The sequence below is a fragment of the Alterileibacterium massiliense genome (assembly GCF_900104645.1).
In the GTDB taxonomy this organism is placed as follows: Bacteria; Bacillota; Clostridia; order Peptostreptococcales; family Anaerovoracaceae; genus Alterileibacterium; species Alterileibacterium massiliense.
The window spans coordinates 230,687-288,357 of record NZ_FNWE01000001.1 but is presented as its reverse complement, the minus strand read 5'-3'; the positions used below and the strand labels follow the sequence as shown (position 1 = coordinate 288,357).

At 33.1% G+C, this 57,671-nt stretch carries 56 protein-coding genes, 1 tRNA gene and 2 pseudogenes (2 of these 59 running past the window's edge); 4 read left to right on the top strand and 55 right to left on the bottom strand.

All coding sequences use genetic code 11. From position 1 onward, the window contains the following. The 10 genes from BQ5371_RS01430 to BQ5371_RS01385 all read right to left on the bottom strand — a co-directional run. Positions 1–617 carry the 5' end (the start) of an ABC transporter ATP-binding protein gene (locus BQ5371_RS01430; protein ID WP_071132172.1) on the bottom strand. The gene continues 1,105 nt to the left of window position 1, outside the view, so only the first 617 of its 1,722 coding nucleotides appear in the window; its start codon is at positions 615–617; its stop codon lies off the left edge, out of view. Next, positions 601–2,355 (bottom strand): ABC transporter ATP-binding protein, encoded by a 1,755-nt coding sequence (locus tag BQ5371_RS01425; protein WP_071132171.1) that lies wholly within the window; start codon positions 2,353–2,355, stop codon positions 601–603. Before BQ5371_RS01425 ends, BQ5371_RS01430 begins: the two co-directional genes overlap by 17 nt. Before the next feature lie 638 nt (positions 2,356–2,993). Continuing rightward, complete coding sequence (locus BQ5371_RS01420) at positions 2,994–4,346, bottom strand: MATE family efflux transporter (RefSeq protein ID WP_071132170.1); 1,353 nt, start codon at positions 4,344–4,346, stop codon at positions 2,994–2,996. A 27-nt stretch (positions 4,347–4,373) separates the two neighbouring features. Then, on the bottom strand, positions 4,374–6,119 hold the full coding sequence (locus BQ5371_RS01415; protein ID WP_071132169.1) for an ABC transporter ATP-binding protein: 1,746 nt from the start codon (positions 6,117–6,119) through the stop codon (positions 4,374–4,376). Continuing rightward, the gene (locus BQ5371_RS01410; RefSeq protein ID WP_047212288.1) at positions 6,120–7,835 is read right to left on the bottom strand and encodes an ABC transporter ATP-binding protein; all 1,716 of its coding nucleotides are present in this window, start codon (positions 7,833–7,835) and stop codon (positions 6,120–6,122) included. Then, positions 7,823–9,313 carry an ABC transporter ATP-binding protein gene (locus BQ5371_RS01405; protein ID WP_071132168.1) on the bottom strand — a complete coding sequence of 497 codons (1,491 nt, stop codon included), beginning with the start codon at positions 9,311–9,313 and terminating at the stop codon, positions 7,823–7,825. The genes BQ5371_RS01410 and BQ5371_RS01405 overlap by 13 nt, the downstream gene beginning before the upstream one ends. A 13-nt stretch (positions 9,314–9,326) precedes the next feature. Next, positions 9,327–10,013 (bottom strand): energy-coupling factor transporter transmembrane component T family protein, encoded by a 687-nt coding sequence (locus BQ5371_RS01400; protein WP_071132167.1) that lies wholly within the window; start codon positions 10,011–10,013, stop codon positions 9,327–9,329. 3 nt (positions 10,014–10,016) lie between these two features. Beyond that, entirely contained in the window at positions 10,017–10,619 is a 603-nt protein-coding gene (locus BQ5371_RS01395) for an MptD family putative ECF transporter S component (protein WP_019134436.1), read from the bottom strand. A 162-nt stretch (positions 10,620–10,781) separates the two neighbouring features. Further along, entirely contained in the window at positions 10,782–11,753 is a 972-nt protein-coding gene (locus BQ5371_RS01390; protein ID WP_071132166.1) for a helix-turn-helix domain-containing protein, read from the bottom strand. Positions 11,754–12,030: 277 nt separating this feature from the next. Further along, positions 12,031–13,308: an IS110 family RNA-guided transposase gene (locus BQ5371_RS01385; protein ID WP_071132107.1), complete on the bottom strand. Its 1,278-nt coding sequence runs from the start codon at positions 13,306–13,308 to the stop codon at positions 12,031–12,033. Positions 13,309–13,722: 414 nt separating this feature from the next. Between BQ5371_RS01385 and BQ5371_RS01380 the strand changes: the two genes are divergently transcribed. Next, the gene (locus tag BQ5371_RS01380; protein WP_071132165.1) at positions 13,723–14,085 is read left to right on the top strand and encodes a plasmid mobilization protein; all 363 of its coding nucleotides are present in this window, start codon (positions 13,723–13,725) and stop codon (positions 14,083–14,085) included. Positions 14,086–14,136: 51 nt separating this feature from the next. Here the strand turns inward: BQ5371_RS01380 and BQ5371_RS01375 are convergent, their stop codons facing one another. From BQ5371_RS01375 to BQ5371_RS01290, 19 genes and pseudogenes are all read right to left on the bottom strand, one after another. Further along, positions 14,137–14,808 carry a zinc ribbon domain-containing protein gene (locus BQ5371_RS01375; RefSeq protein ID WP_268873205.1) on the bottom strand — a complete coding sequence of 224 codons (672 nt, stop codon included), beginning with the start codon at positions 14,806–14,808 and terminating at the stop codon, positions 14,137–14,139. Then, positions 14,809–15,012, bottom strand: a pseudogene (locus BQ5371_RS07100) (recombinase family protein); the annotation flags it as partial. 334 nt (positions 15,013–15,346) lie between these two features. Continuing rightward, positions 15,347–15,438 (bottom strand) — tRNA-Ser (locus tag BQ5371_RS01370). Between the two features lie 56 nt (positions 15,439–15,494). Continuing rightward, on the bottom strand, positions 15,495–16,739 hold the full coding sequence (locus BQ5371_RS01365; protein WP_071132163.1) for a D-alanyl-D-alanine carboxypeptidase family protein: 1,245 nt from the start codon (positions 16,737–16,739) through the stop codon (positions 15,495–15,497). A gap of 173 nt (positions 16,740–16,912) precedes the next feature. Then, positions 16,913–17,857 carry a diacylglycerol/lipid kinase family protein gene (locus BQ5371_RS01360; protein ID WP_071132162.1) on the bottom strand — a complete coding sequence of 315 codons (945 nt, stop codon included), beginning with the start codon at positions 17,855–17,857 and terminating at the stop codon, positions 16,913–16,915. Between the two features lie 2 nt (positions 17,858–17,859). Further along, positions 17,860–19,179, bottom strand: a complete 1,320-nt coding sequence (locus BQ5371_RS01355) for a thymidine phosphorylase (RefSeq protein ID WP_083377365.1) — start codon at positions 19,177–19,179, stop codon at positions 17,860–17,862. 79 nt (positions 19,180–19,258) lie between these two features. Next, positions 19,259–19,975 carry a metallophosphoesterase gene (locus tag BQ5371_RS01350; protein ID WP_071132161.1) on the bottom strand — a complete coding sequence of 239 codons (717 nt, stop codon included), beginning with the start codon at positions 19,973–19,975 and terminating at the stop codon, positions 19,259–19,261. A gap of 47 nt (positions 19,976–20,022) precedes the next feature. Then, the gene (locus tag BQ5371_RS01345) at positions 20,023–20,727 is read right to left on the bottom strand and encodes a tRNA threonylcarbamoyladenosine dehydratase (RefSeq protein WP_071132160.1); all 705 of its coding nucleotides are present in this window, start codon (positions 20,725–20,727) and stop codon (positions 20,023–20,025) included. Between the two features lie 18 nt (positions 20,728–20,745). Then, positions 20,746–21,228, bottom strand: a complete 483-nt coding sequence (locus tag BQ5371_RS01340; protein ID WP_071132159.1) for a regulatory protein RecX — start codon at positions 21,226–21,228, stop codon at positions 20,746–20,748. Positions 21,229–21,230: 2 nt separating this feature from the next. Further along, the gene (locus tag BQ5371_RS01335) at positions 21,231–21,791 is read right to left on the bottom strand and encodes a 4'-phosphopantetheinyl transferase family protein (RefSeq protein WP_071132158.1); all 561 of its coding nucleotides are present in this window, start codon (positions 21,789–21,791) and stop codon (positions 21,231–21,233) included. Positions 21,792–21,851: 60 nt separating this feature from the next. After that, the gene (locus BQ5371_RS01330) at positions 21,852–23,030 is read right to left on the bottom strand and encodes a S41 family peptidase (protein WP_071132157.1); all 1,179 of its coding nucleotides are present in this window, start codon (positions 23,028–23,030) and stop codon (positions 21,852–21,854) included. A 29-nt stretch (positions 23,031–23,059) separates the two neighbouring features. Next, positions 23,060–24,757 carry a single-stranded-DNA-specific exonuclease RecJ gene (gene recJ / locus BQ5371_RS01325; RefSeq protein WP_083377364.1) on the bottom strand — a complete coding sequence of 566 codons (1,698 nt, stop codon included), beginning with the start codon at positions 24,755–24,757 and terminating at the stop codon, positions 23,060–23,062. A gap of 20 nt (positions 24,758–24,777) precedes the next feature. Continuing rightward, positions 24,778–25,842, bottom strand: coding sequence for a murein hydrolase activator EnvC family protein (locus BQ5371_RS01320; RefSeq protein ID WP_071132155.1), 1,065 nt, complete (start codon positions 25,840–25,842; stop codon positions 24,778–24,780). A gap of 16 nt (positions 25,843–25,858) precedes the next feature. Continuing rightward, positions 25,859–26,752 carry a permease-like cell division protein FtsX gene (gene ftsX / locus BQ5371_RS01315; protein ID WP_071132154.1) on the bottom strand — a complete coding sequence of 298 codons (894 nt, stop codon included), beginning with the start codon at positions 26,750–26,752 and terminating at the stop codon, positions 25,859–25,861. Further along, on the bottom strand, positions 26,745–27,479 hold the full coding sequence (gene ftsE, locus BQ5371_RS01310) for a cell division ATP-binding protein FtsE (RefSeq protein ID WP_071132153.1): 735 nt from the start codon (positions 27,477–27,479) through the stop codon (positions 26,745–26,747). The genes ftsX and ftsE overlap by 8 nt, the downstream gene beginning before the upstream one ends. A gap of 93 nt (positions 27,480–27,572) precedes the next feature. Further along, positions 27,573–28,121, bottom strand: a complete 549-nt coding sequence (locus tag BQ5371_RS01305) for a M48 family metallopeptidase (RefSeq protein ID WP_071132152.1) — start codon at positions 28,119–28,121, stop codon at positions 27,573–27,575. Further along, positions 28,118–28,840 (bottom strand): amino acid ABC transporter ATP-binding protein, encoded by a 723-nt coding sequence (locus tag BQ5371_RS01300; protein WP_071132151.1) that lies wholly within the window; start codon positions 28,838–28,840, stop codon positions 28,118–28,120. The genes BQ5371_RS01305 and BQ5371_RS01300 overlap by 4 nt, the downstream gene beginning before the upstream one ends. Further along, entirely contained in the window at positions 28,841–29,509 is a 669-nt protein-coding gene (locus tag BQ5371_RS01295; protein WP_071132150.1) for an amino acid ABC transporter permease, read from the bottom strand. It lies immediately after the preceding gene. A gap of 56 nt (positions 29,510–29,565) precedes the next feature. Then, positions 29,566–30,357, bottom strand: coding sequence for a basic amino acid ABC transporter substrate-binding protein (locus BQ5371_RS01290; protein WP_071132149.1), 792 nt, complete (start codon positions 30,355–30,357; stop codon positions 29,566–29,568). Between the two features lie 294 nt (positions 30,358–30,651). On the opposite strand from BQ5371_RS01290, the gene BQ5371_RS01285 reads away from it, so the two are divergent. Continuing rightward, complete coding sequence (locus BQ5371_RS01285; RefSeq protein WP_071132148.1) at positions 30,652–31,605, top strand: 3-hydroxyacyl-CoA dehydrogenase; 954 nt, start codon at positions 30,652–30,654, stop codon at positions 31,603–31,605. A 161-nt stretch (positions 31,606–31,766) separates the two neighbouring features. Here the strand turns inward: BQ5371_RS01285 and BQ5371_RS01280 are convergent, their stop codons facing one another. The 8 genes from BQ5371_RS01280 to hcp form a co-directional block, all read right to left on the bottom strand. Continuing rightward, positions 31,767–33,002, bottom strand: coding sequence for a YkvI family membrane protein (locus tag BQ5371_RS01280; RefSeq protein ID WP_071132147.1), 1,236 nt, complete (start codon positions 33,000–33,002; stop codon positions 31,767–31,769). A gap of 410 nt (positions 33,003–33,412) precedes the next feature. Next, entirely contained in the window at positions 33,413–35,902 is a 2,490-nt protein-coding gene (locus tag BQ5371_RS01275; RefSeq protein ID WP_071132146.1) for a VWA domain-containing protein, read from the bottom strand. Positions 35,903–35,914: 12 nt separating this feature from the next. Continuing rightward, positions 35,915–36,100 carry a hypothetical protein gene (locus tag BQ5371_RS01270; RefSeq protein WP_071132145.1) on the bottom strand — a complete coding sequence of 62 codons (186 nt, stop codon included), beginning with the start codon at positions 36,098–36,100 and terminating at the stop codon, positions 35,915–35,917. A gap of 35 nt (positions 36,101–36,135) precedes the next feature. Next, on the bottom strand, positions 36,136–36,606 hold the full coding sequence (locus BQ5371_RS01265) for a hypothetical protein (RefSeq protein ID WP_071132144.1): 471 nt from the start codon (positions 36,604–36,606) through the stop codon (positions 36,136–36,138). Between the two features lie 68 nt (positions 36,607–36,674). After that, positions 36,675–37,022 carry an Ig-like domain-containing protein gene (locus tag BQ5371_RS01260; protein WP_071132143.1) on the bottom strand — a complete coding sequence of 116 codons (348 nt, stop codon included), beginning with the start codon at positions 37,020–37,022 and terminating at the stop codon, positions 36,675–36,677. A gap of 302 nt (positions 37,023–37,324) precedes the next feature. Continuing rightward, the gene (locus tag BQ5371_RS01255) at positions 37,325–37,876 is read right to left on the bottom strand and encodes a hypothetical protein (protein ID WP_071132142.1); all 552 of its coding nucleotides are present in this window, start codon (positions 37,874–37,876) and stop codon (positions 37,325–37,327) included. A gap of 106 nt (positions 37,877–37,982) precedes the next feature. After that, positions 37,983–38,372, bottom strand: a complete 390-nt coding sequence (locus BQ5371_RS01250) for a C-GCAxxG-C-C family protein (RefSeq protein WP_071132141.1) — start codon at positions 38,370–38,372, stop codon at positions 37,983–37,985. Between the two features lie 266 nt (positions 38,373–38,638). Then, positions 38,639–40,282 carry a hydroxylamine reductase gene (hcp, locus tag BQ5371_RS01245; protein WP_071132140.1) on the bottom strand — a complete coding sequence of 548 codons (1,644 nt, stop codon included), beginning with the start codon at positions 40,280–40,282 and terminating at the stop codon, positions 38,639–38,641. A 98-nt stretch (positions 40,283–40,380) separates the two neighbouring features. Between hcp and BQ5371_RS01240 the strand changes: the two genes are divergently transcribed. Further along, complete coding sequence (locus tag BQ5371_RS01240) at positions 40,381–41,055, top strand: Crp/Fnr family transcriptional regulator (protein ID WP_071132139.1); 675 nt, start codon at positions 40,381–40,383, stop codon at positions 41,053–41,055. Between the two features lie 168 nt (positions 41,056–41,223). Here the strand turns inward: BQ5371_RS01240 and BQ5371_RS01235 are convergent, their stop codons facing one another. The 17 genes from BQ5371_RS01235 to BQ5371_RS01155 all read right to left on the bottom strand — a co-directional run bounded on the left by BQ5371_RS01235 (position 41,224) and on the right by BQ5371_RS01155 (position 55,896). After that, positions 41,224–42,405 (bottom strand): DUF438 domain-containing protein, encoded by a 1,182-nt coding sequence (locus BQ5371_RS01235; RefSeq protein WP_071132138.1) that lies wholly within the window; start codon positions 42,403–42,405, stop codon positions 41,224–41,226. Between the two features lie 283 nt (positions 42,406–42,688). Then, a complete protein-coding gene (locus tag BQ5371_RS01230; RefSeq protein ID WP_071132137.1) occupies positions 42,689–43,090 on the bottom strand; it encodes an HIRAN domain-containing protein in 402 nt (133 codons plus the stop codon). 120 nt (positions 43,091–43,210) lie between these two features. Further along, positions 43,211–43,753 carry a hypothetical protein gene (locus BQ5371_RS01225; RefSeq protein ID WP_205408021.1) on the bottom strand — a complete coding sequence of 181 codons (543 nt, stop codon included), beginning with the start codon at positions 43,751–43,753 and terminating at the stop codon, positions 43,211–43,213. Next, the gene (locus tag BQ5371_RS01220) at positions 43,737–44,534 is read right to left on the bottom strand and encodes a DnaJ domain-containing protein (protein WP_071132136.1); all 798 of its coding nucleotides are present in this window, start codon (positions 44,532–44,534) and stop codon (positions 43,737–43,739) included. The genes BQ5371_RS01225 and BQ5371_RS01220 overlap by 17 nt, the downstream gene beginning before the upstream one ends. A gap of 226 nt (positions 44,535–44,760) precedes the next feature. Beyond that, a complete protein-coding gene (locus tag BQ5371_RS01215; protein WP_235821160.1) occupies positions 44,761–45,417 on the bottom strand; it encodes a nucleotidyl transferase AbiEii/AbiGii toxin family protein in 657 nt (218 codons plus the stop codon). Beyond that, complete coding sequence (locus tag BQ5371_RS01210; RefSeq protein WP_071132135.1) at positions 45,414–46,013, bottom strand: type IV toxin-antitoxin system AbiEi family antitoxin domain-containing protein; 600 nt, start codon at positions 46,011–46,013, stop codon at positions 45,414–45,416. The genes BQ5371_RS01215 and BQ5371_RS01210 overlap by 4 nt, the downstream gene beginning before the upstream one ends. A 786-nt stretch (positions 46,014–46,799) precedes the next feature. Further along, entirely contained in the window at positions 46,800–47,201 is a 402-nt protein-coding gene (locus BQ5371_RS01205; RefSeq protein WP_071132134.1) for a hypothetical protein, read from the bottom strand. Positions 47,202–47,232: 31 nt separating this feature from the next. Beyond that, positions 47,233–48,006, bottom strand: a complete 774-nt coding sequence (locus tag BQ5371_RS01200; protein ID WP_071132133.1) for an ABC transporter ATP-binding protein — start codon at positions 48,004–48,006, stop codon at positions 47,233–47,235. Next, positions 48,006–49,013: a FecCD family ABC transporter permease gene (locus tag BQ5371_RS01195; protein ID WP_071132132.1), complete on the bottom strand. Its 1,008-nt coding sequence runs from the start codon at positions 49,011–49,013 to the stop codon at positions 48,006–48,008. The genes BQ5371_RS01200 and BQ5371_RS01195 overlap by 1 nt, the downstream gene beginning before the upstream one ends. A 15-nt stretch (positions 49,014–49,028) precedes the next feature. Continuing rightward, positions 49,029–50,135 (bottom strand): ABC transporter substrate-binding protein, encoded by a 1,107-nt coding sequence (locus BQ5371_RS01190; protein ID WP_071132131.1) that lies wholly within the window; start codon positions 50,133–50,135, stop codon positions 49,029–49,031. A gap of 154 nt (positions 50,136–50,289) precedes the next feature. Further along, positions 50,290–51,114: a hypothetical protein gene (locus BQ5371_RS01185; protein WP_071132130.1), complete on the bottom strand. Its 825-nt coding sequence runs from the start codon at positions 51,112–51,114 to the stop codon at positions 50,290–50,292. 96 nt (positions 51,115–51,210) lie between these two features. Then, the gene (abc-f, locus tag BQ5371_RS01180) at positions 51,211–52,695 is read right to left on the bottom strand and encodes a ribosomal protection-like ABC-F family protein (RefSeq protein ID WP_071132129.1); all 1,485 of its coding nucleotides are present in this window, start codon (positions 52,693–52,695) and stop codon (positions 51,211–51,213) included. A 255-nt stretch (positions 52,696–52,950) separates the two neighbouring features. After that, the gene (locus BQ5371_RS01175; RefSeq protein ID WP_071132128.1) at positions 52,951–53,538 is read right to left on the bottom strand and encodes a helix-turn-helix domain-containing protein; all 588 of its coding nucleotides are present in this window, start codon (positions 53,536–53,538) and stop codon (positions 52,951–52,953) included. A gap of 286 nt (positions 53,539–53,824) precedes the next feature. Further along, positions 53,825–54,196, bottom strand: a complete 372-nt coding sequence (locus BQ5371_RS01170; protein ID WP_071132127.1) for an SdpI family protein — start codon at positions 54,194–54,196, stop codon at positions 53,825–53,827. A gap of 32 nt (positions 54,197–54,228) precedes the next feature. Continuing rightward, entirely contained in the window at positions 54,229–54,450 is a 222-nt protein-coding gene (locus tag BQ5371_RS01165) for a DUF3784 domain-containing protein (protein WP_071132126.1), read from the bottom strand. Positions 54,451–54,743: 293 nt separating this feature from the next. Beyond that, a complete protein-coding gene (locus BQ5371_RS01160) occupies positions 54,744–55,250 on the bottom strand; it encodes a methylated-DNA--[protein]-cysteine S-methyltransferase (RefSeq protein ID WP_071132125.1) in 507 nt (168 codons plus the stop codon). Positions 55,251–55,563: 313 nt separating this feature from the next. Further along, positions 55,564–55,896: a hypothetical protein gene (locus BQ5371_RS01155; RefSeq protein ID WP_235821159.1), complete on the bottom strand. Its 333-nt coding sequence runs from the start codon at positions 55,894–55,896 to the stop codon at positions 55,564–55,566. Positions 55,897–56,497: 601 nt separating this feature from the next. Between BQ5371_RS01155 and BQ5371_RS01150 the strand changes: the two are divergent. Further along, positions 56,498–56,833, top strand: a pseudogene (locus BQ5371_RS01150) (plasmid mobilization relaxosome protein MobC). A 139-nt stretch (positions 56,834–56,972) separates the two neighbouring features. Here the strand turns inward: BQ5371_RS01150 and BQ5371_RS01145 are convergent. After that, positions 56,973–57,671: the 3' portion of a DEAD/DEAH box helicase gene (locus BQ5371_RS01145; RefSeq protein ID WP_205408020.1), read on the bottom strand. Its footprint extends 1,437 nt past the window's final position; 699 of the gene's 2,136 nt are visible here — the last part of the coding sequence; its start codon lies off the right edge, out of view — the gene reads right to left on this strand; the stop codon is at positions 56,973–56,975.

Genomic DNA, 57,671 nt, shown 5'->3' with positions numbered 1-57,671 from the left:
TGCTGCAGTTCTATTGTTTCCTGAAAAGCAGCCGAATTATCCCTTAAGACATCGAAATATTTACTGTAAGAAGCCACTTCTTTTTTCTTGGCGAGTGGCAAAATAAGGAAACTTAGAAGCGTCGGGATAATAGCGGCAAGCCCTAATTTCCAATTCCCAATAAGCATCGCAAGCCCCATAAGAGGAAAAAACAGCCACATACCTACTACTTTCGGGATAGAGTGACTTATCGCATGTTCGATCTCTTGAACGTCAGACATAATCGTTTGAGAAAGGTCTGACAAGTCATGTTTTGAGAAATATGCAATTGGAAGATTGGCTAAATTTTCTGCAATATCTTTTCTCAAATCCGCTGATTCTTTGTACGTGGCATTAAATAGGCTCGTATATTCTTTAGAAAGTAATACATACATGAATACTAAAGTAAGTACCGCCATACTTACATACTGCCATACGCTGCTTACATTTCCTAAAACGAGCTGATTAAACAATGCAATCAATATAAACATTGGAGCTAAATTTATAAGATAGGTTAAAAAGCAAAACCAGGTTGCTTTTGTTAAATTTTTTGCTCCCTGCTCGGATATACAGTAGCGTTTTTTATAATAATTTTTCATTTGACACCCTCCAATCGTTTGCTGTTTCGTATAAATTAAGCAATCTACTGTATAAGCCCTGTTTTTTTAGAAGTGATGTGTTATTTCCTTTTTCTGCCACCTTGCCGTTCTCTATGACTATGATCTCATCTACATTCTTGATGCTGCTCATTCTATGAGCAATCATAATGACGGTTTTATCCTTCATTAGATTTTTAAAGGCTTTTTGCAGCTTGTATTCGTTGTCGGCGTCAATAGAAGCGCTCGCCTCATCCATGATTACTATAGGAGACTTCTTCAAAATAGCTCTTGCAATCGCAATTCTTTGTTTTTCTCCACCCGAAAGATAAACGCCCTTTGAGCCTATGATCGTGTTTTCTTTTTCTTTAAATTTTGAAATTATTTCATCACAGCCTGCAAGATTCATTGCTTCCATAACTTCCTCTTTGCTTGCCGTTTCATCAGCTAAAGCCACATTCTCATATATAGATTTTTTGAACAGTTTGCTGTCCTGAAATACAAACGAAATATTTTTAATAACAGACTCTTTTGTATACTCTTCTAAAGAATGACCACCAATTTTAATCGCTCCGCTATCAAGTTTGTAAAAGCCTGATAGCAGTTTTGCTATTGTGGATTTTCCGGAGCCGGAATGTCCAACTAAAGCATAAATTCTATTCTCGTCAAGAGAGAGTGAAAATTTATCTAAAACTTTATTTCCGCCATATGAAAAGCTTACATCTTCAAATTCAATATTGTAATTATCAAAATGCTCTAATTTGCCGTATGAGAGCTTGTCTTCTTGCATTGTGTCGTATAACTTTTCTAAACTGTCTATTGCATAATTTGCATTAAAAATATTTTGAGCAGCCCACATGATTTTCATAAATGAGACCATGATGACACCGCTTAAGAAAAAGATCATAATAAGCTCTACTGCTATTGTCTTAGGATCACTCAGATCGGTTAAGAAAAAACTGAGTGGGATTCCTATGATGGCAATAAGCCCTAAAAATATTAATTGGTATAGAACATAAGGATTTTTACAAGAGATGGAATAATTGTAGGCATATTTTGAATAATTCATAATCGCTTCGCTGAGAGCCTTAAATGATTTAAGTTTGCTTCCGAAAATTTTAATGACCTGTATACCTCGCACATATTCGACTGTTTCGGAGCTTAATTTGTCAAGGGATGACTGATATAGTTTCATAAATTCACCATTTCCCATCATTCCTTTTAATATTAAGCCACTTACTAAAGATAGTATTAATATAATCGTGCCAACACGAACACTGATAACAAATGATAAAATAAGAGCAAAAATCGGTACTAAAAAAGCCTGTGAGTTGTCAGGCAACATATGTGCCACAGCCATGTGTGTTTTGGCGGCGTTGTCATCTATCGTTTTTCTAATAAGGCCGGACGGGTTTAGATCAAAAAACCGAAAGCTTGCCTCGGTCAAGCCATCAATGCCTCTTTTTCTCAAATTTGTCTCTAATCTAAAAGCCAGCTTATGAGAGAAAAGACCTGATAGAATGTATAGCAAAGCACTTAAAGTCAAAAAAATCACAATTAGCCAGGAATTGAGACTTGCGTTTTCAAAATTGCTATTTACTATTATTTCTTTGAAAAATTGATATATAAAGTAGTATCCACATACCATTAAAAAAGCTGATATTCCCGATATGATAATCGCAAGATATCCACTTATCTTACTATCCGGCACATATCGAAATAACTTACTGTAGACTTTCATTTTATCTCCTTCCATTTATTTTATGATTGTATTGCTTAATACTTACTGTACAAAATTCTTTAAATCGCAACTACGAGTTAGCTTAGACTAACTCGTAGTATAAACCTAAATTTCAAAATTTTCAAGTCTTAATCTTTCCTTGCATTCTCCTGTAGTGTGCATCCTTTGCGTGGCATTGCAAAAATACTTCCAATTAAGCACTTTCGAAGATAAAGGCTCCTCTTGATTAGTATGCCTTCGAATACTTTACTCAAAAAGCAAACGATATACCCACAAAGCAAACCTTTACATTTAGAGCCGTCCGCACATGGTGACGAAAACAAGAAAATCCCGTCCCGGAAACGGCTCCGGGGCTGGCTAACTTATGCCTTTAAAAGCTAAAATCCTTTGAAATCAACGCTTTTTGGCAATAAAAAAGGAAGCACATTTTTCTATCAAAATATGCTTCCTTATTTGGAAAGGAAATCATATTTTGATAGAATTTCAACCTATGGGTGCAAATGCAAGGTCGTGGGTGCAAATGAGGGTGCGTGGGTGCAATTCAAGGGGTATGGGTGCAGCTCCATTTTACAACTAACTATTCCTCATAAATTAAGCCCTTCTACTATTTCAGGTATTCACGCACATAATAAGAAATTTTATGCTTTTACTTTTTCTTTGCTCATATTATTTAGTTCTCCAAGCATCATGAAGATGCCTACAACAATCATAATGAAATCAACAAGGGGCTGTGTGAACCAAACAGCTTTTACTCCAAACACCATTGGCAGAAGAACCATTGCAGGAACAAATAGGAAGAGCTGTCTAAGCATAACAATAATTCCTGCTTTCTTTCCGTTCCCGATTGATTGGAAGAATGTAATTGTCATTACCATTACTCCATACAGAATAAATACAGAATAGAATAGTCTGAAATTCCCAACGCCCTGTGTTATGATACTTGCTTCTACTCCAAACAAGGAAAGTATCTGACTTGATAGCAATAATGATGGAATCCAAAAGATTGCCGCAAGCACAAGTCCTCCGATAGAAAATACCTTCATTGCTTGCCTTACTCTTTCATATTGCTTTGCTCCGAAGTTTGTTCCGACAACAGGCTGCAATCCTTGACTCATTCCCCAAAGTGGAATGAACGAAAAGGCATATACACGAAGCGATGCTGCCATCAAAATTCCGTTTGGATCTCCGCCATACTTAAATGCCATTTTATAAAGCATAGTCTGTTGAATCATGAACAGAAGCTGCATCATCATAGCTGATGAGCCTACTCCAAACATTTCTTTTTTTATTTCCGCATCAGACTTAATCTTATGAATTTTTACAACCTTGCTCTTTTTCAGGAAGTAGTGCAGCGTTACAACTGCTTGAACAAATTGGGCTGTAATAGTAGCAAGTGCGGCACCCTCAATGGCGTATTCACCCATAACTGTCATTAAAATCGGATCAAAAATGATATTCAGTAAAGCTCCAAGTCCCATTATCATCATGGCTTTTTTCATTAGACCTTCGCCACGCATAACCATGTTTGCGGACTGTGTAAAATTTACAAAGAGGGAACCGATAAAGATTACTCTTAGGTATCTGATACCATAAGTTTTGATCTCACCCGTTGCTCCGACCATATCTAAAAAATGTGGTGCAAGCAGTATTCCGCCAACTGTTATGATCGCTGAAAACAAAATCACCCAGAAAATCAGGTTGCCCATGATTTTATCTACGGTTTTCTGATCTCCTTTACCAATCGCTCGTGATAAAACAGATGCAGAACCTACACCAAGAAGTGTAGACACCCCGCTGTTAAAAAAAGTAAGTGGCATCGCAACGCCGCAGGCGGTCATGGCACTTTGCCCTATAATATTTCCCGCAAAAATTCCGTCCATCAGCGGGTATAGACCGATGACTATCATTCCGATAACTGCCGGAATGGATAGCTGAAAGAGTAAATCTATCGGTCTTTTTGTTAACAGTTGTTCTTTCATATCTTGCTTCATTCTAAAGTCCCCCTTCTAAAAATGTTGCTATTTGATTTTCCATCCGATTGCTCTTTCCCTTTGATAAATAAATCGCTGATAAATTTGTGATTTCTCAAGTAGCTCCCCATGTGTTCCAACACTTTCTACCTTACCTTTATCCATTACAACAATCTGATCTGCACCTTGAATGGTTTCCAATTTATGTGCAATGACAAGTACAGTTTTACCTTTTAGTAAATTGTGTAAAGCAACCATAAGTTGTTCTTCATTCTCAGGATCTACGCTTGATGTTGCCTCATCCAAAATCACAATCTTACTTGGTTTAAGCATTGCTCTGGCAATGGAAATTCTTTGACGCTCGCCTCCTGATAAGTTAGAGCCTCCTTCCTGCAAAACCGTATCATATCCTTGAGGTAGTGCCATAATAAAATCATGGCACTGTGCCTGTTTAGCAACTTCCATAACTTCTTCATCACTTGCATCAGGATTACCAAACTTAATATTATTCTTTACTGTGTCATCAAACAGGTACACATCTTGAAAAACAAAAGTAAAATTAGACAACAGGTTGTCATATTTAAAATCTTTTATATTTTTCCCATCAATCAAGATTTCGCCGCCATCAACATCCCAAAATCGTGATATTAAGTTACAGAGTGTTGTTTTTCCACTTCCTGAACCGCCTACAATAGCTGTTGTCTCTCCTTCCGATATAGAAAGAGTTATTCCATCAAACAATGATTGTTTTTCATAAGAAAATTTCACGTTATTAACCTCAACTTTGGCAACATTCAATTCCGTTACATTGCCTTCTGAAATTGTTGGTAGCTCTCGAAGTTTGGATATGGCATCTAAATTTTGTACTGCAACCCCCCTTATATTTTGCATACTTCCAGCCATCTCAAATCCTGCAAATACAATAAAGCTTGATACTATAAGCATTACCGCTTTATATGGTGGAATCGAAGCAGAACAAAAGCGCAAAACTGAAGAAAGTATAATTGCGCAAATACCCAGTTTGAAAATAAAAAGGAAAATAAGAGCGGCAGGAGCAACTGTTTTTTCAACATTGATAAATCCTTTGCGGCTTTCAGAGATATTCCTATCTAATTCTGTTATCATTTCTTTCCCTTTTCCAAAAGACTTGATAACGCTAATTCCTTTTACATATTCTAAAGTGGTTGCATTCAAGTTGATTTTTAATGATTGTAGTTTCTTCGTCAACTCATCTGCTTTTTTCTGAAAGAGGGCATTACTTAACATCCCCACAAATAAGGTCGCTAATATGATAATCCCTGTAACCATATCAAACGGAAGCATAAAAAGTGCCATGATTGCTGTTTGAATCACTCCTACAAAAAGTGTTTCAATAATATTTACACCTACGGTTTCAAGCTCCCCGATTACTGTCGTTAATCCTCCGGATATATTTCCAAGTCGATTGTTGCTGAAATATCCCATGTTTACTCGTTTTAATTGATCGCCGATATATAATCTGTTCTCTGCTCCCATGTTATAAGTAGCAATATACTTATTGTGATCTGCCATATAACTACATAGTATTTTTCCTACAACACTTAACATTGCCACGCCAAATACAATATATACATCCTGTATAAGTACTTCTCTATGCTCAAAAATATTCTGAAATACTTTGAGTAAAAAAAGCATGATAGCTCCAAGCGCAACGCCCTCAAAAATACTTTTAAGTACCTCAAATAGAAGCATTCTACTGAGTTTTGACGATTCTTTGCCTGCAATAGCATATAATTTTTTAATTAAATCTCTCATTTACTTTACCTCCGCCTGTTGATATACACTAATGTGCGATTTCCACATTTTTGCGTAGGTTTCGCTTTTACCAAGAAGCTCGGAATGTGTTCCTTCAGCTTCTATTTCTCCATTGGTTACTACAATAATCTTGTTCGCACGAATTATAGTCGAAAGTCTATGAGCTATCATAATAACGGTTTTATTTTTAACCAATGCATCTATAGATTTCTGAATTTCTGCCTCATTGTCTGGATCAGAGTAAGCAGTAGCTTCATCCAAAAGAACGATAGGACTATCTTTTAGCAACGCTCTTGCAATGGTAATTCTTTGACGTTCACCACCCGAAAGATTATTGCCCGCTTCACCAACAATCGTGTTATATCCGTCAGGCAAGCTCATAATAAAGTCATGACAACTGGCTTTCTTGCACGCTTGTTCAATTTCTTCAATACTCGCATCAGGCTTAGCCAATTTCATATTTTCTAAAATGGTTTTTTTGAAAAGATAATTCTCTTGCGAAACATAGGTTACAAGTTCCATATTTTTTTCAAGAGAAATATCTTTTACATTTACATTGCCTATGCAAATTTTTCCATTGTCAGCATTCCAATATCCGGCAATTAATTTTGCAATGGTAGATTTTCCGCTGCCTGAATATCCTACAATAGCTGTAAGTTGTTTTTCTTCTGCATGAAAAGACAAATTTTCAAATACTTTCTTTTCGTCGTTATAACCAAAACTTACATTTTCAAAGGTTATGCCGTAAGAGCTTATCGTATTACAATTATCTCCTCTTTCAAGCTCCGGCAAATTCATTACTGTCTTGATTTCATCAATCACTACTCTTACGTTTGCCATTGTATCCATATGGCTCATTGCTTTAATCAAAGGCTTATAAGATGCATAAGATAACAGCACACACATAATGAGAATGCCAACAGAAATGCTCCCTTTCATGTATAGAAACAAAGAAATAGGCAAGACAAACAACATAGTTGAAGGCAGAATTTCCATTGCAGCAGTCATATAAAAACAAACACTTAAATACCAACTAAGCATACTGTCCCTGTTCTTATTAACGGCATCTACAAATTTTCCATAGGATGACGCTGATTTATTGAAAGCTTTGATAACCTGAATACCTCTAATATATTCAACCGCAGTAGTATTCATGTTTTTTGCAGCTTGTTGGTAGTTACGAGATTTTTCCTCGTATCCTCCCATCATTAAAAACGAGAACAATACACCGATTGGAAGAGTTACAAGATTGGCAAGACCTATTCTCCAATCAAGCACAAAAATAATAATAACTAACACGATGGGAATAATAACATTTGCGATTACTTCTGGGATTACATGTGCGATTGGCTGTTCCATTTTATCCAAAGTTTCAACCATAAACTGTGTCCATTCACCACTGCTCCTTTTCTCAACTTCCCCCATAGATAATCTGCTTATTTTTCTTGCAAGTTTTTTTCTCTCATCTTCAATAATACGAAAAGCAAGATTATGAGAAGTTAATGTTGATATTTCATGAAAAATAACACTTCCTAAAAGTCCGCATAAAATTATTAAAATAGGCTCTTTATAAATCATAAAATTTATTTTTCCAGCAGCTATATGTTCAACGATTTTCGCCATTGCAAAATATGGCAAAACTCCACAAAGCACCCCAAGGACTGCGACAAAAACTGCAAAAAAAATTTGTCCTAAATGCTTCTTTAACACATCCATTTTTCCACCTCTTTCGCATTCATTGACTTTAATAAGTCTTGTATATTTTCTAAATAATAATCTTCTGTAATTTCCCCATCATCAAGTTTTAATATTCTATTGCAAGTTCTTGCAATAAATTCAATGTCATGAGAGATAATCAGAAATTTGGTTCCATTCTTTTGTTGTTCCTTAATTAAAACCCTAACTTTTTCCATACTGTTAAAATCTAAACCGGATGTTGGCTCATCCAATATAATCATCGGAGCATTTCTCATCATAGCAACACCTAAAACAAGCCTTTGCTTTTGTCCACCAGACAAAGTTGCAGGATGTTTATTTTTTAACTCAATCAAGCCTAATTTTCTTAATATATCTTCGGCTTTATCTATGTTTTTATCAGGATTGTCTAATCCTGTTGTTAATTCGTCTATTAAATCTTCTCCAAAAAGTTGAGAATCTAAATCTTGAGGTATATACCAAATTTTCCCAATGCGTTGCTTGTATTTTTTTGAGTTTCCATCCACTAAGATTTCACCGGAACTTTCTTTCATTAAGCCTGCAAAAACCTTTCCTAATGTGCTTTTTCCCACACCATTTGCACCAACCAAAGCAATAATTTCATTGTTATCGTATTGAAAAGTTATATTTTTAAGCAGCTGGTGGTTCTTAAAATCTTTACTTAAGCCCGTTACCGATATTGGATGTGGCGATGTGATTCCGCTCAAATCGGTATTTGGAATAGAAATATCCTCAAAACGCAAAGAACGAAGCCCTTTTTTATTAAGCGCCTCAGACTTTTGTTCCTGTATTTCATTTGATGAATATTCTTTAATTATTTTTCCGTTTTCCATAAAAATATATCGGTCAGCAATACCTCTTAAATAAAAAAGTCGATGTTCTGCGATAATACTTGTTTTTCCACTGTTTTTTAATCTTTTTATTAAGTCTGCAAGAAGATATGTTGCACTTAAATCAAGATTTGCTGATGGTTCATCAAATACATATACGTCAGGCTCCATTGCTTTTGCCGAACATATTGCTACTTTTTGTCTCATGCCATATGATAAGGAATAGATACTTGTATTGAGTAAATCTTCAATTCCCATTTCTTTTACAGTTTGATTAACTCGCTTTATTATTTCACTATGTGTAAGTCCCATATTTTCGCATCCAAACGCAATTTCCCCGGCAACTTCATTGGAAAAAAACTGACTTCTTGGATCTTGAAAAACGTTACCAATCATTTTCCCTATTTCCCAAGATGGTAATTGATGTATGTCCTTCTCTTTAATAAAAGTCTTTCCGCTTAACTCTCCTTGAAAGAACGACGGTATAAGCCCGTTTATCACTCTTGTTAATGTGGATTTTCCGCAACCTGAAGCTCCAATGATTGCAATACACTCCCCTTGTAGGATGTTTAAATTGATGTCATTAAGCTGCATTTCATTTTTATTGTATGAATAGCTTACATGATGAATCTTTACTTCACTTTTCATCAATTTCCCCTCCTCAAATAATGCAAACGATTAGCAATAAAAGACTGATCGTTAAAATCACAATATCTGTCTTACTCATTTTTGTTTCATAATAGCTTTGTTTTTTACCGGTGTTTTCAACACCTCTTACAATAGCCGCTGCAGCAAGTTCATCTCCAACTTTAATTGAACGAAAAATTAAAGGGACTACTACATACTCAACAGTTCTTAATGGATGAAAGAACACCTTTTTTTTACTTCCGGTTAATCCACGCACCTTCATTGCTTCTTTTATCGTTTTTATTTCCCCTGATATGGTTGGAATAAATCTGATCATAATCACCAAAATCAGAAGTATATTTTGTGGCATTGAGCTTTTCTGAAATACAGCAATCAATTTTCCTGATGGTATTTTGAAAGTTAAATAGGCAGCCATAATAGGAACAATAAATTTATATATCATTCCTAATAACATCGGCGATATTATCATCACTCCTTTTGGAATCATCATTATCAACCAAAATGTTGTAAATGAATAAAGCAACACATATTGCACGCTTTGTTTGACAAAACCTAAATATGCAAGAAGCATAGCCAGCCATATCACAAACAAAGCGTGCATATAATAGCTTTCAGTAAAAATAGATACCATACAGGCGAGAAATGTTAATAATAGCGCACCTATACCACTTAATTCTCTTAGTCTTTTCTCGCAGCTCATTGTTTAACTCAAAATTCCGGCTTTTTCAAAGTGTTTTTTGAGAATTTTTTGTGATATAAGCACACCTAATGCAGATAATATTACCGTTATAATTACACCAACGAGCATCAATTTCGGAGAAGAAACCATATTATACTGAAGCTTCATCGTAGCATCTGCAAAACCACTTGCGAGTGCCTGTTTTTGATAGCTTTCCCATGCAACCCAGCAAGGTACGCCAATTCCCAATACCATGCCGATTCCATAGGTACTCCAGCCAATCATGTTTCTAACAGGATTTCTATATGTGTTTTTACCAATCATCACAATTTCAGAAATCACTGCAACAGCTATAAAATAAGGAACCATAAACATATAACCCATCGCTGCGGTAATAAGTGCATATATCATTACCCAAACAAATAAAAGACCATGCTTATTTACTCTGTTGGCTGCTACCAAGTAAAAAATTGAACCCAAAAACATTTCAATGCCTGCTGTTCCATAAAGGTAAAGAATAGGGATAGCTACCGTACCCATTCCCACTAAAAATGCTATTGCATAGAACAGAGCCATCATAACGGCAACCGTTACAATATCCTTTACCGTCATTTTTTCTTTCGTCATATTAAACGCCTCCTTTTTGGTTAGATAAAGCTAACATCTGTTCGAAAAAAATAGGAAGACCGGATGGTCTTCCTGCAACAAATGTCCATCTTCAGCAACTATGTTACATCAAAATGGATATTTCTCTTATAACCTATTAGACCTTTATTTGCTCCAAACAGGTCAAACAGATTTACTCCTATATTGTTGTGGTGTCTCTCCAAAATGTTTTTTAAAAGCTGAAGAAAACTTGCCTTGATTTAAGTATCCTGCTAAATCCGCTATTTCTCCGATAGACATACTTGACTTATGAATTAGTAACTCTGCTGCCGCTTCAAGACAAGTTTTTTTAATAAAACTGCCTATTGAATTTCCGGTTATATAAGAAAAACATCTTTTAAGACTTGATTCAGAAATTGCATATTTTTTTGCCAGTTCAGAAATAGAATATCTGTCAAAAGGATTTTCCATAAGAGCTTTGTAGCATTCTTGAGTTGCTTCGTACACAGGCTCAGAAAAGGATGGAAGTTTATGTGTGTCTTTACTTTCAACTAAACTCAGAAATAGTAATAGTTCTATTGTTTTAATTATTGAATATGGAAGCTGTATCCTCTCATCAACCCTATATAATTCACCAATAATATGATTGATTTCATGACGAGAGCGGATAATTAACGCCGCCCCATTTTTGCACACCTTATCCCGCATTTCAAACAAATCTATATTTCCATATGGAAAATATTTTGAAATGGACTTTTGTGCTATACTCATATCAATAAAAAGAGAAAGCCCTACATATTTTTTCATGGGAATACAAGAGTTTTCAAACGGTACTTTCCCAAGTTCTAAAACACTTAAATCTCCTTTTCCAATAAATGCGCGTTCATTATTTTCCAGCTTAAATTCATAGCACCCTTCAAGGCAATGATCAATTTGTAAGATTCCTTCTTTAGGTGTTATTTTTTGATGTGTTGTTTCCATATTTAAGTTGTTATAAGATAATTGAATTCCTTCAAGCAAATCATAACAACGCATTTCTCCTGTACCCGTTTCGTTTCTAAAACGATAAACTTTCGCATTATCAACATTTTTCTTCTCCGAAAAAATATACCCATTGTAGGCGTTTTCGATAATACTCTTTCTATTTAACTCCATACCTTTTGTCTCGCTTCTTGATAATTTTTTGCTATTTATTTTACTATTATACCATAAATATGAGCCTCCCTCTTCCCATCTCTTGTTAAATTTGATATACTGTTTTGAAAATATGCTTAATACTTGCTATCTTAATCGTTCTTTTGTAGACCAACTAAGGAAGTCAATAGTTATTTTAAAAATTTTTTTTAAAAATTTTTAAGTCACAAAACTTAAAAATGTGCATAGCAAACAAGCCTCATACACTTTCATTTTTTGAGGCAACACTTTTAATAGTTTATGCGACTAACTTACTCTTTTCTCGAATTAGTTTTTGATGCTCTTCGGGTGTTCTTAACTCAAATGATTTTTGATTTCTGAGGACAGCAAAAATAATTTGAACCATCTTTCGCATAATTGCACACATTACAACTTTGTATGGTTTTTCAGCTATCTTCTTTTCAAAATAAGCTCGCATAACAGGATTTAAATACTCTCTGTTGCGATTTGGATACACATTAGATTTAGCCAGCATATGGAGAATTGAGCGAACATGAGGTGATCCTCTTTTAGAGATTTTATTGTTTTTCCTATTGTATGTTCCACTTTGGGTTACTCCTGGATCCAAGCCAAAGAAGGCAACTAATTCTTTCGGTTTCGAGAAATTGGATATATCTCCAAGCTCTGATAAAACAACACATGCTGTATACTCTCCAACTCCTGGAATACTTTGTAAAAGCACTATTTCTTTATGAAACTTTTCATCTAAAAGTGATAGCCTTTTGATTTCATTATCGATTGCTTTCAAAGCTTCCTGTAAACTAAAAATAACCCTCACAGTTGTTTGAATAAGTACTGCTGAACTAAGGCTTACTATACAAACTTCAATAGATTTTTCAGCAGCTTTCAATAGTTTTTCATATTTTACTTCGGCATAGGAGCTGCTTTTATGTGAATTTTCTTTTATCAGTTGAATAATATCTTGCTTATTTTCAGGAGATAAGACTTCCTGTATAGTAGGATATTTTTCAAGCAAAGACAAAGGTGTTTTCCCTTGCAAATCCGCAAATACTTTCTTGAAATCTGGAAAGGAAATATCTAAAAAAGCGATTAATCGGTTGATGTGTTCCACAATTTCATCCGTCAATTCTTTATGCTGTCTGCAAAGCTTTTTGATACTGTTAACGGTATCTGAATGTGTAATTGTTTCGTTGTAATTCTTAATACGATATAGCAACGCTATATTATATGCATCTGTTCTATCTGATTTAATTTTTCGGATATTGATATTTTTCAATGCTCCACTTTGAATCGGATTAATTACAATGACTTCGTAATTATGCTTACGGAAAAAATTAGCTAAAATTTGATGATAGTGTGCAGTAGCTTCCATGATAATTACTGCTCTGTCCTCGTACTCATCTTCTACCTTTTCAAGTACATAGATGAGCGACTTCATACCATTAATATCATTAGAAATTTTAAGTCTTTTGATGATGTCATTATTAGGTGATAGAATACAGATATCACTGAAAGCTTTACTCACATCAATTCCTACAACAATTTTTTCTGACATAATATACCTCCTATAATTTGGGATGCCCTGTTAATCCAAAACCACAACAGGCTCACGAGTTATACAGGTAATCAATGAATGAACCTAACCAACCGAAAAGATGAAAGGCAATGGAATGAGGGTGGAGTCTACCAAATGAGTAATTCCTAAGTTGGAAACCCAGCAAGCACATAAAACAATCCCATTTCATCCCTAATATCTATAATTTTATCATAGATGATTAGGTTCATTTTTAAGAACTATGCTTAAAGCTGTTCTTATACTATTAGTATATGAGCAAGCACAGTAAGTGTACGGACACTTACGAAAAAATTGATGAAGCAGCCCTCTGGGATCTGCTTCTTTTTTTATCAATTTTTAACTTGTTAGGGTGTACCCTAAGACCCCGAAATACATTCAAAGGAGGATTTACCTATGGCAAATAGAATACGAAATGAAAGACTTGAAATTAAATTAACCGAAGAAGAAAAGGCTCTTTTTGAAGAGAAAAAAAGACTTGCGAAGTGTAGAAACATGAGTCATTTTATCCGCAAATGCGTTTTGGAAAAGGAAATTTATCAAGTGGATTTAGAGCCTTTCAGAGATTTACAAGGCTTACTTTCTAATGCAACAAACAATATCAATCAGATTGCAAAGCGAGTAAATTCGACAGGTATAATCTACAAAGAGGACATCGGTGATATAAAAAAAGAGATTGAACATTTCTCAAAAGAGCTGTGGCGAATTCATTCACTACTTCTGATAGAATTTCAGTCTATGGGTGCAAATCCCTATTAACAGCAAAAATCCGCAGTCATATTTGTCTGCGGATTCTGTTTTATGTTTGTATTATCCTTCGATTTCCATTCCGTTTCTAAACCGGAACAGTAGCGTTCCATTGTTTTTAACTGTTATGCTTTCTATTACAGAAATCCACAGCTTATTATCAAATGTCGTGATGGGGTTTTCGATATCGTGGAGTTCGAATATAAATGCCCCGATTGAATCTGCCTGGTCTTTTCTTTGTTTGCTTTGTTCCTGCAGTTTCGCTGTTTTATCCCGTATGGAGGTATAGCGTTCCTCGTAGCTTTTATATTTCTTATTGAACTCTGTCTGACTCATCACATTTGAGGCATTCTCTTCTATCAGCTTTTTCGTTAGCCCAGCTACAACTTCAGCCTCTTGAGCGAAGTCTGCAATCTTTCTGTCTATCTCAGTAGTGTCGGTCAGCACATCCAGCATACACCTGCAATCATCAAGAATGTTGTCTCTGCTTGGAATAAGACCGTTATAAACCGTTATGAACCTTTTTTTGATATCTTCTTCATTTAAATGAGGCGTGGTGCAGCGGTGCTTTTTATCATCAAATTTATGATTGCACTGCCAAACCGTCCTCTTATACTTGTTTGTGGAATTCCATGTCTTAGCACCGAAGAATCCTCCGCAGTCCTCGCAGATGAGCCTTGCTCCGAAGACGCTGTTTCCACTGTAGCATCTTCCGAGACTTTTTCTCCTTGCCATCTCAAGTTTTACAAGTTCCCAATCCGCCGGCGGTATAATAGCCTCGTGTGAATGTTCTATATAATACTGTGGAACCTCGCCGTTGTTTTCTTTCATCTTGTGTTGGAGAAAATCAACCGTGAACTGTTTTTGAAGCAAGGCCGCTCCTTTATATTTCTCATTTGTGAGTATGCTTTCCACAACTGCGGAGCCCCATTTCTTTTTGCCCGCAGGGGTGGGTTCTCCTCACTTGCACAAATGTGTACGCAATAATCCGACTAACATTGTATCAGACAGCTTCTATTTTTTCAACGGTTTAAGTGTTTTTATATCTTTTTGCGTGCTTAATAAGATAGCTTACAAAGCAAACGATTACCCACAAAGCAAACCCTTGCTTTTCGAGCCGTCCGCACATGGTGCCGAAAACAAGAAAAACCCGTCCCGGAAACGGCTCCGGGGCTGGCTAACTTATGCCTTTAAAAGCTAAAATCCTTTGAAATCAACGCTTTTTGGCAATAAAAAAGGAAGCACATTTTCTATCAAAATATGCTTCCTTATTTGGCGGAGAGAGGGGGATTTGAACCCCCGCACGGTAATTAACCGCCTGCTGGTATTCGAAGCCAGTCCCTTAAGCCTCTTGGGTACCTCTCCATGCCTTTTGCTCGCAAGCCAAATTATAGCATATCAAAATAAGCTGTTCAACAATTCTACTTCCTGTGCCTATTCTTAATTTTTTGCTTTTTTCTATTTGATTTAAATATGATAATAATATTAATTATCAATATAATCGAAATGAGAATACATATTGTTCCTAAATTTGAAATATAAAACATCGATGGAAGCCAGCCCTCTTTAATGTTATCTTTTACATAAAGTGGTACGCTTTCCATATATTTTCCGTCTGAATAAATCTTTACCTTGCCTACTACATCTCCTGAGTTAAGCGGTGCCTCTATATCCTTATCTAAAGCAACCTTCGTCTTTGTAGAAGATTTTTTACCACTCTTTGGATATACAATGCTATCATCTCTTGAATATAGCTGAACCCTCGTGTGTTCACCATTTTTTATCCAAACTTTCTTTACAGGTTGATCTTCTTTTAAAGCCTTTACACTTTTTACAGCTGACTCGGCAAAGCTAAATGCCTTGTTCTCGTCATTTTTTCGCTCAGATTTCTTATCTCCAAGTAGCACCACTGTTAAAACCATATTGTTCTTATTAAATCGGAGAGCTATTGTGCAATCATCATCTTCCCAGTATCCTGTTTTCCCAGAAATTACACCTGAATTTTCATCTTTCAGCTGATCGAGATGCGTTTCAAATGTTCTCTCCTCTTGCTTATTGGTTTTACGCATCTCATATTCTTGCGTGCCTGTAATCTTTTTTATTAATTTATTATCCAAAGAAGCATTGGCAATCTTTATAAAGTCATTTGCTGTAGTATAGTGAGCCTTGTTCTTTAGACCATTTGGATTTGCAAAATTTGTATTTGTGCAGCCAAGCTTCCTCGCTTTCTTATTCATCTTATCTGCAAATGTATGAATATCTGAATCATATTCTGCAAGTGCATAAGCTGCATCATTACCTGACAAAATAAGCAGTCCATATAATAGTTCTTCTACGCTTACCACCTCGCCCTCTTTTAGCTCCATGCTTGAGCCCTCTTGCTCCGAGGCTTTTTTTGACACTTTTACCATATCATCTAAATCGTGATTTTCTATAATTATAAGTGCTGTAAGGAGCTTGGTTATACTATATGGATTTGCTCTGGCGTCCCCATTTTTTTGAGCGACCATCTCCCCTGTTGTATTGCAATATATGGCTGCACTCTTAGCAGTTAAATCGGGCATATTTGAACTGTCATTTAGCTTGGCCTCCGATAGCTCAATTGGTAATACCAGTATAGAAAAAATTAGTATTGTGCTTATAAAAATTCTTTTAAATAATCTCATCCTTTTTCCTTTACTCTTTTTACTTGCCCTTGGCATTAATGTGCAATTACTTATCCTGTATTTACGGGAAAATCTTTAATCCATTATTCTAAGAAGTATCATAAAAAGACAATAAAATTTAAATACTATTGCAAAATAATTTTATATAAAATTGCAAAAAACTTTAACATCCCTTAATTCTCTAATGCTGGCAATGAGAGTTTAATTCCCTTTTTAATAACCTCTATTATAACCTTCCCACTCTTTACTTCTTCTCCGTCAACTACGAATTGCATGAGTTCGCTAGCAGGTTCAATTGAGATTTTATCTGACTGAAAATATTTCCATATATTACCCGCTTCGACCTCGGATAGCAGTTTTCCTTTTATATAATATGGCATCAATCTGAGAAATGTTCTTCTTGTAACCTTATTTATTATGAGAATTTCAGCAAGTCCGTCATCGACAAGTGCGTTTGGACAGCTTTCAACTCCTCCTCCGCAAAATCTTCCATTTGATACAGTTGTCAACAGAATTTCTCCCGCGTGTAAAACCTTATCATCAGCTATAATTTTTAAATTCTGTCCTCTCATCTCAGCAAGATTCATAAAAACAGCCGTAAAATATGATAGCGAGCCCCTGAAAAGCTTCTTCTGTTTTAAATGATTGTGCAAGATAGCAGCATTTCCATCAAAACCAATATTGATTCCATTTATGCAATATCTATTTTTTTTATTTCCTTCATCTTCATATGATAGCTTAAGTATGTCAACAGTGGTAGCTATTCCATTCAGCTGAGACTCGATGTCCAAAAAATCATGAGATGGATAATTTCTAACAAAATCATTACCGCTCCCTATGGGAATTACCCCAAGCTCAACATTAGTTCTGCCATAAAGACCATTAAGAACCTCATTTAAGGTGCCATCTCCTCCGCAAGCAAATACTCTTATATCTTCTTTGGTATTTTCAGCAATGTCTGCAAGACCGCTCGCCACTATGGTAGCGTCCATAATGCCCTCTGTAATATGTATGCTAATATCAGCTCTTTCAGCCATAAGTTTTTCAATATTAGCTATAAATGGCTTTGATTTCTTCCCAAATCCTGAGTTTGGATTAATAATAAAGGCGTATTTCATATTTAAACCCCAATTGTCTTTTTTATAACACTGGAAACGCTAACTTTCTCCTTTGTTATTTTAAATGAATTCTTTGCTATTTCAAATGCTTTATTTAGCTTATCTTCATCATTTGAAAAAATTTCGATTACCTTGTCACCTTCTGCAACCTGTTCGCCTAGCTTTTTATATATAATTATACCTGACTGAAAATCTATTTCATCTTCCTTATGTGCTCTGCCCGCTCCCGATAGCTGTGAAGCTTTACCTATTGTTTCGGCATCGAGTAGAGATATATAACCAATGTCTTCTGCCTCAATAGAGCGAGAATATCTAGCTATTCCGAAGATAGAATAATCATCTATTATTTGAGAATTTCCACCTTGAGCCTTAACTAATTCCCTAAGTTTATTGAGTGCCTTTCCCGAGTATAAAACATCGCTTGCAATTTCTCTTCCCTCACTTAAGTCATCAGCTATGCCAGACATATATATCATAATTCCTGCAAGCTCAAGGGAAATTTCAGTTATGTCAGAATCACCAACTCCTTTTAGCACATCTAAGGCTTCCATTACCTCTAGGGTATTTCCAACTGCCCTTCCAAGCGGTTGATCCATTGAACTTATTACGACAGCCACTTTCTTTCCTGCGGATTCTCCTATATCTATCATCATTTCGGATGCTTTTATTGCGTCATCTTCTTTTTTGAAAAAAGCACCTTTGCCACATTTAACATCAAGAATTATTCCATCGCTACCTGATGCAAGCTTCTTGCTCATTATACTTGAGGCGATAAGGCTCATGCTATCCACTGTTCCTGTGACATCTCTTAAAGCATATAATTTTTTATCTGCAGGAGTAATATCTCCGCTCTGAGAAATTATGGAAATACCAATATTATTTACTTGATTTATAAATTCTTCCGAAGTAAGTTCTATCTTAAAACCTTGTATCGAAGACAATTTATCTACAGTCCCTCCTGTAAATCCTAGGCCTCTACCGCTCATCTTAGCTATAGGTACTCCCGCAGCTGCGGCTATTGGTGTTGCAATAAGCGTTGTCTTATCTCCAACTCCCCCTGTAGAGTGCTTATCAATCTTTATTCCCTCTATTTCGCTTAAATCAATTTTTTCTCCACTATTCAAAATAGCCTTTGTCAGCTCAAAGGTTTCTTCCTTATCAAGCCCCATATAATAAATAGCCATTAAAAATGCTGACATTTGGTAATCAGGAATTACCCCTTCATTATAAGAGCCAATTATATCTTCTATTTCCTCTTTACTAAGCTTATTCCCATCTCGCTTCTTTATTATCATTTCGTTCATATTAATTTCTTTGCTCATAATCTAGCCTCTCTTAATGTCTTATATTTCAAAGCATATCAGTTTAGGAAATTTAGGAACTTATCTATGAAATTCTTATTTAATCTACGAATCCATTGTCATATATGAGTTTTGGTTTTGCTCCTAGGTAATCCAAGGATACAAGCTTATAATTTATACCATTATATTCACCAGTTAAAGCCTTGCGAAAATTATTTGCTCCGTGCAAATGACCATAAATACAGGTTTTTACATTAAATTCATTTAGTAAATCAGTAAATTCCGTATTTAAATTATTAACATAAGCAGGTGGATAGTGCATGACCGCAATAATTTTCTTAGCCCCCTTGCTTCGCGCATCTTTCAAGCTGTTTTCAAGTCTTCTTAGTTCTCTTAAATATATTTTTTTGTCCTGCTCTGTAAAATCATCTGTGTCTGGAAGAATCCACCCTCTTGTACCACAGATAGCGAGTTCATCATTGACTAAATAAGCTTCATTTTGGACGAAGTGCATATCCTCATATAAAGAATTTAGCTTGTTAATACCATTCCACCAAAGATCGTGGTTACCCTTGAAAATCACCTTGTTCCCCGAAAGGCTGTGTATCCATTCAAGGTCCAAAAGAGCCTCTTCAAATTTAAGTCCCCACGATAAATCACCGGGAAGTATTACAATATCACCATCGTCAATTGCATTTCTCCAATTTTCTTCAAGTCTTAATGCGTGATTTTCCCAGCCCATTCCAAATATATCCATTGGCTTATCCACATTCATATCCATGCTGAGATGTAAGTCAGCAATTGCAAATATCTTCACTTTTCCTCCTGTTATGCTACGAGCTTTGAGACTTAATCCTAAGATTTTTATATCTCAGCCAGCTCTCTAATTACAAAACCTGCTATCATAAGTCCCTCTGTCCCTGGTACATAGCTTATTGTTCCAGGTGGTGAAGATATGATAGATGGCTTCTCATCTGAAAACACAACTTTCAAATCATCTATTTGCTCATCTTTAAGCTTTTTTCTCATAACTCTCGCGAGAGGATCCATATGAGTCTTAGATAAATCTGATACCTTGAAATTATCACAAGATAGCTTATTACCCGTACCCATTGCGGATATTACCTTAACACCATTATAATGACATGACTTTATTATATCCACCTTTGAAGGAATATCATCAATCGCATCTACTACATAATCATATCTTTTGAAATCAAATTCATCGCCTGTCTTATAGAATCTATCAACAATTTCTACCTTTATTTTAGGATTTATATCTCTTATTCTATCTCCCATTACAACTGCTTTATTCTTTCCTAAGGTTGATGTAAGGGCCACGAGCTGCCTATTTATGTTGCTCAGTTCAACGACATCTCCATCTATCAATGTCATTTCACCTACCCCTGCTCTTGCAAGTGCCTCACACACATATGAACCAACTCCGCCAATACCAAAAATAGCAATTTTTGAATTTTTTAGTTTGTTTAAGGCAGATTCACCTATGAGTTTTTTCGTGCGTTCATGCCTAGCTTCATTATTTATTTCATTATCTATTTCAATATTCATATCATTTTTATATTAGTCTTAATCCCAGTATTCTTCACTTGATTTCAGCTCTTTCCTAAGCACCTCAACGGTTTTAATTATAATATTTTCACCATATCCTAACCGTTTTAGCTTGCGAACTATCTTTCCTAATCTCTTCTCATCAATTTCGCTAACGCCAATTAATTCTTTTCTTGCAACTGAACTTGCATTAGCTAGCTCATCAATTTGTAATTCTTCCTTGCTATCTTCCACTGCATTTTCGATATTTTCTTCTGAAATTCCCTTATCCCTAAGCTCCATCTTAATTCTATATATGGCTCGGTTTTTTGAAATCGCATATTCAATATATCTAAGAGCATATTCATAATCATCAATATAATTAAGTGAAGCAAGTTCCTCGACTAGAGGCTCTATCTCGGAATCGTCATATCCATATTCTCTAAGATATGTCCTCATCTCATATGCTGTTCTCATTCTATGTTCGAGGTGACGATAAGCCTGCTCTTTAATATCTCTCATAATTAAATCCTTGTAATATTTATATCTTTTATTTCTTCTAAAATTCCCTCTATCGAAATAGCCGAGTAAATGCCTTCGATGAAATTAATATCAAAAATTGTATATCCATCTAAATATACCTTATTATCTTCTGTCCAAAGGCTTGGAACCTCGGTAAAAATTGTTTCTCCTAATGCCTTTACATAAGCTTCTTTTCTGGTCCAAAGCTTGAAGAATGCTGACTCTCCCTTTTTTTTAATGATGAGATTATCTTGCTCACTAAAAATTTTTTCTCCCATTTTCTTAAGCTTGCCATTTCTTGGCACCTGAATGTCAAGCCCGCAAATTTTTTTAGAAAAAATAACAGCCCAAATATTCTCTGTATGGGAAATAGAAAAATTCGCGAAATCATCTATATAAGGTTTGCCATTTTTATTTAATTTTATGTCCCGCTTTCTTTTATCAGATATATCTTCACATATTACCTTGCAGTATTTATCTATAGCTTTGTATAATAATTTTCTGCTGGAATATTTTTTATGATTTTCTCTTTTTTCATCTCTTATGAAATAAAAGAGGTGCATATTTTTTATCTCCTAAATTTTCCTAATTTTTATATTACACATTCTATTGATAGGCATATCTTAGCTACCAAGCAAAACCTCTCTACACTTATTTAAGCACTCATCACCGGCTTTATCACATTTAACATCGGGTTCAATCCCTATCCCATTTATCTTAGTTCCCTTAGGAGAAAAATATTCTGCTATAGTAAGTTTTACCTTTGAACCATCTCCTAAATCGTAAATTCCCTGTATAACGCCCTTTCCAAATGTCTTACTTCCAACCAATTTTGCTCGCCCATTATCTTTTATTGCATAGGCAAATATTTCAGAAGCACTTGCCGTATATTCATCGACTGCAATGACGCATTCAATTCCTATGTTTTTTTCGTCTGATGAATAGACTTTTTTCTTTCCATCTCTATCTTTAACCTCTATAATTTTTGATTTTGGAAGAAGAATGTCAGCACAGTCTATGCCCTCCTGCATAATTCCGCCGGTATTACCTCTAAGATCTATAATCAGCTTTTTACATCCATCCTTCTTTAGCTTTTCAATATCCTTCTTAAAAGCCTTTGCTGTTCCTTCTTTGAATCCTGATAATTTGATATATCCTATCTTTTCATCCTCATCATAAATTCTGCTTTCTACTCCTGAATCATCTATATTGTCCCTTTTTAGAGTATACTTTTTTATTTTTCCATTGTACTCACAGGTAAGCTTTACCTTGGTTCCAATCTTTCCTCTAATTCTTTCAGAGGTCTCATCTATTCCACTAGCCTCTTTGCAATCGACCTTTTTTATAATTGAGCCAATAGGTATGCCTGCCTTTTCTGCTGGACTTTCTTTAATAATATCTACGATATATAACTTACCTTCTTCCTCTTTGATAAGTACGCCAATTCCTGCATATGACTCAAGATACCTTCGCTCAAATTCCTCATATTCTTTTTTTGTAAAATAACTAGCATAATTATCATCTAATGGTTCCATCAGATATGGGATAATCTCTTGGTCTAAATCTTGCTTATCTACCTTTTTTAAAGCCTTCTTATCAATTATTTTTTCGAGCATATAAAATTTGCCATATCTCTTATTAAGACCTTGATAATATTGATAAGAATCATTGCCAATAAGTTTAACTCCCCTATAGCTAAAAACTGCAAAAATTATCAAAAATGCGAGAAGAACACCCGATATAAGTCCGATTAACCATGTAAGCTTAGTGCTTATTTTGTTTTTTTTATTATCTTCTTTCATATTCTCTAATTCTCTAATTTTCTAATGATCTAGCTCTCAATAAGCTTAAGAACTCTCAATTGTACATTTTCACTGTCATTCCATTCATTTATATCTATGTGTCCAATAATATCATATGCCGATTTCGCATTTTTACTGAGTATGTTCTCATATATATCTCTGTCAAAATTAAAATATACACATCTTATATTATCAGCATCAAATATTGCATGTTCACCAGAATTTCCAACCATCCTAAAAGATTTAAGTTCTGCATTGTTTAACCTGAAAATTGGTTCAGGATTACCCTTTCCGCACGGCTCAAGATATTTCAAATCATGTGCAAGTTCAAGACTTACATCTTTTGAATCAATATCTAAATCAACAGGTATCTCATTACTAAGCAGGGTCTCATCTTTTTCAAGCATAGCCTTTAAATCCATATTAAGTCTATTTTTTAATTCCTTAATATTCTCTTCTTCTATCGTAAATCCGCACGCCATACTATGACCTCCAAATTTCAATACCAAATCACTATTTTCATTTAGCATCTCATATAGATTTACATTTCCCGTGCTTCTACCCGTTCCCTTATATATCTTTTTTCCTTCATTTTCTTCATCAATTTTCTGAACTATTACAGCAGGTCTTTTAAGTTTATCCTTGATATGTCCCGCTACTATCCCAAGAATACCCTCGTGACAGTTTTCTGCCTCAATGAACAAAAAGTCTCCATTTTTAATCTCATATTTAGCCTTTTCCATGCACTGATTATGAGCAAAATCTTGAAATTCTCTTCTCTCATTATTTATTTCATTTAATCTATTAGCAAGCTTCAATGCTATGTCCTCATCTTCGGTCAAAAGGAGCTTTACACCAATACTTGCATCATTAATTCTTCCAGCCGCATTTATCCTTGGTGCTATTTTAAAAGAAATATCCATCGCATTTAACTTATCTTTTTTTACTCCTGATACCTCTATCAATTTTGAAATTCCAAGGTTAGAAGATTTTCTCATAAGATTTAATCCATATTTTACAATCGTTCTATTTTCATCTATTAATGGCATTAAATCCGCTATGGTTCCCAGTGCCACAAGCTCTAATAAGTCTACTATGGTTTTTCTTGGAATTGTTTTTACAGTCTTTAAGGCACAGATGAATTTGTATGCGACTCCAACTCCCGCAAGTCCCTTAAATGGATATTCATCTCCTATAAGCTTAGGATTAATTATTATTCCCTCTGCAATCTCATCTCCTGGGTTGTGATGATCTGTTATTATAGTATTCAGCCCTATGCTGTGTGCATATTTGGTTTCTTCCAGTGAGACAACCCCGCAGTCAACGCTTACAAGTAGAGCATATCCCTCATCTTTTAGATTTTTTATCGCTTCCTTATTTAATCCATATCCCTCAGAAATTCTTGATGGAATATAATAATCTACATTGGCGTCAAGTGTCCTTAGAGCTCTAACCATAAGTGCTACCGATGTAACTCCGTCAACATCGTAATCTCCATATATTACGATTTTTCCGCCCTCATCTATAGTCTTTGTTATTAAATCTACTGCCTCTCTCATATCGGTCAAGAGAAATGGATCGTATGCCAATTGAGGACTTAAAGACAAGAATTCTTTAAATTCCTCCTCTCTAAGTCCTCTTTTTATCATAATTTCCCTCAATATATCTGGGATTTTATCTAAAGAATTATCATTAATGATATGCAAAGCACCCTCTCTTAAAAGCATCAGTTTATATATAGATATATCTAGTAAAGTGAATATGGATTTATATCAACGCCATTCTGAAATAGCGTAAAGTGGAGATGCGGACCTGTAGACCTGCCGGTAGTTCCTAGGTAGCCAACCACCTGTCCCTTGCTGACATACTGACCTGCACTGCAGGCTCTGCTATTCATATGTCCATATAGAGTTGACTTTCCTCCGCCAATTGAAATAATTACGCAGTTACCATACCCGCCATACCAAGATGAAAGTGTAACATAGCCGTCAGCTACTGACCTTATAGGTGTCCCTAGAGGTGCCGCTATGTCGATACCATTATGATAACTTCTAGTTCCAAGAAATGGGTCTGATCTATATCCATATCCTGATGTTATAACTCCATTAACAGGCAGAGGCCATAGGTATCCACCTGATGAACCACCTGCAGAACCCTGCTCAGCAAGCTTTTTCTCAGCCTCCGCCTGAGCTTTTGCAGTTTCAGCTGCCAGCCTATTAGCTTCATCTATAAGCTCCTGTTGCTGTCTTTTATACTCATCAGCATTTGCCTTATACTCATCTCTTATATTCTGAACTTCTCCCTGTGATTTCTTTAATTCTTCTTCCTGCTTAGAAAGATTTTCCTCAAGCGTTTCTAAATCCTTTCTCTTATTTTTTAAGTCCTTTAGAACCTTTTTATCATTTGTAAGTATTCTTTGAACTATGCTTATATTTGTTAGAAGCTCATTGACATTATTTGAGCTTAGTATTACCTCTATCAATCCAAGAGATCCAGTCTTATACATAACAGACAATCTGTCATTTAATAGTTCATTTTGTTTTTCAATATCTACCTTTGTCTTTTCTATATTTTCTTTAGTAGTATTTATTTCAGCCTGCTTGTTATTTATGTCATCTTGAATTGCCTTTATTTTAGCTTCGGCTTCTCCAACTTTTTGATATAATTCAGATGCCTTATTGCCCGCTTTTTCCGCCTCAGAACGCTTAGATGCTTCAGTCGTTGCATAAATTGTACTGCTTAAAACGAGCGATATTACGAGCATTATGCTTATTACAATCTCTATTTTTCTTAGCTTAGCAGATAAATTCATTCCCGATCTCCTTTCTTTATCTGTCAAGGAATCTTCTAATAGATATGATACTTCCGCAGGTACCTATTCCAATACCTAGAGAAGCGAAGATAATTGCTAAATTAGGAATTAGATATGACGAAGATAGAACCGGAACACTTAATATCCTCATAATGTCATCTCCGAGTAAGCTTATCAACCTTGAATATATGAGGTGCATTAGCCCCGTAGCTACAGCTGAGGATATTATGCCAAGTATGATTCCCTCTATGAGAAATGGTGCTCTAACAAACCAGTCAGTAGCTCCGATATATTTCATTATCTCAATTTCTTTCGACCTATTGAATACCGTAAGCTTGATAGTATTTGCAACTATTATTGTCGATACAATTATTAGGAATGTCATGACAACTATCGCTGAAACCTGAATAAAATGCGTTATCTTTGTAAGCTTTGATACCGTATCCTGATAGTATTTAATGCTGTCCACACCATTTACAGATGAAATTTCACTATTTACCTCATTCCCGACTTTTTGATCCTTAACAAAAACCATGTAAGAATCTGGAAGTGAGTTTTTATCAATATTATCTAAAAGATAGGCATTGTCACCCCACCTTTTCTTCATTATTTTGATCGCATCTTCCTTGCTTCTATATTCAATCTTTTCAATACCATCAATCTTTTCAATCTTTGATTTGATCGCATCCTTAACTGCATCATCAGCTCCGTCGGCAATAAAGACCTCTACGACATTGTAATCTTTTTCTATTGTCTTTGCGAAAAGGTCTACATTTAAAAATGCCACAAAGAAAAGCCCGAGTATAAGCATCATAGCCGTTATCGCAACTACCGATGTTATATTCATTCCCTTATTTCTTCCCATCTGCGAGAAGGCCTGCTTCAATGTATAAGCTATTTTGCTAAACATATTTATCCTCCTCTTTTAATTTTATATAGAAATCTTCATCCGTAGGCATCTCATATCTATACTCGCCCTTGGAATCATCTCTCCTTATCGTTCCATTTTCAATTGTAACAACCCTCTTATTGAAATGATCTACGATGTCTTTTGCATGGGTAACCATGATTATAGTTGTTCCTCTTAAATTTATCTTTTCCAAAAGGTTCATTATATCCATTGCGGTAGACGGGTCTAGATTTCCTGTAGGTTCATCACAGATAAGGACTCTCGGATTATTAATAATTGCTCTTGCAATTCCTACTCTCTGCTGCTCGCCTGCGGACAGCTCCTTAGGATACCTATTTATCTTGTCTGAAATACCTACAAGTTCAAGAACTTCCGGCACACGCTTTTTTATCTGTTTTCTCTTTTCATGAGTAATTTCAAGAGCAAATGCTACATTTTCATATACGGTCTTTTTATCGAGCAATCTAAAATCTTGAAACACCATTCCAATCTTTTGGCGTAGAAGAGGTATCTCTCTTCTAGTTAGTTTTGTAATGTCAGTGCCGTTTATTAAAATTTTGCCTGAGTCAGCTTCAATCTCTCTAAGTATCAATCTGACAAAGGTAGTCTTACCTGCACCGCTCGGGCCAACGAGAAAGACAAAGTCACCCTTATCGATCTTGATATTTGCATGACTAAGCCCGACTATATCTCCGTAATTCTTATTTACATCAATAAATTCAATCATAGCCCCTCCTGAACTTTGATAATTACCGAGTTATTATATCAAAAAAAGGCGTGAATACAAAATTTTTCACACCTTTAGTACTATTTTTGTCGATTAAATTGTTTCATTTTTTAAAATGCTTCGCCTCATTTTATAATCTGGCATATATCCTTCAATAAATTTCCAAAATTCATTGCTATGATTTGGATATTTTATATGTGAAAGCTCATGTAAAATAACATAGTCTAGGCAGGAAATAGGATATTTTATAAGAAGTAAATTAAAGCAAAGTCTTTTTGTCCTAGTATTACAGCTTCCCCATCTGGTTTTCATCTCTCTAATATGCCACGAAGATGATTTTAAGCCGGTCATTTCTTCATAAATGGGAAGCCTTTTTGATATGAGTTCTTCCAAGGATTTCATCTCGCTTAAATATCTATTCCTATCCTCTAATTCAGCCTTCCTAATTTGCTCTCTTTCCGACTGCTCCTCAGCCTTTTTCATCTGCTTTAATATCCAGTCACTCTTTGAATCTATAAACTCTATGACCTTGTCCTGACTAATGCCAAAAGGGCAAGAGACATATACTTTCATATCGCCCTTAACCCTTATAATAATATTTTTTATTCTTTTCTCAGTTATTATTACTTCAAAATTTGTCATATTGCAAGAACCTGTGAAAGGAAATTTTTCGTCCTATCTTCCTTAGGATTTGATAAAACCTCTTCCGGTTTTCCCTCTTCAACTATGTATCCGCCGTCCATAAAAAGAACTCTATCAGAGACTTCCTTTGCAAAACCCATTTCGTGAGTTACAACAGCCATAGCCATTCCCTCTTTTGCAAGCTCTTTCATTACATCGAGAACCTCTCCTACCATCTCAGGGTCGAGAGCGGAAGTAGGCTCATCGAAAAGCATTATCTCGGGTTCCATAGCAAGGGCTCTTGCTATCGCTACCCTCTGTTGCTGTCCACCTGAAAGTGACTTTGGATATACATCAGCTTTTTCCGGCAATTTAACCTTTGATAGAAGCTCCCTCGCCTTAGCTTCTGCTTCATCTTTTGACATGCCTTTAACATTTATCGGAGCACAGGTTATATTCTGAAGGACTGTCATGTTTGGGAAAAGATTAAATCCTTGAAAAACCATGCCCATCTTGGTTCTCACTTCATTTATATTTGATTCGGATACCTTTTCCCCGTCTATTATAATTTCTCCGCCCGTAGGTTCTTCGAGCATATTGATGCACCTTAGCATAGTAGATTTTCCAGAACCTGACGGTCCAATTATGCACACAACCTCGCTGTCACCAATCTTTGCATTAATTCCTTTTAAAACTTCGTTGTCACCAAAGCTCTTTTTTAAATTATTTATTTCAATCATCTAACAAGCCTCCTGAGACATTTTCTTTTCCATCGTGGCAATTAGCTTAGTCAATGTTAGTGTTAAAATTAGATAAACCAGTGCAACTCCAATGTATGCAGGAAAAGTTTCAAAGGTTGAAGCATTCCATAGATTACCTCTCCTCATAATTTCGACTACACCTACAAAGCTAAGAACCGATGTTTCCTTAATCAAGGTGACAAACTCATTTCCAACTGCAGGAAGTATAATCTTGATAGCCTGAGGAATTATTACAAGCCTCATAGCCATCTTATGTGTCATTCCTAGGGACCTTGCAGCTTCCATCTGCCCCTTATCAACTGCTTGAAGTCCGCTCCTTATAACTTCAGCCATATAAGCTGCACTATTAAGTCCGCAGCATATTATAGCTGGAATGACCAGATATGGCCATGTAAAATTTACATTATGTGCTTGAAGCATTTGTGGAAGTCCATATGCAAATATAAATGCTTGAACTACCAGAGGTGTTCCCCTCACAACATCAATGTAAATCTTTGCTATCAAGTTTATAATCTTAATCTTAGATTGCCTCATAAGTGCCAGCAAAAGCCCAAGTGCTGTTCCTATTATTACAGCAAGGACAGTTACTCCTATTGTGGTAGGAGCACCCTTCAACGCGACCAGAAAACCTTTAAAATATAATGCCATAAACGCATCCTCTTCAATATTAATTATTTGATATATTGTTCATTATTTAAACTATTTTATTCAAACCACTTCTTATATATCTTGTCATACTTGCCATTTTCTTTCAAATTTGCAAGCCCGTCATTTATCTTTTTCTGAAGCTCTTTATTTCCCTTTTGAACTGCAAATCCGTATGATTCTGCATTTAAGACTTCTCCAACTGTCTTAATTTTCTGCCCATGTTTTTTATGTTTAAGGTAGTTTTTAGCAACAGGCTGATCCATTATTACCGCTTGAATATCACCATTCTCAAGTTGCTGAATTGCTTCACTATTCTTATTTAAGACAACCGCCTTAGCGATTTTGTTATCAGCTTTTAGCTCATTAACTAGATCCGCACTTGTTGTTCCTATCTGCCCTGCTACAGCCATATCTGGAGTAAAAGAGTCAACACCTTTAATATCGCTATCTTTTTTTACCAAAACAACAAGACCGCTGTCATAATATGTGTCCGAAAAATCTACCTTTGCTTGACGAGCCGGATCTTCAGCATTCATTCCCGCTGTGATAATATCAGCTTGCTTGGATTCAAGTGCAGGAATTAAAGCATCAAACTCAAGGCTCTTATATTTAACCTTAAATCCCTGATCTTCAGCAATAGCATTCATAAGGTCCATGTCGAATCCAGCGATCTCCCCATCCTCGTCAGTTGTGTCAAAAGGAGGAAAGGTTGGCTCAGTTACAGCTGTATATGTCTTGACATTCTTATCTGCCTTTGCCTTATCTTTGTCACCGCATCCAGCAAGTCCTATTAAAACCACCATCATAAGTGATACAAAAATTATCTTTAATAAGTTATTCTTTTTCATAGCAAACTCCTTTTTAAATATTTCTTAAAAAATTGCTCTTAATTATTGATAAAATACCAATTATTTAAAAATATATAAGCAATGTGTAATATTTAGTATGCGTATATTATACATATATTTGAATATTATGCAAGCACTTTTTTAATTTTATTTACTTTTTTATGTTTTTTCTGTATAAAATTATTTTTTATTTATACATATAATGTCCGTAGCCATAATATATAATTTTTTTTAGATAAGGTTCGTTAAATCTCTTTACTGCTTTTTATAATTAAATGAAAGGAAAGGAGAAATATGGATATAAAAAATGTAGTTGTAATAGGAGGTGGAGTTTTAGGCTCTCAAATCGCATTTCAATCGGCTTTTAAGGGATATAATGTCAAGGTCTGGCTAAGAAGCGAGGCTTCAATTGGAAGGTCTAAGCCTAAATTTGAAAGGTTATATAATCTATATCAAAATGATTTAGAGGATAGCAAGAATTTGATTGGTAAAGATTCTTCCGATTTTATAAGAGGATTTTTTGATGATTCTTCAGAAATTACATTAGATAATATCGAGGCTCTAAAAGTTAGAGCGAAAAATGCCTATGAAAATATGGTCTTTGAGCTTGACCTCTCTAAGGCTGTTAGCGATGCTGACATTGTCATAGAAGCACTGGCGGAAGACCCTATCCAAAAGATAGAATTTTATAAAAAGCTAGCTCCTATTCTTCCTAAAAATACAATTCTATGTACAAATTCTTCCAGTTTACTTCCTAGCCAATTTGCCGAATATACAGGTGCTCCGAAAAGGTATCTCGCTCTACATTTTGCAAATAATGTATGGAGGCATAATACTGCGGAGATAATGGGTCACGCAGGAACTGACAAAAAATATTATGATATGGTAGTTGATTTTGCAAAGGGTATTGGAATGATCCCATTATTACTTAAAAAGGAGCAAGCTGGATATATCTTAAATTCTATGCTAATACCTTTCCTATCATCTGCTGAAATGCTATATGCTCTTGATGTTGCTGACCCTGAAACAATTGACAAGACATGGATGCTTGGAACAGGTGCTCCAGTAGGACCATTCCGTATCTTAGATATTGTAGGACTTACAACTGCTTACAATATCACTATGATGAAGCCGGATGCTAAGAATCCAGACACCTTAGCAGGAAAAATTGCGATAATGTTAAAAAAATATATCGACGAGGGAAAGACAGGTATTAACGCAGGAGAAGGTTTTTATAAATATAAATAAATCTAATTCAGATAATTTTTATAAAATATAATCAAGTAAAGAATGCAAAGTATAATTAAGTAATGCAATGATGTAATATTAACTTAAAAAAAGAAGCGGAAAATTTATATTTAAAATTTCCGCTTCTTTCATTTTTTAATTTATTTTTTGCTATTTGCATTTTATTTATCTTCAATTTTATTTTTTGCTAATTGTCCCATTTCTTTCTTCAATTCTTTATTTTCTATATTCGATTTCTCAATTAAATTATTTATTGTTTTTTGATCTTTTTTTGTAAATATCTTATTATCGTCAAATTTTTTAATCATAAGCTTTAACAATCTGCTTCTAAGTTTTATCTCCTCTTTTATATTACCCTTGTCTTTAATCCAAGCGACAATCATAGTCGCCAGAAGAAGAAGACCTATATACCCAAGTACCGGATACATTATACCGACGAGCTCCCTAAATCCGAAAAAGCTTAGAGCAAATCCTACCGATACGAGCAGGATAATATAGATTTTAAATCGTCTCTTGCTTTCTCCAGAAAACCTTTTTGCCATGGAATAATATACGCTTATTCCGGTATTGAAAATCATGCCATATATAACAAGCGACATAATTAAGCCAAGCCACGGACTTATCTCTCTAATAATTATCTGAGTTGGAATATTAGTCCCCGAAACTTCCGCGATCTCCATATATATGGTAAGACCTATCATAAGACCGAGCAAGCCAGTGAGAGCACCACCGATAAGACCGCTCTTTGATGCAATCTTTGGATTCATAATATCTCCGCCCATCACAATTGCCATAGATGTTCCCGTAATAAAACAGATAGAAAAATAATTGGGGATTGCTATCCAAATGCTAGGCGTATTTGTCGGTTGATTTTTTGCAAGCATTTCAACTGCTGAAAAATCGTGACTTTTCATTATAAAAGCATAAACAAAGGCTATTATGATAAAAAGAAAAATAAGAGGCGTGAAAAAGCCTATAATCTTCGTGACTTTTTTAAAATCAAGCATGGAGAGAAAAATTATCATAAGTGAACATATCAACGCTCCAACAAAGCTCGGTATTCCAAACTCTTGATTTAGATTTGCCCCCGCTCCCGCTATCATCACAAAGCCAATTACAAAGCAGGTAAATACAAGTGAATAATCTAGTAACCTTGCAACAATCGGATGTGCTATCTCATTCAAAAGCCCGCTGTGCTCCTTGGACCTGTAATATGAACCCAGTGTTAAAATTATCTTTCCAAATATTGCGTGCAAAATACCGACAATGCCGATGCCTATTATGCCTATTTTTCCAAAACCTATAAAATATTGCATAAGCTCCTGCCCAGAGGCAAGTCCTGCTCCAGTCAGCACCCCAACATAGGCTAAGGATATAACTAAAATCCTCTTATTCAAAAAATACTCCCTTCAAAACATTCTTGTTAAAGAATATCATCTTTTTCGATTATAAGTATAATCATTTGCTTTCATATTGTACTATTCATATTGAAAACTATCAACAAGCTATGTTAGGTTCTTTGCTTTTATAATATTGGAAATATATTATTTATAATTTTATCTTGTATGTTAGCTTAATAAAATTGCCATAATTGTTACATCAATTATGGCATTTTTTTATCTTTACATAGTGCTTCTATACATTGTAATGCACTATCTAAATTTTCTTCATCCATAGAAAATTTATTTAAAGTTTCATCAATTTCACCAGTTCCTGCATATGCGTAGTGAACTAAAAAATATTGATGTTATTAGGGTTATCGGGTCAGGAGACAAATTGTTCTTGCATAAATGTATAAAACCATTAATCAAACTCTTTCCTTATAAAAATTCCTTACTTGCTTTACAGATCTTCTTACCCAAATAGAAGTCGGAATAATGAGTAATAACATATATGCTATAAAAATCAGCCAGCATACCCTTGAGTTGTTAACCAATTTAGCCTTATTATTCTCTGTAGCTACATAGACTTTCTCGGCTTTTCCATCTCCATCATTATCCACATACATTTTTGTTTCACTACCAACCTTGGCTTTAGTATTAACCTGTGTTGAATTATTTATTTCGATATTCTCAAAGCTTCTAATATCAGAATATTCACCATCATCATCCATGAAGCCTATCGAATAAGTCATACTTCCATTGCCAGTTCCCTCTATTTTAATGTCATAATCCGACCCTTCTTTTAATCTTAGAACCTTTGTATTTGATGGTCCCTCTCCTTCAAAAGTTAGTGACCCAAATTTAGTATGCTGTTCTCTTTGATTATCAACAGAAGAAAGCTTAGAACCATCATGAGATACACTTACATCTACAGGACATTCTATCTTAATGTAAAAATACTTTTCGCCATTAACCTGAGCAGCTATATCTTCGAAAAAGTATTTTAAGTCATTGGCATTTCTTACTTCGAAATAACATCCTTCATTTGCAATGCCACGCAAAACATCAGCTGCACTTTCTTTATTTTCTAATTCGCTTAGAAAGCCAAGCGTATATATAAGATAACCTTTTTCTCTGAGGTCATTGGCATATTCAATAAGCTCCTCTTCAGACAAACCTATTGTCGGTTTACCATCACTCATAAGAACTATTATATGTTTCTTTGTCATTGCACTATTGTTTGAAGCCGCCATTGTTAACGCTTCTTCAATATTAGTACCGCCATCAGCATTTAGTTCCGATAGAGACTTTTTAATCTTACTATATTCAGTAGAACTTGAAGAAGCTATTGTTGCATGAAAAGAAAATGTGCATGCTCCTAAAGGCACATGACTATTTGAAATTTTTTCACAAAATTTATTAGATGCCTTTATTAGCTCCTCTAAAGGCTCTCCTTCCATACTGCCTGAAACATCAAGTGCTAATGAGACATCTTTATTATATTTTTTATTTTCTTTTTTCAGTAGGCATTTTACTTTTCCATTGGTTATATCATTTCTATAATTTGCAATATTATGATTTGCTGTAGATAATCCATCCTCTTTATGCTTTTCTTCTCCAAGATCATAAAGATCAGTATGTCCAAATTTTGAATTGGGCGAACTGGCATTAAAATAGCTCAGATTACCATTTGGTCCAAATGAATCATTTATATTATATATATTGTGAATATATTCATATCCCAAAGAAACATTATCATCCGTTGTCAAGGTTTTAATTGCACCAAATGTGTAAGCATATATATCATCCGTCGAAATATTTAAACCAAGTTGATAAGCATTGTATTTAAGATCTGCTGCTACTAGATTTGCTGCCGCTCCCCCAAGGCTATATCCTGTAACAAGAATTTTAACACTGTCTTCTTCATTTAACTTATTATCAATAATATAGTCCTCTAAATTCTTGCAAATATCAGAATAAAAATCATATGTGTTTTCATAAACTTTCTGATCTAAAAAATCTATTTCATCGCCTTTTATATAATCTTTAATATATTCTCTCAGCTTTACCGACCCTCGTGCCGTAACTACAAGCAATTCTTCTGTTTTTTCTCCATCGACTTTTATGCTCTTATGTCCAAATGAATAAGCATTCTGACTCAGAATATCCAGCTCATTTAATTCATCCCAATCATAATTATATGTTTTAATGTCTTTTAGCCCAAACTTATCATAAGCATCTTTAATAGATGAATCATTTCTTGATCCCGCTTTTTCGCATAGATAAGCTGTAACATCAGCTATTCTGTTGTCGTATTGATATGATTTTTTCGAGAAAATCTCACCATTTAAGCTAAGATTATCTGAAGAAGCATTTATATTTTCTATTCCAAAAAATGACGCAAACAAAAATGTAGCACTTATTATTGAAATGACAAAACCAATCTTATTCACATTTTTGGAGCAAAGGAAGATTATTGAAATCAATATAAAAATAACTAAAATGGGTGTAAAGACATTGTACTTCACAATAACCTCAATCGCGTTATTTATGTCAGCTTTAATAAAATGAAATTCTTTAGCAATATATGCAAAAATTAAAATTATTTCTACAACTATCATCATAATAGAAATGATTTTAATGCTGGACTTTTTTTCAATGTCCTTAACTATACAGTTTTTTATTATATTTAATCCAATCAGTGAAAGAATAATTGGAAGAGTGTTATAAAAACAAAATATCAACAATAAAACTGACAAATGTGGTATATCCATAGAAGCCAATTCTGTGATTACATTACTTGTATGCAAAAACAGTTGCACCGAATAAATCGCTATTATTAACAAAAAGCCTATGGCACACAAAAATAATTTGCGAGATTCATCATTATTGTTTTTCATATAAGATTTATACATTAGATTAAATTCCTATTTTTTATTATATCTATCAGATAACTTTGTTCCACCTTCTTGTTCGTATTTTTCATTCTTTTCATCGGCTAACTTATGTTGCTTACTGTCTTTATAAGAATCATGAATTTTATCACCGATATATTCAAGTAATGTTGGCCCCAATACAATGCCTAATATTATTAAAAATGCTAAAAAATACATACCTATATTCCTTTCTTATATTTTTTTAATATTTATTAAAAGAACGATCTCTTTGTTTTCCGTTTAATTACCTCTTTTCTAACCTCTATATCCGGATCTAATTCTATTAACATTTTTTCAATGGCTGTAAAAAGCATGTTTATATAATGCTCAACTCCTCCATTGCGATAAGATGAAATATACAATTGATACCTTGATATATTATCCGATTTACCAATATATTCAAATATTGCAATCCATCCGTATTTTACATAATCTTGACTATATTTATAATAATTATCATATTTGGTTACTTTCAAGCGTTTTATCTCTGATAGATCAAGCTCATCAAGTGATTTTTTGATTTCTTCCCATTCGAGAGTTTTGCTTGAAAAAATTTCTCTCTCATCAATAAAATTCTTTTCTCTTTTTATAATTTTCCCCAGCTCCTCGTCATTCTTAACTTTTATATAATTAATATAGATATAAAGAGCAATTATAATGCCAACTAATATTACGAAAGTCATACGATTTCCCCCTTTTTATCATTAAAGTATATAATTGAATAGACAATTGAATAAATGTAATTCGTTTATTATTCGATTCTTTCCAATTCGGTTTTATCATTAAGTATAATATGATCATTGTCTTCTAAAGTAATGTTAAAAGTTACATTTCCGCCAAGTAACCCCGTAACATATAATTTGTATTCACCATTATCATCTGATAATGAATATGTATCGTTAGGGCTTAATAGATTGCAATTTTTTCCATCAAAAACTACTATTGCTCCAGGCTGAGCTTGTCCAAAACCCTCATCTCCTACGCTCCTCCACTTTCCTTCAATATAAAATTCATCCCCACATCCGTAAAGCGTTATAGTAAAAAATATTAGTATTAACGCAATTGGAATACCTAATACTCTTTTTTTATTTCTGCTCATTTTCTCCTCCATAATTTTGTTAAAAATACACTAAAAATTCACAGTTTTATTGTACCCCCCCCCAATAGTTTTTTGTCAACAATTATTTTATCCGCTATACCAACCATTATTTTTTCATAATTTCTTGTTTGTAAATCTTCTAATAATCTTGATACTTATGTTTAATTTTAATTTCATTTTCTTCGACTTCTTTATGTTGGATAAATTGATATTTTGCCAAAATTTTGCTAAAAAAATAACCCCTTTATAGGGTCAATAATATTTCATATTATTATAATTCTATATTTCTCCCTTTAAAACATCTAAATAATCTCATCAATCAATTCTTTTACATTTAATTCTAGGAAGCTTGGGTCCATATGCGTGAGAAAATGCCAATCATCTTCTTCTCTCGCCTTATATATAATAGCTTCGCCGTCCTCAGAACCCTGATATGCTCTTTCAATAGAATATCCTCTTTCTTCAAGATATGCCTTGGCTTCCTCATATTTTTGCTCACGATCTTTAATATAATTTTCAGCTTCATTATTTTCAATCATATAAGCATCAACCCTGATAGAGCCGGGCACAAGACCCTCTCCAGCACTAGATAGATTTGGAATTTCTTTCCATATAATTGAAATTCTCTCATTATTTTCAAACATGAATTTTGAAAATGGAACTAAATTCCCCTTAAAAGAAATTTCCATATATTTGGGCAATTTATCTCTATTAATGTATTCATAAGTAAAGCCATCTTCTATAGAAATCTCATATCCATCTATCTTAGATACAAATTTCCTTCCATCTTCAATTGTATCAAAGACTCCTATTTCAGTAAGATTTCCAGATTGCTCAAGTTCTAAAACATACATAATATCACCCGTATCGCCTTAGTTTTTATTCATAATCTCTTTAATTTATATTCATAATCTCTCAATATCTCTTAATTTGTAGCAACTTAGGCTTGATAAAAAGTTTTTAGCAAAGATCCCTTAGCTCTTTTTCAAGAAATTCTACGGCATCTCTAACGCAGTCATCGCAAGACCTTTTTGCCTCTCCCGTATCTATTCCCTTTAATTCCCTACATATCAAGGTCTCATTTCTATCTTTGAAAGCCTCTGAAATATTTCTAATTTTCATCATAGCAGTTTTTTTATCATCATATAAAAGCCCAATTATGACAGCAGCTCCGGATATTGCTCCGCAGTGACCGTCCATTCCGCCAAGCCCTCCTCCAAATGCCTGAGTAATTTTGAAAATATCTTCTTCACTCATGTGAGTTATATCGCTAAAAGCAAGTGCTACAGCCTGTGCACAGTTGGATTTACCTTGTTTTAATAAAACTGCTCTTTCTGATCTATCGCTCATCTTAACTCCTATTAATCTCACAAATATTATATTACAATTTCTTTATATCATTTTTACTTATTTTGATTTTTTATTATTTCCCGATATTTTTTATAATTAATATATAATTATCTTACATTTTTTCAATAATTTATTTAAAATTCATTTACGAAATACATTTTACTATTCATAATAAAAACTATCAATCTATTATAACAAAAATGAGAGCTCCAAAGACGCTCTCATTCTTGTGATTGTTAAATTTTGCGAATTATTTATATCATATTTTAGCTTAATAATATTTCTATATCTTGCTCAGGCGTACTAATTCCGGCTATTCCAAACTTATTAACCAAAATATTTGTTATGTTAGGAGATAGAAAAGCTGGAAGTGTAGGTCCTAGATGAATATTTTTTATTCCTAGATATAAAAGTGCTAGAAGGACAATTACCGCTTTTTGTTCATACCACGCAATATTAAACTCAATTGGTAAATCATTAATATCATTTAAGTTAAATATTTCTTTTAGTTTAAGTGCTATAAGAGCAAGTGAATATGAATCGTTACATTGTCCCGCATCTAAAACTCTAGGTATTCCATCAATGCTACCAAGATTTAGCTTATTATATTTATACTTTGCACAACCAGCGGTTAGTATAACAACATCGTTTGGAAGCTTTTTAGCAAATTCTGTATAGTAATTCCTTGATTTCATTCTACCATCACAACCGCCCATAACGATAAATTTGCGGATTTTTCCAGATTTTACAGCATCTACAATCTTATCAGCCAAAGCAAATACTTGTTCATGTGCAAATCCTCCTATTAAACTACCCTCCTCAATCTCAACTGGAGGTTTACATTTTTTTGCTTGTTCTATAATCTTTGAAAAATCTTTCTCACTACCATATTCTCCATCTATATGCTTACACCCTGCATAACCAGCAGTTCCTGTAGTCCACATCCTTTCTTTGTAACTATCTAATGGAGGAACTATACAATTTGTAGTCATAAGAATAGGACCATTAAATTTTTCAAACTCTTCTCTCTGTTTCCACCACGCATTACCGTAGTTGCCTATAAGATGTTTATACTTTTTTAATCTAGGATAATAATGTGCAGGGAGCATCTCTGAATGTGTATAAATATCAATCCCTGTTCCTTCAGTCTGTTTAAGCAACATTTCAATATCTCTAAGATCGTGTCCAGATACAAGTATCCCGGGATTTTCCCCTACTCCTATATTGACTTCTGTTATTTCAGGATTTCCATATGTTCCACAATTTGCAGAATCAAGAAGTGCCATTCCTTTGACTCCATATTCTCCTGTTTCAAGTGTCAATTTCAGGAGCTCCTCTATACCAAGAGAATCATCTAATATTTTCCCCAAAGCTGATTGAATAAATTCATCAATTTCCTCATTATCCTTCATTAGTACATTTGAATGTTTAATATATGCAGCAAGTCCTTTTAATCCATATGTAATCATTTCACGAAGACTTCTCACATCTTCATCTTGAGTAGAACATACTCCTACTGCATCTGATTTCGCAAATAAATCAAACATACTCCTATCTCCGCTTAGATAAGCTGCCTTAGGTAATTTATCTTTATTATCTAACTTGGAAATCATTTCTTCTTTAATATTTATTGTTTTTTCAATATATCCAACTATTGATTCCTTGTCGAAATTTGCATTTGTAATTGTTACGAATAAATTATTTGTAATTAGATGGTTAATGTCCTTATCAATAGACTTTCCCTCTTTTCTTAACCTTGTCGTAACACACGAAAGACCTTTTGTTACATAAATTAGTAAATCTTGCATTCCTGCAACTTCTGGGCTCTTACCACAAACGCCAGCTTTTGTACATCCCTTGCCTTTTGCTGTTTCCTGACATTGAAAACAAAACATATCATTATTACACATAATCAACCCACCTTTCTTTTTCTATTTACTGTGTGATTTGATTATAATATAATAAAAATAGGAATTATGTTGTCATAACAACGATTAAGGAGAGTTTTATGAATTTTTTTATCATTTCCAAATCCCCTTTATTTCAAGGCATAGAGGAAGATGATATAAAATATATCTTGGAATGCTTAAATGCTAAGGAAAGAAAATTTAAAAAAGGAGAGATTATATTATATGCAGGTGATGAGGTATCTGATATATGTATTGTAGAATCAGGAAGTGTAAATATAGTTATCAATTTTTATCATGGATATAGTCAAATACTTGGTCACATTGAAAAGGGCGAAATGTTTGCAGAAAACTATGCCGCTATTCCTCATAAAAAATTAATCTGCGACGCAGTCGCTTCCGAAAATTCTGAAATCCTATTTATAAATTTTAATAAATTGATAAATCTATGTGATGAAAATTGCACCTACCACAGAAGGCTTCTTAATAATCTTCTTAAAATATTTGCTCAAAAAAGTCTAAATCTATCAAGCCGTATGCTTCATATAGGCTCATGGCGTTTAAAGGACAGAATTATTTCGTATCTGACTGAGCAAGCTATAGTAAATGATGAGCTGGAGTTTTATATTCCATTTAATCGTCAGGAGCTTTCAGATTATCTTGGCGTAAATAGAAGTGCACTATCTGCTGAATTAAGCAAATTAAAAAAATCCGGCATAATTGATTATAAAAAGAATTTTTTTAAATTAAATAGTGAATATTTTAATCAAAGATAGAATCATTGATAGAAAAATACTCACTATTTTATAGGCAGAAAACTTGTATTACTTGTATGATTTTAATAATTTTATTGATTGTTTAATTTTGTTTTTATCTTTTTATTCTTTATCTTTTTTATTTATAATAATATCTTTATTCCTTATATTAAATTTTTATATGGATTTTTAATTAAAATGCTCTTTTGCAAATTCCATATCTTGAACTATTTCCATTGTGCCTAAGTAATTATCTTCAAAATCTCGTACAGCCATGTATTTAACGAGGACAGTTCTGCTGGCTTTTTCCATCCATATCTCAACTGTATCTTTTTCTCCGCTTCTAAAATCATCTATAATTTTTCTCACCATAGGCTCAATCTTAGGAGGGTGGCATGAAAAAACATCTCTATCTATTGCCATGCTAGGACGCTTAAATCCCTTGGGTCCCTCATTAAAAAATCTATTTATATTCTTATCATCTATGAAGGTAATCTCAAGTGGAATAGTGTTTAGCAGGGCTCTTAGCTGAGGTATGCTCATATGTCCACCAGGTAGTACTACCTCACCAGCTTTAATCTCTTCTTTTTCAGACATCTTTTTCTCAGCATCCTGCCATATTTCATTTTCTATACCAAAGCAAATATCGTAATCCTTGGAGTCATGGTATATGGAGTACCATTCGTCCTCGCTAAAATTGACTGCACAAATTGGAAATAATATGTTTTCCTCCTTATAAATCATCTCTTCAATTCTAGCTATATTCGATTCAAACCGTTTATTCCAAGCTTCTCCAGTAGCCTCCTCTTTAGCAAGCTTACCAAACTCATCTCTAATTTCATCATCAACCGTCCACATGACATCGGAAGGTCCTGAAATTCCATATCTTACCTTGAGATTAGGATAGAGCAAATCTCCCTTTTTGGCATAATGGGTAGATACCTCTCTAAGCTTTGTAAATAATTTTTGATCTCTTTCATTTTTATATTCTTTTATAATCTCCTTTAGTGCAAGATTTTCCTTGGAAAATGTATATAATGGATGTCCCTTAATCTGCTTCAGCCTTTCTGCCTTTTCATTTTTGTCAGTATAGTCTTTTTCTTCTTCATTTTGATTATTTTCGCCATGATGAAAAAGTGCAGAATGAACATCGCAAAGCCTTTTAACCTCATCTAGTGGCATCCCCTCTTTCAAAAGTTCTTGCTCTGCTTCCATGATTTCTGTGGCATTTACACTGCTAAATTCTTTAACAAAGTCAGATCGCACATCTTCAATATTTTCTCCATTTCCTAACCTTTTCAGGTATTTCTTCAATTCCTCCTTTCGGCTGTCTGAATCAAAAACTATATCTTTCTTTATATCTTTATTCATTATTTTCCTCCTTACCCGCATTAACTGCATACAAATTTAATACTATTATTATCCTAATTTCATGCTTTATAATTTTATTTGATACTTGTTTGGAGCTTATTTGATGCTTGTTTTTTCTTGTTTAATACTTGTTTTATGTGGTAATTATATATGCACACCGCAGATAGTTCTGTTGTTATGACAACGCTTTTAAATTTTATTTCTCTTTTTTCTTTATATATTTATATTTTTTATGATGATTTTATTATTTTATTTTTAGAAATAATTGGAAGCTTATTTTATACTAGCTCTCATGTAAATATATTTTAATCTTTATCTTCACCCATTTCCCTCGTTTTTCTTTATCTATAACTTTTCCAAAAATAGATTTACCTGCATCCATTAACCTTGAAAAAATTATATTATCCTGCCTTGGCACATATCCGATTTTTTCTCCCTTAACAGTCTCAATTAAAATAGCTTGAGGGTCATGAGGATTATCCGCTTCTCTGTAAAATACGAGCTTATCGTCTTTATTTATCGACGGCTCTATTATTTCAATATCTTCAATATGCGTTGTCCCTGCTACAAAAGTATCGAAAAGGTAAATATCACGCTCGAAAGGTTTAGGAATAGTGAGTCCCGATTCTTTTCCAATAAGATATTGAATAAGATTCCCCTGATCTTTATTTACTAAATCATTCATATTTTCCCCTCAGTAATATCCAATTTAATAACTTTTACATAGATTCCTTCATTTGGAAAACAATCCTTCCCAAATTTCAACTAGGCTTTTCCCTTCGAAGATCTTGTCATTAAATCCCTTTTAAATCGTTTTGAATGTCTTTTCTTCTCCAAGAAATCCAACCACAATATCGTCAGAGATACTAACTATTGCATCTTTCCCATTATATGTAAATTCAAACCCGCACTTAAATTTTTGCCAATCATAAGGCGTAAAAGGAGTTTCTCCTGAGAATATATCATTCATATCTTCAATAAGATACTCCGTAAAATATTCATCATCAGAAAAAACAAAGTTCCTAGATTCAGGTTCCAATGTTGCGTACATTGCAAGATTATACGGCATCGCATTTCTATCTACTTTGCTTTTCTCAATCGTTACAACATTTTGATCAATCGCCTGCATATCAATAGCTTTAGCCCATAAATTTGACTGCTCGCCAAAAATATTAAAATAATTGAATCCGCCATTTAGAAGATTTTTTACTGAATTATCTATTATGTATTGCTCCCTAATATGATGCCCTATGATAAAACAGTTATCACCCTTGTATTTACCAATTTTCATATCATGAATATCAATCACAAAGATATTATCCCGAATCCATTCATTGTAGTAAGTCATTTATATATTCTTCCTCTGTCCTTATTGCATCCTGAAAGCTTATGAGCTCCTGCTTTAATTCTTGTATTTTCTCTAACTTTTCTTTTTCGTCTTCAACATATTTTTTTAATATATAAGGTGGAACTGTTTTTATATGGTCGATTTCTTCTTGAATCTGTTCAACAAGAGTCTTTAATCTCTCTTCCTCTTTTCGTAATTCTTCTATAGATGATGGAAAATCTTCCTCCATGTCGCCATTATCAACTATTTGAAATATCATTCTTATGGTATTAAGATCTCCATTTTCATATGCCTGGGCTGCGTGATAAAAAAGCTCTCTTTCTCCATCGGTCATTTTTTGATTAAGATCTGGGTGCAGTTCCTTAACTATCTTCCTGTATAATTTTTTAATCTCATCTTCATCTTCATCTGAAAGAGCTTCCATCTTTGAATGTTCTAAAGCTCGGTTGATTTCCGAAATCTTCTCCTCAAGCTTTTTCTTATATTCCACAAATTCTCTATCGAGCTGCAATTCAATATCACTCAATATTATTTTTTCTTGACGATTCTTTTTTGCCTGAATCATTTCTTTTTTTCTGCGTAACCTGAGATATTTGCAATATGATTCATATAAGCTGTACTCAAGGCTACCAAATTCAAGTTTGTACTCTGCATTTATATTCTCACAAACTACTAATATAAGGTTATCACGCTCAAGCACATAATCTCCAAGCGTTTTCTTTAACTCTTTGATACTTTCCTTTAATTTTTTTATGTCAGGAAACTCGATAATTTGACCCATGATATGTTCCTTTGTTTAGCAGTGATAATTTTAATTGTAAATACTTTTTTATTCTAATATGCTACCTATGGTTTCATATACAGCTAAGGTATCAAAAAAGTTAATGTCTTTTGCATATGGATTGCTTTTTATATATTTTTCCCATAAACTTTTTGTCGTTCCACTGGCTTTGAGTAATTCTGTTACCTCTCTATATTTATTAACTGATTTTGATGAGCCTCTATTTTTACTTTTTTTCTATGGCTTCTCTCAATGATTTACCATCAATCTTATCTTTATAAATAGAATATAACATATATAAATCATAAAAATCTCTTGCTCTTGTTGTTGTAATATTTCTGCTTGATATTGTTTCAAATTTTTCGGCAATAATTGTTTCAATATTATATGTCATAATAGGTATTGTCCCTTCTTCTAAAATCTTTGAATATAAATATTTCATCTCCTTTGGTGTAATAATATCTCCGGTCGTTATATCTATATTTAAACTTGCATTGATTTTTCCAAAGTTGCAGGAAATGCCGGCACAGAAACCTTCATAAACATCTTTCTGTCTGATTGGAGATAACTTAATTAACTTGTATTCAATATCAGCATCTATTTCAATTTCTAATATTTCTTTAATTATTTTGGTTATAGTTTCTTCGCTTACTGGAATTCCTTTAATCGTATTATCCATATCCATTGTGCTACGCATATCCACTCCTATGAGTGAAGAAATCAACAGACAACCTTTTAAGATAAAATTTTCACTATATTTAGATTTAGATATTTTTTCTAGTATTCCTTCAAACAAGCACATCTGAAGCAAAGAATTTGGGTTTGCTCCTGTTTTTTTAGATATATTTCTAATTGCTCCCTTCATTTGCTCTGATGTTTTCATAGCAATACCTCCGTATATGTTTTCAATTGTTCTTCCATATTCATACAAATAGCATATTTTGAGAGTTTTAATAAATCTTTATCTACCCCTCCAAAATATAATTTTATAGCTTCACTAAATATACCTGTGTCAATTCTATTCTTGTCCTTAATTAAATCTAACAATGTTCTTTCTTTATCATAGGAAAAAATTTCTCTCCCAAAAGGATTGATTATTTTTTCTTTACCTATATCATAATATTCTTTTTTGCTATACTTAAAAATAATGTCATCTCTCATTGCTTTTATTCTACTTACATTATCTCCAGCAGGCACTGTCATAACATAAATAAGTGGCATTCTTGTAGATAATCCCTGAAGATAGGCTGCAGTCTCGTGAGAAAAAATCCCTTTTGGAACTCTATGCGAAAAATAAATATATTCATCTATTTCTTCATTTGGAAGTCCATACAGTCCTCCTGCTATTTTTATAATTTCATGTCTATGCGTTAATTCTTTCAATATATCTTTATGAATACCAAGTTCCAATGCTTCTTTAGTAGTGATAATGCCTTTATTATCTTTAATTGTATTTAATAATAATTCTCGTTTTGTCATTTATATAACCGCCTTTTTATTCTTATATAATACTTTTTATAAGAACAAAAGTCAATTATTTGGGCAAAAGAAAAAGCCGTTTCAATCCTAAGACCAATCCGACCACATATTACATCTCCCCTTAACTGATGTTTCTTTTCCTTCTTACCTGACATATTCTTCATTGCATTTTTAAAAAAATTATAAAAGGCAATCTAAATTGCTACAAAACCTAAATCATTAAAATTATATCAAAAAAGAGGAGGGATTATCATCTCTCCTCTAACTTTTTTCGTTCCCACTATGGTAGGGTTCACCACTTTTTTCATTCCCACTACGGCAGGGTCCTCCGCTTTTTTTATTCCCACTACGGCAGGGTCCTCCGCTTTTGTACAATTGATTATATAATATTAAATTCAAAAGTCAAATATATTTATTTTTTGAATTAAATGCCATTTTCTTGCTCTTATTCCTGACTCAATTTTTATGAAATTATTATCTAGATTTAATTTGTTATTTTATATGGATTTTATTCTATTCTACTATCATATTATTTTTATTGATTATATTTTTAATTTACTATATTATGGTGTAAATCCAAATGATTGAGGGATCGCCCCAGGCAATTGGAGCTTGGCACACGAACTCAATGTTTGGGTTTTTTCTTTTTTTATTTATTCATCTTTTAAATTTCTTCAATATTCTTAATTTATATTTAACACATTTTTATATATTACCCAATATTTGACGCGTTAAAAAAGACGGTTTCCCGTCTTTCTTTATCATCATTAATCTATGCTATGCAATTTACGCTCTGCTCATGCAGTTATCTCCGAGGTAAAGTTTTCGCTTTTTAAATTCCGGAATTGCTGTATCTTTTAGAAGCTTTTTATATTCAGGAATTTTAGCTCCTGCATAATATGCTTCTTCTAAGTAGCAATCATTGTCATAAACCCATGATGGAATTTTCATATTTCTCTCCTTTGCAAGAACTTCAACGGTGGCTGCTAACTTTGCTGTATCGATAGGATATTTATTAGAATCAATTGGTTTATCTTTAATAATATATTCTTGAAGCTTTCTTCCTTCTCCTTCACCATCACAGCCTCTAAACCTGTCTAAAAAATTGCCATATGCAGTATACCTATCTGTCTCTTCAATTTCTTTTATATAATATTTAGTTTCTATCATATATGGTGGTACTTGCATAAATCTTCGCCTCTAATTTTTTCATAAGCTTTTAGAAATTCATTTTGCCAGGTATGCAGACGGTCCTATTCTCTATCTCTCTTATATTTACTTCAATTCCATATAACTCGGTCATATTTTTTTCTGTAATAATCTCATCTGCTTTTCCCTCTCCCATCACAAGTCCGTCCTTAAGTATAAGAGTATCACTTTTTAAAAATAAAGCGTGTTCAGGAAAATGCGTAGTCATTATAACACCAATTCCTTTTTTTTGTAATTTTTTTATTAAATCTAAGAATTTATATGAATTGCCAAAATCCAAATGTGCTGTCGGCTCATCAAATATCATTAATTCAGGATCCTGTGTCATAGCTGCTGCAATCATTACCAGCTGTCTTTCACCTCCAGATATTTCATTAAACAGCTTTTCTTTTAAATAACTGATGCCAAGAAAATTCATTTTTTCCATAGCAAAACTAATATCGGAATTATCAGGTACTCCAAAATAATCTATATATGCAGTTCTACCCATAAGCACTACATCAATTACTCTAAATGAAAATATGGACTCAATATTTTGAGGTATATAAGCAAATTTTTGTGCCAATTGCCTTGTATTATAATTCGATATGTTTTTATTATCTATAAGTATTTCTCCATTTGCTTTTTCTTCGCCAATTATACATTTTAGCAAGGTACTTTTACCTGTTCCATTTGCTCCTAGTATGCAAAGCACCTCTGAATCTGAAAAATCAAATGATATATCCTTTATTACCTTTTTATCCTCACTATATCCAAAGCTAATTGAATTGAGTTTCAGTTCCATTACCAACTAACCTTTCTGGTGTATATAAAGTATACAAATACCGGTATTCCTATAATCCCTGTTACCACGCCAATCGGAATTTCCATTGATGTCAAACTTCTACAGATGTCATCGATAATAAGGAGGTATGAAATACCTAATGAAATTGATACAGGCATTAGCTTCCTAAAATCCGGTCCCACTAGAATCCTCGCAAGATGTGGAATTACAATGCCTACCCATCCAATAATTCCCGATATACTTACAACCAATGATGTAATTAAAGTGCTTGTAATGATAACGACCATTCTATCTTTTTTTACATCTATACCGAATGATTTTGCCTGAACATCTCCCATGCTAAGAACATTTATTCTCCACCTATATAGAAATATAATAAACATGGCTATTAGATAAGCAGGTAAGATAGAAATAATCTTGCTATAATTAATTCCTACCATTGTCCCCATCAGCCAATAAATAATCTGTGGCAATTTTTCAAAAGGATCTGCAACAAATTTTATTAGAGAAACCAGCGATGAAAATAGTGCACTTACTAACATTCCCGATAGTATAAGCGTTGCTGTGGATTTATTATTTTTTATTGATAATAAAAATGTTAAAACAACAGCAAAAATTCCAAAAGCCATTGAAATCATTTGGACTGATAAGGCAGGCACAGACATTATTATAGCTATTGCTGCACCGAATCCTGCTCCATTTGAAACTCCAAGCGTGTATGGATCTGCTAGGGGATTTTTAAAAATGCACTGAAATACAGCTCCCGAAACAGCCAATCCTGCACCCGCCATAACAGCTCCGATTATTCTAGGCAATCTTGTGTCCAATATAATGCTGGTTGCTATTTCCTCTATCCCATAATTACTATGCGTAAATTTCGACATAAATATTTTAAATATATCTTTTATTGATACATGATATGCTCCTACGCATAGTGAAATTAATATTATTATGAAAGGCAAGAAAATGAAAAATAAAGATTTACTTATATTTTTTACCTTCGGCATAATAACCTCCAAGAATTACTTTACCTTATCCTTAAATTCAATTCCATAAAATTCCTTGTAGAATTTCTTTGCTCTTTTATTTACAATCTTGCTGTCAACCTTATCAGGATAGAGCTTATGTGCAAGCCAGAGTTCACCAAGTGCTATGGAATCAGCATCAGGATTACCCCATGGTTTTGTCCAATAAGGTGCAAGTATGACATTACCATTTTTAACTGCCTTGAATGACTTATAGTTGCTATCTTTTTTTATAGAGTCATAAACTTCTTTATATCTATCCTGAACAATTATTACATCAGGATTCCAATTTGCAAGTTGCTCAAATGTGTAGGGTTTATAACCTTGTATATCCTTTGCCGCGATGTTTACACCACCAGCTCTTTCAAGCATACATCCTACATATTTATCATTTCCATATGTCTGGTTATTTTCATTTGCAATAAATACGGTTTTTCTATCTTTTTCAGACACATCTTCAAGTGACTTCTCAACGATTTTTCTGCTCTCTAAGCAAAATTGCCAAAGATCTTTCGCTTTTTCATCTTTTCCAGTGAGCTTTCCAAGAGTTTCTATCGCCCATTTACAACCATTAGTATATGCCTTATCTGCATCTTTTAGTTTAGGATTCTGAGCCTCTTTTTGCTTTCCCTCATCTCTTAGTGAAACCACTACTACAGGTATTCCTAGCTCTTTTATTTTATTAACTGAATCCGGATTTGCCTGAGAAGCTACAATAACAACATCTGGCTTTAATTTTGCAATCTCTTCAACATTACAAGATTTTAAATCTCCAGGTGTAGGTAATGATTCTATTTCAGGAAATGCTTCCTTAATATATGATCCAAGGTCAGCTTCCCACTTTGATTCTACTCCAATAATTTTATCCTGTGCTCCAAGCTGTGCCAAAATATCAATTGAGTGGTGTTGAAGAACTACCATTGATTTAACAGGAACTTTAACTGTAACTTCATTATCTGCCTGATCCTTGAATGTCCATTCTTCTCTTTCGACAGAGTTTTCATTTTTCGATGTTTTATCCTTATCTACACCACAGCCAGTCATGCTAAATGCCATTATGAAAATCATCATCAAAGCAAAAAGCCCTAAAATCTTTTTCCTCATCTTCTATTCCTTCCTATTATATAAAAATATCGTTAGGTTTATAACTACCTAACGATATTATATCACTTAACAAAATATTGTAAATAAAGAGTGTAGCAAAAATTATAATTGTTTCTTATAGTCTTGTAACACATATGTTACCCAATTATCTAGTTTAATTTTTATCTAACTTATCCTCCTTAAAAATATTATTAAAAAATTTTATTTTATCTTCATCTTTAATTGGTGAAAAAAGTGTTCCCATGTTTCTACCATGAATAAGCAATTTATCTTTTACTATAAATGCATTTAATTTCCCCTTTTTCTTAGGATAATTATCTGAATCTCCATAAAATGGTTTTAATCTATCATTTTTACAATATTTTTGCATAAATTGTTTAAATATATTATAGTTGCTTGAAAAAAGTATTACATCTGGTTTTAAAAAATTAATAAATCTTACAAACAAATCCATATTGGGGAGTATTTTATAAGTTTTATTATATTTTCTTTTCAGTCCGCTTATTGTTGGATCTGTTGCAATTGCACTACAACAATCAACATGTATTGCTGTATTAATATGATTTAGCTTATCATAATTCGCATTGTATCCAACATCATATCCTCCTTTACAATTTATAAAACGCATTATTTTTTTATCATTCCAGCTGAACCATTTTGTATACGGATTATTATTAAAATAATTATTATAAGAATCAATCAACATATCTTTTTCTTTATTATTTAAATAGTTTTTATTTAAAAAAATATTTGCATTCTCAATTCTAAATGACAGTTTTTTAATATTATTATCCATAAATTCATTATTTGATGGATTTAATCCAACTGTAATTGTCCTTATCTTTGAATTAAAATATTTATCAATATTTCCAAACCAAATAATAGGTATTGAAGGATGGCATATTCCTTTCAAATATTTCTTATCATTAAAATCTCTCCAGTATTCATCAATTATTTCATATAACTTATTTCTATCCACTGCTTAACACACCTCCCTGTATACACTTTAGGCTTATTATTGCACTTTGTTATGTAAAATTTCATGTCTTTTAAACTATAAAGTGTTTTTATAATTTCATAATTGTATTATTTTATTTGAAATATCTTCTACAAATCGCCTATCGTGTTCTACAAATATTAGCGTTGGCTTTGCTTCTTTTATAATTTCTTTAATCTGTATTCTAGATATTATATCAATGTAATTAAGTGGCTCATCCCATACAAACAAGTGAGCTGGTTTTGATAAACTAATAGCAATTAACACTTTCTTTTTCTGCCCATAACTATAGCCCCTCATATCCATATCAAATAAGTCTCTCGAAAAATTTAATTTTCTTAAAATTGTTTTGCACAAAGTTTCATCAATATTTTGCCCATAAATATGCTCATTTAAGTTCCCTTTTAAATCACCTATATCTTGAGGAATATATGATATTTTTAAATTATTTGCTAATTTTATCTCCCCTGTATACTTAGAATATTCTTGATTAAACCCTAATATACTCTTAATTAAGGTTGATTTCCCGCTGCCATTACTTCCATATATAGCTACTATATCGCCCTGTTTTATTTCAAAACTTATATTGTTTAATACTTGTTTATCTCCATAATACGATGATAAATTGTTAACTGTTAATAAATTTTCCTTATGATGCCGTAGTGAATATAATGATAAACCTTCCTTTGATTCAACATCTTTTAATAAATTTTTCTTCTCCTCTATTGCTTTATCTAATCTATTCTTCAAATTCTTTGACTTCTGCATCATTTTAGCTGACTTATGTCCAATATGTCCCTTGTCAGGTTTTACACCGGATACTTTTATGCCATTTTTCGTATTTTCAATTTTGTCAGACCAAGTATGACTTTGCCTTTCAGATTCTTTTAATCTTTTTATATCCTTTCTTAACCTCTCATTTTTGCTAATTTCAAACTGTTCTTTCATCATTTTATTTTCATACCAAGATGTGAAATTACCGGACTGTACATCAATAGTGCTTCTATTAATCGAAATTATATGATTGACACACCCATCTAAAAAATCTCTATCATGAGAAATGAGCAAAAATCCTTTTTTGCTTTTCAGATATTCACTTACAAGTTTTCTTCCCTCCATATCTAAATGGTTTGTCGGCTCATCTATGAGTAAAAAACCATCTTCTTTTGTAAATAAAATAGCTAAAAGGATTTTTGTTTGTTCTCCTTTAGAGAGCGTGCTAAATTTTCTATAAATAATATTCTTATCTAAATTTAGCAAATTAATCTCTCTAAACAATTTCCATTCTTCATCATAAGTAAGTGCTTGAAATAATTCTATGGCTGTCTTTGAGTCACCGCTGATATTTGGAGGAAAGGACACAAATTCGACATTTTTGATAATTTTTCCTTGATAGACTTCCTTATTTTGAAGTAGCTTTAAAAGAGTGGTCTTGCCAATCCCATTTCTACCTACTAATCCTGTTCTCCAGTTCGTGTCAAATGAAAAAGATACATTATCAAATACTGGTTTTGCACACCCATAATATGAAAATGTGAGGTTTTCAAGTTTAATCAAAGACAAATTACTTCCCTTTCATTTTTAATTTATCAAATAATTATATCGATTTCTTGTAATTTAATTAATGCAAACTTTTAAAAAATTATAAAGTTTTATATAAAATATAAAATTCGAGGGGTATAAATTAACAATATTAATTTCAATAGCCAATATAATATATCAATCCACTCTTTTGCCCATAATATATCCAGAGTTAATGAATTATTTTATTGAATTTTAATTTTGAATATAGGGTTGAAATTATGGCTTGTCCGATAATTAATTCATAAACAAATTAATCAAAATTCCAATTAATGTACAAACGATAACTGTTATTATCGCAGCACCTATTAAATAAAAAATTTTTTGATATGGTCGTTTAACTATTTCTCGCTGTTTTTGAATATCATCTAATAGTTTTCCTTCAGAAAATGCAACAATTTCCTTATATGTTTGAACATCATTATCTTTTTTTATTTTTTCAACCTTAAAAGCATAATACAAGGCGATTACAAAAATAATTCCCCATGGAATGAACCCCCATGTGCCAAGCCACATAAAAAGCGGAACCGCAGATACAACAGTCGCAATTAACATTATCGAGTAAATTCTTCCATAATGATTAAATTTTGCAATTTCTTCTTTATTAATTACCTCTTTCATAATATCAATATCTCCTCTGATTAGATTGTCAATAGAGGTTTTAAAGATTTCACTAAGCAATACCAAGCTATTCATATCTGGATAGCTTTTATCATTTTCCCAATTTGATATTGTTTGTCTTGAAACATATATGCGATTGGCTAATTCCTCTTGGGACAACTTAGCATTCTGACGATATGTTTTTATTTGTTTTCCAAGTTCCATCTCTTCATCTCCTTGACATTTTCATGCTAATCGAAAAGTCATATTGTTGCTATCAAAGTATATTTACATCTATCTTTTCTGTCTGTCAAAATTCTTTTACATTTTAATAAAATCTCACTTTTATATTTTTTACAATATATCATACCATTGCAAAACTTTCATTAAAGAGGTGCAAAATAAAAAAGACCCAGCATTTCTGCAGAGCCTTATACATATATTTCATCTTAAATTTAAATTATTTTTCTTAATTCTAGGGACTTAATCCTAGGAGCATCACAATTTTATATTAATCTTTTTGTTCGCTTTCATTAAAAGTCTTCTTTAAAGCCTTTTCAGTAAAGATCATAATTACAACAAAACTCATCATTTGAATTATTATAATACCAAGCCCTGTACAACCTATCCAGCCAATTGACTTACTGCTTATTGCAAGCATGATTACAATGCCTAATATCAACGAAGGAAAAAACATATAAAGCGATATTTTTGAGCAATATTTTTGAGCGAAATCCCATGTTTCTTGATTTTGCATAGACATTTTTGACCTATATCCGCTTAAATTATTAATTCTTTTGAGTCTTGGACATATATACCATGTTAATAATAAGGCTGCTGGTATCAACAAGGTAATTATAAACATAAAAATCCAAAATCCCATGTTTTTGAACTCCTCTAAATACTTCGAAACTGTTATTTGATAATAATCGTAGAGATACCAAATATAGTTAGTATAATTCCAACTATCAATTCTACCAATCCAACTCTCTTTGCATATGATTTTGTTTTTCTACCTGCTTTATAAGCTTCTTCAAAACCATTTATTAGATCGTACTTTTTCTTAAAATAAATCAAATATCCAAATATAGTGGATACAAGACCTACGATTATAAGAAAAATCTTTAATATTATCATTATGAGTAACCCTCTTTTATAAACTCAAATTAATAAAATTCTTTATTTACTAATCAAGAATAGATAAATATAAATCTAGTTTCTGATTTATATATCTTACAAACATATCTGCCATCGCTGAAATATTATTTCTTCATAATAGCCGTTTATCGGAATAATGGCAATGTGTTTGGAATAATATAAAGAAATTATCGGAATGATAATGTGTTGTAAGCTATTATCAACTGTTTTGAGTAATAACAACCCTAGCAGAAAAATTACCTTCATTTATATATTAACTATTTGAATGACCTTTAATATTTTTCTGTATCATTTCTCTGTACTGGTTCTTTGCACTGTTTCTCTGTAATGTTTCTCAGTTCCAAATCTATTAAGGCTTTTTTCATGTCTAATCCTCCAGCATATCCTACCAATTTACCATCAAATCCAATGACTCTGTGGCAAGGTACAACAATTGAAATTGGATTTTTATTGTTTGCCATCCCTACTGCTCGGCTTGCCTTTGGATTTCCAATAGCTATTGCTATTTCTTTATATGTGCGTGTTTCTCCATAAGGGATATGCGTTAGTTCTTCCCATACTTTATTTTGAAAGTCTGTTCCATCTAGCTCAAAAGCGAAATCAAATGCTTTTCTCTTTCCACTCAGATATTCCATAACCTCTTTATAAACCAAGTCGGTAAATTCCGTCTTTTTCCCATAATCGCTTGTTTCATCAATCTTTTTTAATAAGACTAAAGAATCTCGTTTATATCCAATTTTTAATAATCCAAATGGAAATTCATATATAGCAAAATCCATTATTTTTAACCCCTTATACTATTTTGCTTTAAATTTTATACTTTTTCCAAACAATACACGCTTCCATATTCAACAAATTCTTAATAATTTGCACGCTTAATCTAATTTCAGTTATTAAAATAATACAATATCTATCTTTAAATAACTACTAATATTTGGATGCAAGTTCATAAAATTGATTTTTTAATTTAATTTTACATTTTATAATTTTCCTGCCAAAATTTTACTTCATTCATACCAACACCTTCCGGTATTTGTTCAAGGCATTGTCCCAAATTTTGATATTTAACGATTTCTCTAATTTCTACTAATGCTAACCTATGTGCTGCTCTTGAAAAAACTCGTCGTTATATTCAACTGGCATTATTTCTATTTGTATTATGTATCCCTGATTAATATATTTATCTATTATGAATGGAACTAACTTTGAAAAATTATTATTTAAGTACATATAAATATGACCACCTCCCGAACCGAGTAGTCTATACGATATATTCGTGGATTTCCCAATATATAAGCATGTACTAATTTCATCTTTTACAGCAAATATTTTATATACTCCAACTATATTTTTATCACTTGCTAGTTCGGGTGGAAGAATAATATTCTTTCTCTTTGCCATCTCAATTTTTTCTATGTTTCTCATATTAAACTTTTCTCCATTAATATAATTATATTTTTTCATCGCAGTATAGATATACTAGATTTTCTCTAATTAATAAACTTTCTGTAACTATACAATAGATGTGAGACATTAGGGATAGAAAAAAGCGATTGAGTCCGTTAGAATGGTTTTACCACAAAATCATCTAACGAAAGGACATTCAATCGCTATGAACAGTATAACACATTCTGAGATATATTTGCCCCACACTATTGACACTAGGTATTACTCTGTAAAGCTATATAGTAGTGGTTGCTCTATCAATTTTGTCTGTCGAAGGTATCATATATATCAAAGGTATCTCTGATGCGTTGGAATAAGCGATTTAACGGGGATAGGTACTCTCTTAGAGACAAGTCTCATAAACCTTTAAGCCCACATCCTAATTCTCATACTGAGATGGAGCTCAAGTGGATTAATGATTTACACCATAGAAATCCTCACATCTCCATTTGCTAGATGTATGGCAAGCTTGCTCACAAAAGGGTTATTCAAGGCATCTAGGCTCCCTTTACAGCGTATATAAAACCCCTGTTAGGGGAAACCCTAAGACCCCGAAATATATTTTATAAAGGAGAATAAAATGGCAAATAGATTTAGAAATGAAAGAATAGAAATTAAATTAACTAAAGAAGAAAATGAAGCTTGCAAATTGTAAAACAATGTCCCACTTTCTTAGAAAATGTGTATTGGAAAAAGAGATTTATGTCGTAGATTTAGAACCATTTAGAAACCTACAATGGCTACTTTCAAATGCAACAAATAACATAAACCAGATTGCAAAAGCTACTAATACAACTGGTGTTATTTACAAAAATGAAATTGAATCTATGAATAGGCAGATAGAAAAATTATCAAGAGAATATGGCAGATCCATTCCCTGCTTCTTAATAAAGCAAAAGAAAGTTCTGGTGATTAGTATGGCCATTACAAAAATACATCGAAACTGTGTAAAATTAAGAAAAGCTTCATTTCTATAGGAATGGTCAAACATTGATACACAAAATTATTTACAGACTCACAGACCCCTTTAAAACTATCCATCTTCTACATAATATTCAAAAATTTAAAGATTTTTTCAGTAAATTATACTCATATTCCAGTAATATACTATTAAATATATTAATATTTTGTTTCAACCATTGTAATATAAATATGTTATCATGGTTTTCTTTGTTACACTTGTTAAATTCAACTTCTATTTTTTTCACAGCTGATAATGGTACACCATAATCAACTAAAAATCTAAAATTTTCACTTATCTCGCCATTCTCTAATAATGAACTAAATATACTATAATCTCCAGATGTACCATTATGGATATTTTCAAAAACATATCTCTGAATAGACTCTACAACTGACAGTAGCTTTGGAATTTTATAATTTGCATCATTTCTAACAAACTTTAAAACATCATCGATAGCTTTTTCATGAAAATTTTTATTTGGATCTGCTGTGCTTATATAGGCTTCTTTTTTATAAATTACTTCTTTTAAAGGCATATTAACAATATCTAATGACATTAGAGCTTGTAATTTTGCAAACTTTTCATTATCATTATTTTCTAAAAATTTATAAGCCAAGTTTAGTGTCTTCCACAAATCTTCAAATGAAGGAATTTTACTCCACTTTAAATACGATAAATTATTAACATTCGATTTAATATAATTATATAATTTCTTCTGCCCTTCAACAGAAATTAAATTTTTTCTTATTATAGTTTGTAATTCTTCTGGTATTCCTGACACTAAACTGTT

Coding starts and splice junctions, on each gene's coding strand:
- BQ5371_RS01425 (WP_071132171.1), bottom strand. CDS start 2,355: ATGAAAGTCTACAGTAAGTTATTTCGATATGTGCCGGATAGTAAGATA.
- BQ5371_RS01420 (WP_071132170.1), bottom strand. CDS start 4,346: ATGAAGCAAGATATGAAAGAACAACTGTTAACAAAAAGACCGATAGAT.
- BQ5371_RS01415 (WP_071132169.1), bottom strand. CDS start 6,119: ATGAGAGATTTAATTAAAAAATTATATGCTATTGCAGGCAAAGAATCG.
- BQ5371_RS01410 (WP_047212288.1), bottom strand. CDS start 7,835: ATGGATGTGTTAAAGAAGCATTTAGGACAAATTTTTTTTGCAGTTTTT.
- BQ5371_RS01405 (WP_071132168.1), bottom strand. CDS start 9,313: ATGAAAAGTGAAGTAAAGATTCATCATGTAAGCTATTCATACAATAAA.
- BQ5371_RS01400 (WP_071132167.1), bottom strand. CDS start 10,013: ATGAGCTGCGAGAAAAGACTAAGAGAATTAAGTGGTATAGGTGCGCTA.
- BQ5371_RS01395 (WP_019134436.1), bottom strand. CDS start 10,619: ATGACGAAAGAAAAAATGACGGTAAAGGATATTGTAACGGTTGCCGTT.
- BQ5371_RS01390 (WP_071132166.1), bottom strand. CDS start 11,753: ATGGAGTTAAATAGAAAGAGTATTATCGAAAACGCCTACAATGGGTAT.
- BQ5371_RS01385 (WP_071132107.1), bottom strand. CDS start 13,308: ATGTCAGAAAAAATTGTTGTAGGAATTGATGTGAGTAAAGCTTTCAGT.
- BQ5371_RS01380 (WP_071132165.1), top strand. CDS start 13,723: ATGGCAAATAGAATACGAAATGAAAGACTTGAAATTAAATTAACCGAA.
- BQ5371_RS01375 (WP_268873205.1), bottom strand. CDS start 14,808: ATGGCAAGGAGAAAAAGTCTCGGAAGATGCTACAGTGGAAACAGCGTC.
- BQ5371_RS01365 (WP_071132163.1), bottom strand. CDS start 16,739: ATGAGATTATTTAAAAGAATTTTTATAAGCACAATACTAATTTTTTCT.
- BQ5371_RS01360 (WP_071132162.1), bottom strand. CDS start 17,857: ATGAAATACGCCTTTATTATTAATCCAAACTCAGGATTTGGGAAGAAA.
- BQ5371_RS01355 (WP_083377365.1), bottom strand. CDS start 19,179: ATGAGCAAAGAAATTAATATGAACGAAATGATAATAAAGAAGCGAGAT.
- BQ5371_RS01345 (WP_071132160.1), bottom strand. CDS start 20,727: ATGAATATTGAAATAGATAATGAAATAAATAATGAAGCTAGGCATGAA.
- BQ5371_RS01340 (WP_071132159.1), bottom strand. CDS start 21,228: ATGAGAGATATTAAAGAGCAGGCTTATCGTCACCTCGAACATAGAATG.
- BQ5371_RS01335 (WP_071132158.1), bottom strand. CDS start 21,791: ATGCACCTCTTTTATTTCATAAGAGATGAAAAAAGAGAAAATCATAAA.
- BQ5371_RS01330 (WP_071132157.1), bottom strand. CDS start 23,030: ATGAAAGAAGATAATAAAAAAAACAAAATAAGCACTAAGCTTACATGG.
- recJ (WP_083377364.1), bottom strand. CDS start 24,757: ATGCTTTTAAGAGAGGGTGCTTTGCATATCATTAATGATAATTCTTTA.
- BQ5371_RS01320 (WP_071132155.1), bottom strand. CDS start 25,842: ATGAATTTATCTGCTAAGCTAAGAAAAATAGAGATTGTAATAAGCATA.
- ftsX (WP_071132154.1), bottom strand. CDS start 26,752: ATGTTTAGCAAAATAGCTTATACATTGAAGCAGGCCTTCTCGCAGATG.
- ftsE (WP_071132153.1), bottom strand. CDS start 27,479: ATGATTGAATTTATTGATGTAAATAAGAATTACGGAGATATAGTCGGG.
- BQ5371_RS01305 (WP_071132152.1), bottom strand. CDS start 28,121: ATGACAAATTTTGAAGTAATAATAACTGAGAAAAGAATAAAAAATATT.
- BQ5371_RS01300 (WP_071132151.1), bottom strand. CDS start 28,840: ATGATTGAAATAAATAATTTAAAAAAGAGCTTTGGTGACAACGAAGTT.
- BQ5371_RS01295 (WP_071132150.1), bottom strand. CDS start 29,509: ATGGCATTATATTTTAAAGGTTTTCTGGTCGCGTTGAAGGGTGCTCCT.
- BQ5371_RS01290 (WP_071132149.1), bottom strand. CDS start 30,357: ATGAAAAAGAATAACTTATTAAAGATAATTTTTGTATCACTTATGATG.
- BQ5371_RS01285 (WP_071132148.1), top strand. CDS start 30,652: ATGGATATAAAAAATGTAGTTGTAATAGGAGGTGGAGTTTTAGGCTCT.
- BQ5371_RS01275 (WP_071132146.1), bottom strand. CDS start 35,902: ATGTATAAATCTTATATGAAAAACAATAATGATGAATCTCGCAAATTA.
- BQ5371_RS01270 (WP_071132145.1), bottom strand. CDS start 36,100: ATGTATTTTTTAGCATTTTTAATAATATTAGGCATTGTATTGGGGCCA.
- BQ5371_RS01265 (WP_071132144.1), bottom strand. CDS start 36,606: ATGACTTTCGTAATATTAGTTGGCATTATAATTGCTCTTTATATCTAT.
- BQ5371_RS01260 (WP_071132143.1), bottom strand. CDS start 37,022: ATGAGCAGAAATAAAAAAAGAGTATTAGGTATTCCAATTGCGTTAATA.
- BQ5371_RS01255 (WP_071132142.1), bottom strand. CDS start 37,876: ATGTATGTTTTAGAACTTGAGCAATCTGGAAATCTTACTGAAATAGGA.
- BQ5371_RS01250 (WP_071132141.1), bottom strand. CDS start 38,372: ATGAGCGATAGATCAGAAAGAGCAGTTTTATTAAAACAAGGTAAATCC.
- hcp (WP_071132140.1), bottom strand. CDS start 40,282: ATGTGTAATAATGATATGTTTTGTTTTCAATGTCAGGAAACAGCAAAA.
- BQ5371_RS01240 (WP_071132139.1), top strand. CDS start 40,381: ATGAATTTTTTTATCATTTCCAAATCCCCTTTATTTCAAGGCATAGAG.
- BQ5371_RS01235 (WP_071132138.1), bottom strand. CDS start 42,405: ATGAATAAAGATATAAAGAAAGATATAGTTTTTGATTCAGACAGCCGA.
- BQ5371_RS01230 (WP_071132137.1), bottom strand. CDS start 43,090: ATGAATGATTTAGTAAATAAAGATCAGGGGAATCTTATTCAATATCTT.
- BQ5371_RS01225 (WP_205408021.1), bottom strand. CDS start 43,753: ATGACTTACTACAATGAATGGATTCGGGATAATATCTTTGTGATTGAT.
- BQ5371_RS01220 (WP_071132136.1), bottom strand. CDS start 44,534: ATGGGTCAAATTATCGAGTTTCCTGACATAAAAAAATTAAAGGAAAGT.
- BQ5371_RS01215 (WP_235821160.1), bottom strand. CDS start 45,417: ATGAAAACATCAGAGCAAATGAAGGGAGCAATTAGAAATATATCTAAA.
- BQ5371_RS01210 (WP_071132135.1), bottom strand. CDS start 46,013: ATGACAAAACGAGAATTATTATTAAATACAATTAAAGATAATAAAGGC.
- BQ5371_RS01205 (WP_071132134.1), bottom strand. CDS start 47,201: ATGCAAGTACCACCATATATGATAGAAACTAAATATTATATAAAAGAA.
- BQ5371_RS01200 (WP_071132133.1), bottom strand. CDS start 48,006: ATGGAACTGAAACTCAATTCAATTAGCTTTGGATATAGTGAGGATAAA.
- BQ5371_RS01195 (WP_071132132.1), bottom strand. CDS start 49,013: ATGCCGAAGGTAAAAAATATAAGTAAATCTTTATTTTTCATTTTCTTG.
- BQ5371_RS01190 (WP_071132131.1), bottom strand. CDS start 50,135: ATGAGGAAAAAGATTTTAGGGCTTTTTGCTTTGATGATGATTTTCATA.
- BQ5371_RS01175 (WP_071132128.1), bottom strand. CDS start 53,538: ATGGAACTTGGAAAACAAATAAAAACATATCGTCAGAATGCTAAGTTG.
- BQ5371_RS01170 (WP_071132127.1), bottom strand. CDS start 54,196: ATGGGATTTTGGATTTTTATGTTTATAATTACCTTGTTGATACCAGCA.
- BQ5371_RS01165 (WP_071132126.1), bottom strand. CDS start 54,450: ATGATAATATTAAAGATTTTTCTTATAATCGTAGGTCTTGTATCCACT.
- BQ5371_RS01160 (WP_071132125.1), bottom strand. CDS start 55,250: ATGGATTTTGCTATATATGAATTTCCATTTGGATTATTAAAAATTGGA.
- BQ5371_RS01155 (WP_235821159.1), bottom strand. CDS start 55,896: ATGAGAAACATAGAAAAAATTGAGATGGCAAAGAGAAAGAATATTATT.